Origin of the sequence: Paenibacillus sp. FSL H7-0943 (genome assembly GCF_037963265.1) — a bacterium.
GTDB classification, from domain to species: domain Bacteria; phylum Bacillota; class Bacilli; order Paenibacillales; family Paenibacillaceae; genus Paenibacillus_AQ; species Paenibacillus_AQ odorifer.
In genome coordinates this window covers 1441786-1499456 of the sequence record NZ_CP150148.1, presented here as the reverse complement: position 1 = coordinate 1499456, position 57671 = coordinate 1441786, and the positions used below count along the sequence as shown (strand labels likewise).

The following is a 57671-nucleotide window of genomic DNA, read 5'->3' as shown; positions in this document are numbered from 1 at the left end:
TAGAACGAACCATGACACCTGTTGCTCCCTTAGGATTAACTCCACGTTCTTTAGATACATATGCAGTGCCAGCAATGTCTAGATGAATCCATGGCAAGCCCTCAGCAAACTCACCTACAAATAATCCGCCTGTAGTAGCTCCACCATATCTTCCAGCAGTGTTACGGATATCGGCAACCTCGCTCTTTAGCATCTCACGAAATTCCGGGTATGCCGGAAGCGGCCAGACCTTTTCCCCTGAATAGCTTGAAGCGGCCAGAAATCGCTCCAGAAACGCTTCATCATTAGTCACAGCACCCGTTGCTATATCTCCCAAAGTGGACAACACAGCGCCTGTCAGCGTAGCTACATCGATAATACGTTTCGCTCCCCATTCCCTAGCATAAGTCAGAGCATCTCCCAGGACAATTCTGCCTTCAGCGTCGGTATTCAACACTTCTATCGTTCGTCCGCTCATGGAGGTAATAACATCTCCAGGCTTAAAAGCATTGGCCGATGGCATATTCTCCGCAGAAGGAATAACCATAACGACATTAATTCGTGGACGTAAGCGGCCAAGTGCCTCCATTACTCCGAGTACTGCCGCTGCCCCTCCCATATCACTAATCAGCTCTTCCATACCTGATGCTCTTTTTAAGGAGATCCCGCCGGTGTCAAAGGTAACTCCCTTCCCTACAAGCCCCACTACGTTATCCCAATTCCCTGTCCCCTGATAACGGATGACGATCATTCGTGGAGGGTTTACACTTCCTTTTCCGACGGCGAGCAATCCGCCCATTCCTTTTTGCTCAATTTCCCGTTCATCCAGCACCTCAGAAGGAAAGCCATATCGCTCAGCAACCTCTATAGCGGCCACAGCAAGGTCTGAGGGAGTCAATAGATTACCAGGCATGTTGGTCAAGCTCCGCGCCAAATTCGTGGCCTCACCGAAAGCTAGCCCCTTCTGAATGCCTTGAGTCCAATCCCGCCCGGCAGTACCCTCTAATTTCTCTTTTATAGTGAAAACAACTGCTGTTGGGCCTGTATAAAAAGACTGCACCTGCTTATAGGTAGCCCGACGATAGGAACCAAGCATTAGCCCCTCCGTCAGCGCATAAGCAATAGAAGTCACATCCTTCTCTACGGTAAGCTCCTGTAATTTTTCCGGCACTTCAAATACCAGCTTGAGCGCCTTCAAACGAAGTGCTGCACGGGCTGTCTGAGCCCCCATTTGCCTTAGATCCTCAGTCGTGAGAAGTTGGTCCCCCCTGCCAACCAAAATAACAACAGGACAACCAGATGAATTCTCAGCAGGTAGTACATAAGTCTGATTAAGCTTGCCTTTAAATAAACCTGCCTTTCCCAATAGGCGAATTCTGTCATCCCAGCCCTCGGAAAAGCCTCCATTTTCGACCTCAGACTCAGAAATAATAAGGATAAGGGCATCACCCTGCACATTGTTGGCAACACCACTGTTGTATTCTATATTCATTGTGATTCCCTCCATTTGTTTCCCCAAACCAACACCCATTGTAACATAAGCAAAGGCTGATCTCCGCATCTGTATTATCCGCAGGGATCAGCCTCTTATTACTTATTCTAATGGATTAATGGCAAAGAGATCACAAAATGAGTACCCTCGTTGACTCTGCTGCTAACAGAAATGCATCCGCCATGATTTTTGATGATGCGGTCACTTACGGAAAGACCCAATCCTGTACCATTCTCTTTGGTAGTAAAGAAAGGATTAAATAACCTGTCCAGTGTACGAATATCCATTCCTTTACCGTTGTCAGATATGAACATACGGACCTCAGAGCCTTCTCTGCGGGCACCAACCTCGATTTTCCCCATCGAATCATCTTCTCGATCCGCTACAGCCTCCATTGCATTTCTAATCATATTAAGCACAACTTGCTTCATCTGTTTGACATCGCCAGAAATCACCATGTCCTCTTGAAGAGGATGAAGATTGATCTGGCAGCCCTTCATTAAAGCTTCGCTCTCTGTAAGGAGAACAACCTCCTTGAGCAATGCGGACACGGGTATCATCCCCACCTGCGGAACTGACGGCTTAGAGGAGGACAGAAATTCATGGATAATATCGTTCGCACGATCGATCTCGGCCAATATAATCTTGGCATATTCCTCTTTCCCCAGTTGATGCAAGTATGGATGAAGCAGTTGAATAAATCCCCGGATCGCGGTCAACGGATTGCGGATTTCATGGGCAATAGATGCGGATAATTTGCCTAGCATAGCCAAGCTATCGTTCTGGTAAGCCGTTTGTTCGATTAACTTATAATCCGAGATTTCCTTGACAGTGAACAAATAACAGCCTTTCATTTGCTCTCCGCAGCATAAAGTAACCTTCCAGTAACGGCCATACTCGTCTAGAAACTCATAATTTGATTTTCCTTTGTATACCATCTCTCTGTAGCTCTGCAGTACTTGTTTTTTCTTGGAACGGCTCAGTCGAACATTAGACAGCAGATGGGAAAATGTGCAGCCCACAAGAGAGTGACGGGTAAGCTCAAGCATCCCGTACATTTGCTTATTTACAAAACTTATAACTCCCTCTTCATCAAAAAGCATGATTCCGCTGTCAATATTCTCTAGAACATCCTCGTATGTAGTATCCACAGGTCCAGTTTGATAGGTTCTTCCCGGTAATAGAAGACTTTCTTGATATTGGCTAATCACGATACGAAGTTCCCCCTTTTACTGCATTTGACGAAGACGCTTAAGCGACATCAAATTACTATGTATTTGAGTGTATGACGAAGCCGCCAGAACATTCGGTAATCGTTGCACTTTTTCCAACCGGTTCAATTATATTCCAATCATATCCAAGAGAACTAGACAACGCAATCGGAGAAACTGTCGAATGGTAAAAAAATTCATAAAATGATTCCAAAGACATATGAAACATCACATCAAATTATATTTATCGCTATTTATTCGCCTAAATGATTTAAAAAAATCTAAAAAGGATCACGAAAAACTAAAAAGGATTATAAAAAGCTAAAAAGCCCCCGCGATTGCGGAGGCTTACATGGAAAAATGGGGCATGCCCAAAAAATTAGTAATAAACTTATGCCTTTTGTTGCAGGCGTAGACGGCGCTGACTCATCACAGCTAACCTTTTTTTCAATTCCCGTTCCCACTTGGTATCCTCAATCTGTTTGGCTACAGCTAGCAGGTCAAGCGCCATATCGATTTGATTGCGTACAACGGCTAGAGGATCTTCACTCTCGACGTTAATGACGTTCTCGAATATTGCAGTTTCGTCTTCCATGACATAGTCCTGAAAGTCCACGTCGGTAACACCATCTCCATGTGCATATTCCGCTAAGATCTCATATTCATTCTCGACCTTGTAGTGAACCTCCACACGATGACATACCGGACAAAAAAGCAGGGGAACATTATGGACTTGCGTGCGATAATGTTTTAGGGTCCCCTTTGTTCCTACCATACTCGCTCCACAGCAAAAGCTCATATTTGTTCGCCCTCCTTAGAAATAACCCTTTGATTGTTTATTATTGTATTACATTACCCCAATGGAGATTCCTCCACTCGAGGACATAATATAACTTTTCGCGCCTATTTTCAAATCTATTTAGATATACAAGATCTTTTGGAGCAAAAAACCCCCTTACAGAAAATTTTCTGCAAGGAGGTAGAAATCAGAATATCAAGGATCACTATGATAACGGTCTAAAATTTACAGATTCTTATCTCCCGGCTTCCAGTTCATTGGGCATAAACCACCAGATTGCAAGGCTTGCAGAACACGAAGTGTTTCTTCCACGCTGCGGCCTACATCATTGTGGTTAACGACTTGATATTTCAATTCGCCTTCAGGATCGATTATGAACAAACCACGCAATGCGATACCTTCTTCTTCAATCAGAATGCCATAGTCTTTAGAGACTTGTTTCGTAATATCAGCTGCAAGCGGGAAATTCAAACGACCCAGGCCATTAGAATCCTTAGGGGTATTGATCCAAGCTTTGTGGCTGTGGATCGAATCGATGCTTGCGCCGAGAATCGCTGTATCAAGTGCTTCAAACTGTGCTGCTGCGTCACTCAGAGCTGTGATTTCAGTTGGACATACAAATGTGAAATCAAGCGGATAGAAGAAGAATACAAGCCATTTGCCACGATAATCAGACAAGCTTACTTTACCAAAATCCTTACCATCACCTGATACGGTTTCCATAGTAAAATCGGGAGCCGGTCTACCTACTAAACGTTCCGCCATTGCTAGAATCCTCCCTCTGATTATGTAAGAAAAAGTACCATTTGTATCTCTCAATATACTGAAATATATTGAAATTTGCAGAAATCGATAATATCTTGTCTACTAAACAAATGGTATCATCGCACAAAATCAAAGTCAAGATTAGATCAATTATTTATTTGTAATCATTATAAACTAATAATTAAGCTGTGCGGATTGCTGCAACAATCAGGTCGCCCATTTCAGTTGTACTGATCGCTTTGCTCTTATCCACGGCGATATCACTTGTACGGTGCCCTGCATCCAATACTGCAGCAACTGCAGCTTCGATTGCAGCAGCAGCATCCTCATAACCAAAGGTTAAGCGGAACATAAGGGCCAGCGACAAGATTGTTGCGATCGGGTTCGCAAGCCCTTGTCCGGCAATATCAGGAGCAGAGCCGTGAACGGGCTCGTAGAGACCATAGTTGCCGTCACCCATCGAAGCCGAAGCAAGCATACCGATAGAACCTGTCAGCATAGCAGCCTCGTCGCTCAGGATATCACCAAACATGTTCTCAGTAACGATAACGTCAAAGCTAGATGGACGGCGCAGCAGCTGCATTGCGCAGTTATCAACCAGTACATGCTCTACCTCTACCTCCGGATATTCTGGAGCGATCTTATTCACAACCTCACGCCACAAACGTGAAGTTTCAAGTACATTCGCTTTATCAACACTCGCCAGTTTATTGCGGCGCTTGCCGGCAATTTCAAAAGCTTGGCGGACAATTCGTTCTACTTCCATTACGTTATATACACAGGTGTCCACAGCTTCTTCACCATGTTCTCCTTGACGGCGCAATTTATCTCCGAAATAAATCCCGCCAGTCAGTTCGCGAACTACCATAAGATCTGTGCCTTCCAGGACTTCAGGCTTCAAAGTCGAAGCATCCTTAAGACAGTCAAATACGACAGCTGGACGCAGGTTGGAGAACAACCCCAGTGCTTTGCGAATTCCGAGCAGTCCGGTTTCAGGACGAAGTTCCTTTGGATTATTATCCCATTTCGGTCCACCAACAGCACCCAATAACACAGCATCTGCGCTACGACAGATTTCAAGTGTATCTTCCGGCAGCGGAGTGCCCTTCTCGTCTATAGCGATACCGCCAAATAATGCATGCTCTGTTTCAAAGGCATAACCGAATACTTCTTCTGTTACTTTCAATACTTTTTCCGCTTCTGCTACAACTTCTGGTCCAATACCGTCCCCTGCGATAACGGCGATTTTTTTAACTTCACTCATCTCAGTCACTCCTCAAGTTTTCTGCTCTAACAGACATAGTTCTTCTTTATATTGTTGTATCATACCCAGTCGTAAAGGACAAAGATATAGATTCTATTGAGCTGATAGGTATAGCCTATAAACAGTGAGAATCAGACTACTACCGTGAATGCTGAGCATATTTGCTCTTAGTTCTGAAGATGTTTACAATTACTATGAAGTCATCTATCAAAGGAGTGAATGCGAAGTGCATTATACAAAGCTTGGCAAATCCGGCATGAAGGTCAGTCGCCTATGTCTAGGAACGATGAATTTTGGCCCACAGACGGATGAAAAAGAAGCCTTCCGCATCATGGACGCTGCACTGGATGCAGGTGTTAATTTTTTTGATACCGCTAACATTTACGGCTGGGGCGAAAATTCTGGCCTGACTGAAACCATTATCGGACGCTGGTTTAAACAAGGCGGCGGGCGGCGGGAAAAGGTTGTACTAGCCACCAAAGTTTATGGAGCCATGAATGATAAGCTTGATGGTCCTAATGATGAAGAAGGATTATCCTCATATATCATTCGCCGCCATCTTGAAGGGTCCCTGCAGCGTCTTCAGACCGATCATATTGAATTGTACCAGATGCATCATATAGACCGCAGTACGTCCTGGGAAGAGCTCTGGGGGGCTTTCGAGCTGGCTGTGAATCAAGGCAAGATTGGTTATGTCGGTTCCAGTAACTTCGCAGGCTGGGATATCGCCGTAGCTCAACAAGAAGCTAAGGCTCGTGGTTTTCTTGGACTAGTCTCAGAGCAGCATAAATACAGTCTGACCTGTCGGCTTCCTGAACTTGAAGTTTTGCCAGCCGCTCGCCATCTGGGGCTAGGTATTATTCCTTGGAGTCCACTCGATGGAGGTCTTCTCGGAAGAAATGCACTCAAAAAAATAGAGGGCAGCCGAAGTGGCGGAAATGCAGATCGTGTAGAGCAGCACAAGTGCCAGCTTGAGGCTTTTGCCAGCTTATGTATGGAGCTAGGAGAACCACAGGATAATGTCGCTCTTGCTTGGCTACTGGCTAATCCTGCTGTAACAGCTCCTATTATCGGCCCCCGCACACTGGAGCAATTCGAGAGTGCGCTGCGCAGTCTTGAGATTGTACTAGATGAAGCTGTGCTTAAACGACTAGATGAAATATTCCCTGGACCCGGCGGTGAAGCCCCTAAAGCCTATGCTTGGTAGGTAAGTTCTATCATAAAAGGAGCTGAGGCCTCAGCAGAATCCATTCGCTGAAGCCTCAGCTCCCTTTTACTCATACTTATTCAGCTGTGTCCACGGTCACACTTCCATTACTCGTGCTTAAATCCACAGTATACGTGGCTTTACCAAGCACAGCGGTACCATAGCTATCGCCGTCCCGATCCCAGGGTACATTCCCCTTCAGCGAGCCATTACTTGTATCTGCAATAATCTTCGCATCCGACACGGCCGGTAAGCCCACTATAATCTTTCCGTTACTGGATGTACATTTCCAGTTTCCGGTCACTGCTGAGTTTATTGTAATTTTGCCATTGCTGCTCTTGGCTGACAACGCCCCATCAATGTTATCCAATACTATGGCTCCATTAGAGCTCACAAGTTCAACTTCACCTTGGATATTCTGTACGGATAGTGACCCATTGCTGGTATGTGCATCCACTTCGCCGACAATATCATGAATATTTAATGCACCATTACTTGTCTCAACCTCTATACCTGACTTAAGATTCCAGGCTTCTATAGAGCCATCACTTGTCTCAACCTCAACAGCAAGGTTATTGGGTGCACTTATATTTAAATAAGGACTTTTGGTATTGAATCCAAACTGAATGTTAGAGAACCAATTATGATCGGTATCAAGCTCCATAATCAGTGTATCTCCTTCAGTACTAACCTTCCATTTCTTTTCTAATGCACTTTCAGCATCACTTTGCGATTTTCCAGGCAGCAGTAAACTTCCCTCATAATCCAAAGAGCTTCCAGCTACACCCTCAACCTTTACTTTTCCACTTGGAAGTACGATTTTGAGCGTCGTAATATTCTCTTTCACTTCCACATTCCCACTAAGCGGAGTTAGATGTGTATTACCGATCAGATTGCTGAGTGAACCTCCGGCCATTACTGTCTGAGCACCACTTGCTCCGATCAGCACAATAATTAACAGGATGGCCCAGCCGCTTACACGGCTTTTGACATCGGATTTGATAAAAAGTCTAATCAACATCTCAAGTCCGAATAAGACCAACAACGCCGGCCATAAAAAACCAAGCACCTCATAGCTGATCATATCATACTGAGCCATCACGATAATGACACCAAGGGCAATGCAGCCCAAGGCTGCTGTGAAACTTCCTATTTTCCATCTCCCCATAGTTAAATCCCCGTTTCTTATGCTCTCGTATTGTTCCTTAACATCTTCAGTCCGTACGCAATCAGACCCACTGATAATAAGATCGTGCCGATGTTGATCTCAGTCAGCATATCCCAAAGGGTAGGGAAAGCTGTGATTACCAACATAAGGAACCCAGCAACAACACAGCCGATTCCCACCCAAGCTGGATTGATCTCTTCATGTGGATATCCAGGCATAGAGGACATACCCATGGTCCAAGGGGCTCCGAAGCTGTCTGGATGAAACATCATTCGTTCGTGTTCAGCAGCCGTTATTTTCATCCAAGCCGCCTTCTGCAGGGCATCAAACAACTGATAAAACCACAGCGCCGCCAGGGCAAACGGGAAGATCAAGGGCTCGGACGGAATAAACATTATACATAAGGAGGCCCCGATCATAAACTGTAAACCCTGCTTTTTAAAGCCTAAGTACAAATGACCTACTCCAGGTATCATAGCCAGCATAAAAGTGAGCCAACGTCTCTTCTTAATCATAATACATCCTCCTAAAATTTGGGTAGCAAAACTTTAGCCAATTTAAACATCTATTGATGATCAATTATTTTATTACTATCTCCCAAAGCCACCAAACCACTGGGTTACTGAATTCGACATATGGCCGTTTATTTCGGTAATGCCATAGGCTAAATTCTCAAATACCCCAAACTGCAACAATAACAAACTGAGGCAAGCAGCCACTCCATAATGAATCCATGAGGTTTTTGGGGCAGAACGACGTCTTACATTGGTTGCCTTAGTCGCTCGTGATCTGCGCCCTGTTTCGAGCTGCTCAATATGTGTCATAACATCTGCTGCGAGATCCGGGAAGTCCATCTGCGCCTGCAACTGTTCTCTGTCAGCATCCATTTCCGACCACAGCTCCGACATTGCTTTGGCTTCCTCCAGCCACTCTGCGCAATCAGGACATGACTCTATGTGCAATCGGATACTCAGCTCCATCTCTGGAGACAGTAGGCCGTCTATATAATGTGGCATCCATTCCTTCACTATTGCACAATTCATCGCCATTCCTCCCTTTGTTTACGCATCATCTGTCTGGCTCGATAAAGCTGCGATTCGATTGTTTTCACGGAAACTCCCTTTTGCTCTGCAATCTCTTGATAGGAATTGCGCTGAAAATAGTACAGCTGGACGACCGACCGGTACGGTTCCGCCAGACTGTTCACATTCTCTCCTAATTCAGCTGATGTTTCCTGCTCAAGTACCTCATGCTCCGGAGTTTGAGACGTTACCCAATCATTTTCTGTGTAATCAGCTGCACTTCGGTACTTCCACTCCCTATCGTTGGCCCGTTTCCAGTCCAGACAGGTTCGGTAGGCAATCCGATACAGCCATGTCGAGAAGGAGGATTGTCCTCTGAAAGAGGGGAGCGCTTTATATGCTTTTATAAAAACCTCCTGGGCCATATCTTTGGCCGATTCGGCTTCTCCTGTGATTTTGACACATACTCTGTATACCATGCCTTGGTAACGTGTCACCAAATGCCCAAAGGCTTGATGTTGACCGTTCAGCACAGCAGCAATCCATTCTGCCTCTTCCAGCTTTCTCCCCTCCTTCACCTTCATAACGTTAGACGCCAACCAATCGTTCTCCCCTGCAACCTATACATAAATTTTTTTGGTTTTTTTGAAATAGGCTGAAGAGAGGAATATATAGTTTGTTGTCGAATAATGTTTAACTACTATGACTAAAAGAAAACTCTTCTTAATTATCGCATTGTTTCTTATTATACTCACTGGATTCCGTATCCTATGGGTAAAGATTTCTCCGCACACCACACAACCACCACTGATCAATGGTGTGTTGGATTTACGGGATAAACAATGGAATCAGGACAAACTCCTTATTTTAAATGGGCAGTGGGAGTTCTATCCGGGTATGCTGCTTCCTTCATTCAACGAACAATCTGTAAATGCTGCTCCTGCAAAATATATACAAGTCCCGGGGAACTGGAAAGATGCCCTTAGCGATAGCGATAAATCTGCTTATGGCTACGGCTCCTATCGGCTACGTGTCCTAACAGATAATCATAAGAAGCAATCCTATAGTCTTCTAATTTCCGGAGCTCGGTCCTCTTCAGAAGTGTATATCAACGGTGAACGGCTGGACAGCTCTGGCACTCCTGCTGAGAGTAAAGAACACTATATTCCGTACATACTGCCTTATTCAGTATCCTTTACAACCGATAAAAGTGAACTTGAAATTGTGATCCATGTAGCCAACTATTCCTTTTCCCAAACGGGAGGAATTTCTAAAACGATTGTATTTGGCAGCGAAAAAGCTTTAACACAGGAAAGACTGCTCTCTATTAGCCTACAGTTGCTATTATGTGTTGTTCTAATACTGCACGCTGTATATGCTGTTATTTTATATATAATTGGGCTGCGGCAAAAGATGTTGATCTATTTTTTTCTACTGGTAATATCCGCTATAACTACCGTACTCATAGATGATGACAGGCTTCTATTGCACGTATTTCCCTTGAACTATCAATGGAATTTCAAACTATTTTACATCTCTTATATTGCTGTATTTATTTTTATCCTGCAGACAAGCAAACATCTTTTGTTCACGGATTTAAAAATAAAAAGTATTCGTATCCTAACCATCCTGTCCGTAGTAGACATCCTGTTCATATTATTTGGACCCGTTGTTCACTATTATGAATTTCACACACTGATTTTCGGCATAAATTTATTAGTTTTAGCATTAGGTGTCGTAATTCTTTTTCTGAGATCTATTGTTAAAAATTACGAAGGCTCTATTTTCCTGTTGTTATCTATGTTTGCCATCGTTAACAGCACACTTTGGGGAATGTTCAAGAATTATAACTGGGTTAACGTTACCTATTATCCTTTTGATCTAATTATCGCCTTTTTGTGCTTTGCGACTTTTGGATTTAAGCGATATCACTGGAATACTAAGGAGACAGAAAAACTGGCGCACAGCCTGCAGAGAAGTGTTACACAAAAGGATGCTTTTTTGGCTAACACCTCACATGAATTAAAAAATCCGCTGTACAGTATCATTAACATTGCCGAAACTGTCCTGGGCAGCGAGCGTGACACTGTAACGCATCAAAATGCTGAGAATTTAAAACTGCTCATTACCGTTGGAAGACGTATGTCTCTTCTGGTAGACGATCTGCTGGATCAATCCCAGCTCCGTGAAAGCAATATACAATTGCAGCTCAGAGAACTTAAGATCCAATCCTTCGCAGTGGGTGTGCTTGATATGCTCAAATTCTTAACGGAAGGGAAATCTTTATCCTTAGTCTCAGAAATACCAGATTCATTCCCTTCTATTGTGGCTGATGAAAAAAGACTCATTCAGATCTTGTTCAATCTGCTTCAAAATGCTGTTAAATATACGACTGTAGGCACGATAAGAATCCATGCAGATATTCATAAAAAATCGGCGCAGATTCATATTACGGATACGGGTCTTGGCATGAACGAGGAGACGTTGCTCAGAGCTTTCCAGCCCTATGAACAGGGCGATTCCAGCATGAACGAAGTTAGCGGTGGCATCGGGCTTGGATTAAGCACCAGCAAGCAGTTAGTTGAACTTCACGGCGGGAAAATAAGTGTAGTCTCCACACTTGGAGAAGGTACTACCTTTACATTCACAATGCCATTATACGATTCAACCAGCCGGGTATTGAGTTCAGAACTGCCCTCTATGACTGAATTCTCAGACACGCCATCTATGATCACTTTATCCAAATTAACCGCACCGGGTATCGTTTCATCAGCCCATGGAAGGAGACCAAAGCTTCTGGCTGTAGATGATGATCCGGTTAATCTAAAAATACTTACCAACGTACTTTCCATCAAGGACTATGAAATCGTTACGGTGACCAGCGGAAACGATGCTTTACTATTGCTGGATACCGTTCAGTGGGATTTAATTATTACAGATGTAATGATGCCACAAATGTCCGGGTATGAGCTGGCGCATAGAATTCGTGAACGTTACACCATTGCTGAGCTTCCCATTCTGCTTCTGACGGCACGAGGCCAAGCGGAAGATATTTATACCGGTTTTATTTCAGGTGCAAATGACTATGTAATGAAGCCTATGAATGCAATAGAGCTGAAGGCCCGTGTACGCTCCTTAACAGATCTAAAACAGTCCGTAAACGAACGGCTTCGTGTGGAAGCTGCCTATCTTCAAGCGCAAATACAACCACATTTCTTGTTCAACACATTAAATTCAATATCCGCGCTGGCTTCTTTTGATATTAATAGAATGAGTCACCTTGTGGATGCCTTCAGCTCTTATTTGCGTTTAAGCTTCAATTTCCTGAATGCTGAGCCTATGATACCGATTGAACGAGAGCTTGAGCTTGTTCATGCCTACCTCTACATAGAGAAGGAGCGCTTTGAAGATAGGATGACCATTCTTTGGGATTATGAGGAAAGCTTGCATTTTCAGCTGCCGCCTCTGACTATACAGCCACTGGTTGAAAATGCTGTCCGGCATGGTATTTTGAGTCGCTCCCAAGGAGGAACGGTGTCCATAACCATCAAGGAACAAGCTGGCGATATTGAAATCACGATATCAGACAATGGCCAAGGCATGAAAAACGAACAACTCCAGCAGTTGCTCAGCAATCCGTCTAATGATGCAAGAGGAATCGGATTTTTAAATACACATAAACGGCTGCTGCGGGTCTACGGAAAAGGGCTGCAGATTACAAGCTCCGAAGGGAAAGGAACTTCTGTGAGTTTTATTATTCCTTCTGACAAAAAAAATCCGCTTCGAAAACTTTCTGATTAACAGACAAACTATTGTGAACCGAAATATCAAGTAAGGATTCGACGTATTTTGGCTAAAATACTATATCTGAGTGGTGATTAATAATGATTCAGGCAATATTAGTTGACGATGAACGGCTTGCCCTTGTGAAATTAGAGTTTATGTTAAAAAAAATACCATCTTTACATATAGCCGCTTCCTATACGGACCCCTCACAGGCCATTCAAGAGGCTCCGTCTTATCATCCTGACGTTATTTTTATTGATATTGAAATGCCTGAAATTAATGGTCTTCAAGCTGCGGAGATGCTCCAAGAGGCCTGTCCAAATGCAAATATTATCTTCGTCACCGCGTATAACCATTATGCTGTGGAAGCTTTTGAGATTAATGCGCTCGATTATATTTTGAAGCCTGTGCGAAATGACCGACTATTGAAAGCTGTCCAGCGGTTAGAAGAAAGATTAGCACTTGCACCAAAACTCATAATTGCAAAAGAAGAGGTAACCATTCGTTGTCTTCAATCGCTTCGTTTTGAACGAGGCGGACAATCTCTGAATAATCTGCGTTGGAGAACCTCTAAGGCCCAAGAGTTATTTGCCTTTTTGCTCCATAATCGCAACCGCTTCGTAAGTAAAGACATGCTGATTGAACTGCTGTGGCCAGACTTCAATCTGAAAAAGGCCTCTACCCATCTCTATACAACAATTTATCAAGTCCGGCAATGCTTAAAGCAGAATGAAGTCGACCTGCATATCAGCAACCTTAGCGGGGGGGAAGGCTATACCCTTGAAACCGGATCAATGTTGATTGATGTAGATAAGTGGGAACAGGGTATCCTGGCTCTGGAAACCATCAGTGAAGTTAATTGTGCGGAGCATCAAGTTTTATTCGAGCTTTATTCTGGAGATTACTTTGACGATTATGATTATTTATGGGCTGAAAGTGAGCGGCAACGCCTTCGTACCATTTGGCTGCACCATGCAATGGGCATAGCCCAATTTTATATAGAAAGCAACAGAATTGCCGAGGCCGTTACTGTCTATCAACGAGTAGTGCAGCTACAGCCTTATTTTGAACAAGGGCATTTAGGATTAATGAAGGTCTACGACAGCATTGGAGAACGTTCCGCTGTGGAAGAGCAGTACAAGCTGCTCAAGGATTTGTTCCAGCAGGAGCTTAACATTAATCTTCCAGCCAGCGTTGAGCAATGGTACGAGCAATGGGAACAGCTTAACCATAGAGTGCGATGAGCTAAATAACCTATCAAGACATAATAAAGACACCCGGATAAAACCGGGTGTCTTTATTATTACCTTCCTAGTTATTACGTTTGAATCGTCTTGTTAATACAAACCCTAAAAGCACCAGACTTCCACCAGCCAAGTAGATCGGAAACGCGCTGTCTTCTCCTGTTTTCGGAAGCTGAGTCGGTTTATTGCTGTTATTTCCTGGCTCAGTAACTGTACCCTTTGGTACTTCCTCCACATCAATCTCTATGAGGATTTCTTCTTCATTTCCATTCTCATCTGTAACAATAATGGTGAACTTATCTTTACCAATATAGCCCGGATCAGGTGTGTAGACCCATTTGCCATCCTTAGTAATAGTCACTTTACCATGTCCCGGCTCATCTCCCAAGCTTGGCACTCCCCCAAGTGGAATTTCACCTTCAATAGGAACATCTTCATTGGTAATCTCTTTCTGCACAGGTGGAGTTACCTGCGGAACAACAGGCGTACTAGTTGCCACAGGCTGGCTTGGAGTAGCTGTTGGCGTAACCGTTGGTGTTGCCGTCGACACTGGCGTTACCATCGGTGTTGGCGATGGTGTTGCCACCACAACTGGTGTTGCTGTTGGTGTAGAAGTAACGACTACTTCCGGTGTCGGTGATGGTGTCCAGATAGGACCTGTCGGTTCCTCTGGCGTCGACGTTGGTGTTGCTGTTGGCGTCGACGTTGGTGTTGCTGTTGGTGTCGATGTTGGTGTTGGCGTCGACGTTGGTGTTGCTGTCGGCGTCGACGTTGGTGTTGCTGTCGGCGTCGACGTTGGTGTTGCTGTCGGCGTCGACGTTGGCGTTGCTGTCGGTGTCGACGTTGGCGTTGCTGTCGGCGTCGACGTTGGTGTTGCAGTTGGCGCTGGCGTTGCTGTTGGCGCTGGCGTTGGTGTTACCGTTGGTGCTGGCGTTGGTGTTACCGTTGGTGCTGGCGTTACGGTCGGTATAGGCGTTGCTGTTGGTGTCGGAACTTTGTTTTTTACCTCAAGGCTTATCCCTGTCGTCGAAGAAATAGTCACTTCATGTGGTGTTTGATCAAGAACATAACCAGCAGGCGCTGTTTTCTCAATTAATACATATTTCCCACCTGTCAGTTTGGTAAATTCAAGTATCCCGTTTGTATCCGTAGTGCCTTCCTTAATCCAGATCTTATCGGCATCAACTACCCGATACAGATCAAAAACGGCCCCACTTAACACCTTACTCGTATTCCCGTCTTCTACTTTGGTAATCGTCAACGGTCCTCTTACGCCGCTTCCTGTGCCGGAGCCGCTAGAGAGCTTAACGATAATTTCCTCGGTGCTTACACCTGGAACTACCTTGATGTTTTTACCATCGAAACTAACCTGATTGGTTACCTTATCATTGTTTTGTGCTGTGATCAGGGAGTCATATTTCAAAATATAAGCTTCGGAAATATCCTTCAGGAAACTAAGCTTAAAGCTTTCTTTTCCGTCATTATCCGTAGTGATTTCCAGCTTATAATCTGTACCACTCACCAATTCTTGGTTGGTCGATGTTACATCCCCATTGCTTGCAACTTTCGTTTTGTAGACATGGAATGTATTGGACAGCAGGATTTGATTATCGCTTGGAATATCCGTAATTACCGCTTCTTTTACAAAAGATTGGTTACGGTTGATGTAAACCGTCCAATGTATTTTATTGCCATCCTGCGCACCTTCTTTGTTAACGTATTCCCCGCCCTGAGGGATATTAACAGAAGCTTGCAGTTTAGCGGACTCTACTTTCGCACCGTCATATAACGTAGCTGTATTTTTAATTTCATTTGAATCAATCGCTTGATCCGCGAACGTTGTTTTGAAAGTGACGTAGAACGCATAATTAATCGTTTTATTAAATGTCACCTTCAGCTCACTGCCATCCAGCTCCACTTTATAGTCCGCGGAATTCACACTAGCTTGAGGAGAAGGATTTCCATCCTTTCCATACTCCCATTTATTCACTTTCACAGAATCCATATTTACAACTTGGCCAGCTGAAATGGTATCAACCAGTTGAGCTTGGTTTAACGTTTTCTGATTATAATTAGCCCCAATGTTCCAAGTGATTTCCTTAGTTACAGCATTGTAGGAACCACTCTTCTTCCCATTGTTTTTAACCTCATCTCTTGGATTAAAGGTTACGGTCGCTTCTTTATGCTTAGACTCCTGCACCCCATTAACCGTTTCTTTCCAATCGAGTGCACCTGTATTAGTGAATTGAGTTTTGCCCGGAGCCAGCCAATCATAGTTAAAGCTTGTTGTATAAGTAATTGTGTAAGGCTCATTTATCGGCGCATTAAAAGTAATCACAAATCCATCGTTTACTGCAACCGGATCATGCGCATTGTAAACAACACTATGGACGGTAGCAGTTCCACCTTTAGTTGGTTGAACCTTTAATGTACCCGGGACAAGCTTTAATCCAGCATTGCCAAAAGTATCTGTCACCACTAGATTTTCCATAGTCTTGCTGTCATCGTTAATTTGGATAGTCCAATCGAGGGTCTTAGTCGCATAATTAACGTTACTATAATTTTTATGGAGAATTTGCTGCTTGATATCACTGTAACCCGTTTCTGTTTTTCCATCATAAGTAATCTTGTTCGTAATCTGACCATCAACAAATACTCTGCCGTTTGCCTTTGTCTGATATTCAATACGGTAGGCAGAATTTATATCATTGTTAAATTTCAGATCAAAACCATTTAATCCCGTTGCAGTTGTTGGAGTTATTGTATATTCGCTTGAAGCGATTTCCGCGCCTTTAACCCCGTTGCCATTACTGTCGATCGTTACAGGATAAACTTTAACCGAGTTGAGAATTAGATCTTGAGTGTTATTGAATGTATCCTTCAAAATAGCATTTGCCGCTAAAATTGTTTTTTCATTGTAATTGAAATTAACAGCCCAGGAAATCACCTGATTCGCTGCATCGTAATTGGTGGACTCTTTCGATAGTGGTTTGCCACGTCCTACTGTAACTGTAGTGCTAGCCTTTTTAGAAAATCCGTTATCTCCTGTTAAGACTGCCTCATTCAAAAAGGTTTTCGCATCTACACCAGTACCAGTAATATCCGTAGAGAAGCCAATCCGGTAAGCTTTAGTAAGCGGGTTATCCGCAAATTTCAGCTTTAACTCTCCCAAAGTGGATCCTGTCACATCATACTTGCTGCTGTCCACTAGATTGCCAAGACTCACAGTCCCATCGACCTTCACATCAAGCTCATAAACAGCAATAGATACCGTATTCAGTGATAATCCCGCAGGGAGTGTGTCTGTGACCACTGCATTTTTTACGCTTTCCAGTGCCTTATTCACATCAACCGTCCAAGCGATGCTTGTTGGGTTATAATACTGCGGCTTAGGCGAACCGTCTTTTTCTATAGTAGAGCTAACCTTCGGCTTAAAATTAAGCTCAATGGTCTGAGTACCGCCTTGTATCGGGAAAATCAGGGTTTGCTTCGTGGAGCCTGTAATTTTCTTGGAGCTCAAAAGCGACCTAACGGAGAAAGTCCCTCCCACTTTATCGTGGGTTTCGATATAAGCATTAAATGTAAATATAACGCGGTTAGTATTTTTGTCGACTGTATAAGTCCCTACAGGCTCATCGTCAAAAATAAGATCACCATTCAGATCGTTATAAAGTTCAAACTGTGTTGGAAGATCAAAGGTATAGGTGGACCCATCCTTATATCCATGCCCATCTGGAAGTGACCATGTATAGTTCAATTCCGAATAGGAATCAAGTTCATATACACTTTCTGTAACCGTATTTGTGTATTTATCATCGGTGTATACAGCAAGCGTAACACTAGTAATGAGGTCATCTCCAATTACAGTACCGTTGCCACTCGCATATGCCTGCGAATTGACTCCAAAGCCAAAGCTGTAAGCCCATTGCGTCACAAGCAAGAATACTACGAGCAATGCGCTAATTTTCTTTTTTGATAACATTATTAAAAATGCCTCCTTTGTCACTCCGTTTATCGTGCTTTTCCTAAGCTTTATCCTTTGAATCCCGTACTCTACTCCCCCGCATTAACCTCCTTGACGCTTTCTCATGATATAAATTTGCAACCTAACAACTATTGTAAATAGTCCATCTATACATAATCTGAACAGCGTCCTATTACAGTCTTGGAGATCTTTTTATTGCAAAAAAAAACAGGGATATGCGCAATAACTCGCATATCCCTGTCGTATTTACTACTTAATGGAAAATAAAAATAACATTGTACATCTTATAGACTAGCGTGATCACGTTTGGTGTAAGTCTTACGCTTCTCCAGAAGCTTGTTCAGCGCATCAATATAAGCGCGGGCACTTGCTTCTAGAATATCGGTGCTAAGTCCACGGCCTTGTGCAGCTACTTCTCCCTGCGAAAGCACCACATGAACCTCACCCTGCGCATCTTTACCACGGGAGACCGATTTAATCGAATAATCTCCAAGGGTAACTTCCTCATTCGTGGCTTTATCAATAGCATTGTAGATGGCATCTACTGAACCATTACCTTCGGCCTCAGCTACAATCGGCTGGTCTTCCGGACCCGCAATAATAACCTTGGCGGTTGGAACAGCTTCATTACCATAAGTAACGAACATCGTTTGCAGCTTAAAGACTTCTGGCGTATCAATTAATTTCTCTTCAATCAAAGCCAAAATGTCTTCATCTGATACTTCTTTTTTCTTATCTGCCAAATCCTTAAATCTAGAAAAAGCGGTGTTCAGCTCTTCTTCGGACAAATCATACCCAAGATCACTCAACTTATCGCGGAAAGCGTGCCGTCCAGAGTGTTTGCCGAGTACCAGCTTGCTCTCTTTAAGTCCAATAGTCTCCGGTGTCATGATCTCGTAGGTAGTTTTCTCTTTTAGCATCCCGTCCTGGTGAATACCCGATTCATGAGCAAATGCGTTAGCTCCTACAATCGCTTTATTCCCTGGAACCACCATACCTGTAAGCTTGCTGACCAGACGGCTTGTGCGAGAGATCTCAGATAACGTAAGCGATGTTTTTGCACCAAAAAATTCAGCCCGTGTCTCAAGCGCTAGCGCAACTTCTTCAATCGCTGTGTTCCCGGCACGTTCACCGATACCGTTGATCGTTCCTTCGATCTGATCTGCACCATTCTGAATCGCAGCCAGCGTATTTGCTGTAGCCATACCAAGATCGTTATGACAATGGGCACTAAGCTGTACGCGTTCAATATCAGGCACATTCTCTTTTAGATATTTAAAGATAGCTCCGTACTCCGAAGGATTCAAATAACCTACAGTATCCGGGATATTAACAACATTAGCGCCTTCCCGGATAGCCATGCCGACCATTTCAGCCATGAAATCATACTCTGTACGTCCCGCGTCTTCTAATGAAAACTCGAGCTTAGGGAAATATTTTTTAGCGTATCGGATAGCAGACTGTGCAGTTTCCAGCACCTGAGCCTTATCCATCCGTAGCTTATGCTGGCGGTGAATAGGAGATGTAGCCAGAAAAATATGAATACAAGGGTCCTGCGCTCCCTGTAGTGCTTCTTTTACAGCATCAATATCTGTCTCTCTAGAACGAGAAAGGCCGATTACCGTGACGTTCTTCACAGCTCTTGCCACCGCATTAACAGAAGCTAGATCACCTGGAGAAGCTGCAGGAAAACCCGCTTCCATGCGATCAATTCCCAGCTTCTCTAACTGATAAGCGATCTCCACTTTCTCACGCGTGTTGAGGTTCACACCTGGTGACTGCTCTCCATCTCGTAGTGTCGTATCGAACACATAAATTTTCCGCATGCTAAGCACCTCCCAAAAATTGTGCTGAAACTCTCAAATGCGGCTCGCAAAGTCACGGCCGCATTTGAAGGTAATACTATTTAATCATAAGTATGATTATGATTATTTCTTAATCCAGTGCATCATTTCACGCAATTGGCTACCTACAACTTCTACTGGGTGAGCAGCTTCGTTGCGGCGAGTAGCGGTAAGGAAAGCACGTCCGGATTGGTTCTCAAGGATAAAGTCACGAGCGAATTTACCTTCTTGAATATCTGTCAGAACAGCTTTCATAGCTTTTTTAGTATCTTCAGTTACAATGCGCGGTCCAGTTACATAGTCACCGTACTCAGCAGTGTTACTGATGGAATCGCGCATGCTGGACAATCCGCCTTCGTATACCATGTCAACGATCAGCTTCAATTCGTGCAGACATTCGAAGTAAGCCATCTCAGGAGCATATCCTGCTTCTGTCAATGTTTCGAAGCCAGCTTTGATCAGTGCGGATACACCACCGCAAAGTACAGCTTGTTCACCGAACAAGTCAGTTTCGGTTTCTTCACGGAAGGAAGTTTCGATAACCCCTGCGCGTGTACAGCCGATACCTTTTGCATAAGCAAGACCGATTTCTTTAGCTTTTCCAGTTGCATCTTGTTCGATAGCAATCAAGCCAGGAACGCCAAAGCCTTCAACATAAGTACGACGAACCATGTGACCTGGAGATTTTGGTGCTACAAGCAGCACGTCTGCATCTTTAGGAGCAACGATTTGTCCAAAGTGTACGTTAAAGCCGTGGGAGAACATCAAAGCTGCGCCTTTTTTAAGGTTTGGTTCTACTTCATTTTTATATACCGAAGCCTGTGTTTCATCTGGCATTAGGATTTGCACAACATCTGCACGGGATACTGCTTCAGCTACTGGCAATACTTCAAAACCGTCATTTTTCGCAGTTTCAAAAGATTTACCTTCACGAAGACCGATGACAACTTGAAGACCACTGTCACGCAGGTTTTGTGCTTGGGCATGTCCTTGGCTACCGTACCCGATTACCGCAATTGTCTTTCCTTTTAATACACTAAGTTCTGCATCCTGTTCATAGTACGTTGTAACTGCCATTGTCAATATCCTCCTTTAATTTGAGACCCATCATAAAGAGCGGGTGCTTCAAGAGAACTGGAATCATAGAAGATCTAGCTGCTCCTCAAGCTCCCGCTCTTTAGCGGGAAGTTCATTCATATCATATCAGATTAATGCAATCAAGCAGTAATCCGTTAAAGTCGCAAAATAAAATATTTAAGAGTTACCGCGTACCATAGCCGTAATACCCGTGCGAGACAGTTCTCTGATTCCATAAGGTTTCAAAAGCTCGATCATCGCATCAATCTTCACTGTATCTCCAACTACCTGTACTAACAATGTAGTGCTACCAATATCAACAACTGAAGCCCGGAAGGTTTCTACAACGCCCATAATTTCCGGACGCTCACTTGGATCAGCATTCACTTTAATCAGAGCCAGCTCACGAGCAACCATGGGCTTAGATCCAAGATCAACGACTTTAATTACATCAATTAACTTGTAGAGCTGCTTCTCGATTTGTTCAAGCGTATGCTGGTCTCCAAGAGTAACGATAACCATCCGGGACAATCCAACCTCTTCAGACTGGCCAACCGTTATACTCTCAATATTAAATCCGCGGCGACCGAACAAACCCGACACCCGTTGAAGCACACCCGGCTGGTCATTTACGAGTACAGAAATCGTATGTCTTGTCACTGTTATTCATCCCCCATCAGCATATGATCGATGGTTGAACCTTGAGTTACCATCGGGTAGACATTCTCGTCTTTTGGAACAACGAATTCTACCAATACTGGACCCGGTGTTTCCAGTGCTTTCTGCCATGCATCACGTGCTTCTTCCTTATTCGTCGCCCGTAGACCTTTTACACCATAGGCCTCAGCCAGCTTAACGAAGTCCGGACTGCCTGCGAGGTCTGTAAAGCTGTAACGTTTATCATAGATAAGATTCTGCCATTGGCGAACCATGCCAAGCACCTGATTGTTAATTACTACAATTTTGACTGGTATATTGTTAATCGCACATATCGCTAGCTCTTGGGAACACATTTGCATGCCGCCATCACCATTAATCGATACTACCAACCGTTCAGGATGTGCCATCTGTGCACCGATAGCTGACGGGAATCCGAAGCCCATCGTTCCAAGACCGCCTGAAGTAATCCATGAACGCGGATGATTGAACTTATAGTATTGTGCAGCCCACATTTGATGCTGACCAACATCCGTTGTAACAATCGCTTCACCTTTAGTGGTGTCATTGATCATTTCAATCACCCATTGTGGTTTAAGCTCTGTTTCTGAATCCTTATACCGAAGCGGCTGATCTAGCTTCCACTGAGCAATCTGTGTTCTCCAAGCATCAGCATTAGATGCGCGGCCAACCTCAGGATTCAGCATTTCCAATACCGTTTTCACATCGCCTACAATCGGAATATCAGGCGATACATTTTTCCCGATTTCTGCAGGATCGATATCGATATGCACGATTTTGGCTTTTGGCGCGAAGCCGTCCAGTCTGCCAGTAACACGGTCATCAAAACGTGCACCGATATTAATGAGCAAATCGCACTGTTGGATCGCATTATTCGCGGTATACGTACCATGCATACCCGGCATTCCCATCCAAAGTTCTTCTGCACTAGGGAAAGCTCCGAGACCCAGCAAGGTTGTAGTAATTGGAATCTCTGTCCGTTTCACGAATTCGAACATAGCTTCATGTGCTCCGGAGTAAATAACTCCACCACCTGCAATGATGATCGGACGTTCAGCAACCGCAATCGCACGAACCAATTTATCAAGCTGCAGTTTGTTTGGAACTGTACAAGGATTGTAGCCCCGAAGATTCACTGTTTTCACTGGTGTGAACAACGTCTTCGCTGCTGACACGTCTTTCGGAATATCGATCAACACTGGACCTTTACGACCGGTATTCGCCACATGAAAAGCTTCATGTATAACACGGGGGAGATCCTCAACATCTCTTACAAAGTAGCTATGCTTAGTGATTGGCATCGTTATCCCGGTAATGTCTGCTTCCTGGAAAGCATCTGTACCGATCAGGCTGGAGAATACGTTACCTGTGATTACAACCAATGGAGTGGAGTCCATATATGCTGTAGCAATACCTGTTACAAGATTCGTTGCTCCGGGACCTGAGGTAGCTATACATACCCCTGGTTTGCCACTTGCTCTAGCGTAACCGTCAGCTGCATGAATAGCACCTTGCTCATGACGTGTTAACACGTGATTGAAATCCGTAAAACCGTACAATGCATCATAGATGTACAGTACAGCTCCACCCGGATATCCGAATACAGTGTCTACACCTTCTAATACAAGGCTGCGGAGTAATATCTCGGAACCGGAAATGACCTCCGGCTCCATCCATTTTTCTTTTAACTGCTCAGTAGACCGTAATTCCGGTATTTGCGCGCTCATCAGTATTCCTCCTCCGATATTTAACATTCATTATGCAAATGACGGACCGTCCTTTATACATCAGCAAATGGTTCCTTATAAAACAAAAAAACCTTTCGCCTCCCACGCACAGTATTAGCGCGTGAGGGACGAAAGGTTGATCTTCCGTGGTACCACCCATGTTTGCATTACATCTCGCGATGCAACGCCTTATCAGGTATACAAAAATCCATCGATGTAGGCAAGGGCCCTAATCTCTGTAACCTGAAGTCCCTAACGCGGACTAAACGATTCCCCCTAATAATTCCACCACTCTAGCCAGTGGACCTTTCAGGAAAACAGCTCCGAGGTGAGCTCGTATATAAGGGATTTCGGTGGAGGTTGCAGCAGATCCTCACACTCTCTGAGCAAAAGAGCCCTTAAAACTTCGTCCTCATCATTGCCGATACATGTATGTTCGATAAAATGTTTAGACACATTATATGATTCCTAACATGGATAAGTCAATACCCTTATTTTTAATATTGTCACAACTCCTACTTCTACGTGCTGGGAACCCCCACCACGCTCCCGACATATGATGTACGACAATGCGTAGAAAGGGGGCGCTCTATGATCCGTTATCGTCGACCCAAGCAGGATGACGTCATTATCCTTGATTTAATCGAGCGACAGCTTGTACCATTATCTCATTTACCAAAGACTGAAATTGCCAAAATCAAAAAAGATATCCCCCGTCGTCTGGGACACGGTATCACCTTAGTCGCCTGTCCCGACTATGAGAGTGATCCAATGGGGTTTGTCCATTTCCTGCTGCATGGTGATTTACTTTATATCGATATGTTAGCCATAGCACCCGCAGCACGGCGCAAACACTTGGGGAATATGCTCATGGATCGAGCAGAACGATTTGCACTATCACGCGGATGTCATCGGGCTAAGGTATCCGTCGATTTAGGAAACACAGCAGCTCTTGCCTTTTATCAAAAATTGGGCTACAGCGTAGCCCGTTATCAATCCCTAAGCTTCTGTTACGAATTGGAGAAAAGGTTCATCTAGTTAAATCAAATTTCAACTGAACTTAAAAGAATCCGAAAGGTGGATAGGGTGTGCCTCCGTACCCGTAACCTCCATAAGGATTGCCATAGCCAGGACCTCCGCCATAAGGCGCTCCACCGCCATAGCCACCACCAAAAGCATAAGGTGCTGTACCAATGGCTAGCAAATCAAACAACACTAAAGGAATGATTGCTTTGGTTTGTACTTTTTTACCACTTACGCGTTGTAATATCAGACGATTTCCGGATACACGAAGCAGTTTCCCTGTCACCTGAGTACCGTCCTTTTTTACTGCAATGATCTGCTTACCCACGAGTCTCATAACCTGCTTCTTCGTAACTGGCTTAGTCATATGATCCCCTCCTAAATGTTTTGTACGCCTCTCATTTGCATCATCTACAAAACAGTCTATTCGATGGAAAGGACCTTCGCCTGTACACTTGCCCTCCTGCCTCAATGTTTATCCTTGCTGATCCTAATAAAAAAGCCGTATTTCCGGGAAAAGACCGGAAATACGGCTTTGAATAGTTACATGTCTATCGCTTACCAGGATCGTATGGCTGTCCTAATGCCTTAGGAGCAGAGGAACGGCCTACAGCCCCTACCAGCACGATGATAGTCAGTACATAAGGGATCATAAAGATAAACTCTTGAGGAATATTTTGTGACCACTCATACAATTGAACATAGTTGCGAATCGCTTGGGAGAATCCGAAGAATACCGCTGCACCAAAGGCACCAAGTGGATTCCATTTCCCAAAGATCATCGCTGCAATGGCGATAAAACCTTGACCAGAGATTGTATTATGTCCAAAGGTTCCGGTTGTTGTTAAAGTGATTGTAGCTCCACCAATACCCGCCATCAATCCACTCAACATTACACCGATATATCTCATCCGATTAACTTTTACACCCAGTGTATCTGCAGCACTTGGATGCTCACCTACTGCACGCAAACGCAATCCAAATGGCGTCTTAAACAGAACCAAATAAATAACGATGACCAGTATTATGGCCAGATAAGTTGTAGGATAGGAATTAAAAATCCCTTCACCAATCACTGGGATTTTGGAGAGCCCAGGAATTGCAACCTTGCTAAACCCATCAATGATCGGAGTTTCAGCAGATCCATCAAACAGGAGCTTTACCATATAGAGCGTGCTTCCTGCAGCTAAAAAGTTAATAACCGTACCACTAATCGTCTGATCAGATTTAAAGGTTATAGATGCAACCGCATGAATTAGTGAGCCTAGCACACCAACAGCTATAGCACAGAGTACACCAACCCAAGGAGCCCATTCGCCCATTCCAGCGTCCTGAGCATAATAACCGCCTACTGCTGCCGCAAAGGCACCAAACATCATCAAACCTTCAAGTCCAATGTTTACGACACCGGAACGTTCAGAGAAGATGCCGCCAAGTGAGGCAAAAATGAGCGCTGTGGAAAAAACAAGCGTTGTATTAAGCAGTTGACCTAACGTCTGCAGATCCATCTATAACACCTTCTCTTTCTTGCGCTTGAAGTAAAAGGGCTTAAGCACCCAGCGCACAATCCCTTGTGCCGCAATAAAGAATATGATTGAACCAATAACGATACGAATAAGCTCTGGTGGAACATCTGCAGCAAAACTCATACCCGCAGAACCATAAGTCAGCGTACCGTAGAGAATCGCAGCCAGAATAACACCAAGTGGATGTGTTAAACCAAGAAGAGCAACAGCGATACCATCAAATCCATATCCTGGCGATGCCGCGAAAATAGCTTGATAATGGAATACACCAAGCACCTCTCCTGCTCCGGCCAGACCGGCGAATACACCACTTATGAACATTGCCTTCATAACGTTACGTCCAACATTCATCCCTGCATATTCGGCAGCATGTGGATTGTAACCAACTGCACGCATTTCGTAGCCCTGCTTGGTCTTCCATAAGTACACATAGAAGAATACCGCTGCAGCAAGAGCAATAGCTGTACCCCAGTGTAGACGTGCATTATCAAATATCGAATTCAAAAAGGTCATGGAAAGCGAGGCCGGAATATCCTCGGAACGATTTTGTCCTGGAAGCAACAAAAAGTTTCTAACGATATAATTCGACAGGTAAAGAGCAATCCAGTTTAACATGATTGTGGTAATAACTTCGTTAATCCCACGTTTTGCTTTCAAATAACCGGCAATCCCTGCCCATAAACCACCGCAGACACCCGCAATAATTACAGCAAGCGGGACAAGCAGGAAGGATGGCAGACCTGCCATCTTAATACCCACCACTGTTGCCGCTGTCATACCAATCATTACTTGGCCATCTGCCCCGATATTAAACATCCCTGAACGGAATGCGAAAGCTACGGCTAGCCCGGTGAGCATTAATGGTGTCATTTCGCGCACAGCTTCACCAAAGTTATACAAATTACCAAACACCCGTTTGAACAGTGCGGAGTAAGCAGTTATCGGATCATAACCGCCCAGAAGCATAACTATTGCTCCCACAAGAAAACCAAGCACGATGGCAACCAGAGGAACGATGTAGCTGTCAGTTGTGAAGATTTTTTTGAACTTATTCAACTGCCTTACCTCCCCGCTGCAAGCTGCCTGCCATCATAAGACCCAGTTCCTGATCATTCGTATCTTGCGGGAACACTTCACCGACAATTTTCCCTTCATAGATAACAGCGATTCTGTCAGAGACGTTCATAATCTCGTCCAATTCAAAGGAAATAAGTAGAACAGCCTTTCCTTGATCACGCTGAGCTATGAGTTGCTTCTGAACAAATTCGATAGCCCCAACATCTAAACCGCGCGTAGGTTGTGCGGCAATTAACAATGTCGGATTTTTATCTATTTCCCGCGCAATAATCGCTTTCTGTTGATTTCCGCCGGATAAAGAACGGGCTTTGGTCTCTATTGAAGGTGTACGTACATCAAATTGCTCTATAAGCTTCGCTGCGTACTTATCAATGACATCATTTTGCAAAAAGCCATTTTTGTTGTAAGGACTCTTATAATAGGTTTCCAAAACCATATTCTCACTCATGGTGAAATCAAGCACTAATCCATGCTTGTGGCGGTCCTCAGGAATATGAGAGACATTCATCTCTGAAACCTTCCGCGGTGATAAATTAGCAATTTCATTGCCAGAAACGGTTATCGAACCCGAATCAATTTTGCGCAGACCTGTAATGGCCTGGATCAACTCACTTTGTCCATTGCCATCTACGCCAGCAATCCCGAGAATTTCCCCTGCTTTAACTTCAAAGCTAAGACCATCCAGTACGGAGACCCCGTCTTTACTCTTACTGCTGACATCCTTCAGTTTGAGTACAGATTGGCCAACCTCAGGAGCTTTCTTGTCCACTTTAAAAGTTACGCCACGCCCAACCATTTTTTCAGCTAGCTCATTAGGATTGGTCTCTGCGGTATTCACAGTATCAATTACTTTCCCACGTCTAATAATGGTGACCCGATCAGATATTTGCATGATTTCTTTAAGCTTATGCGTGATCAAAATAATGGATTTTCCCTCTGCAACAAGCCGCTTCATAATCGCCATGAGTTCCGTAATTTCTTGAGGCGTAAGTACTGCGGTCGGCTCATCAAATATGAGAATATCCGCTCCACGGTACAGGGTCTTCATAATTTCTACCCTTTGCTGCATACCTACCGAAATGTCATGAATAACGGCATTTGGATTCACTTGCAGGCCATATTGCTCCGATAGCTTCCGAACCTGTTCCGCAGCGGATTTATAGTCAATTTTAAGACCTTTTTTCGGCTCCATCCCAAGAACAATATTCTCGGTCACCGTAAAAGGCTCCACAAGCTTGAAATGCTGATGAACCATACCAATACCAAGCTCAATAGCTTTATTGGGGTTATCAATAATAACCGGTTTCCCGTCGATTTCAATACTGCCTTCATCCGGTTGATACAATCCAAATACAATGTTCATTAAAGTGGACTTGCCTGCACCATTCTCACCAAGCAATGCAAGGATTTCACCCTTTTTAAGCGTCAAGCTAATGGAATCGTTAGCAACAATACCGGGAAAGCGTTTTGTGATTTGCTTCAACTCTACGACAGGAGCCGCAGCACTCATGGAATCACCCTCATCACAGAATATATAACTACCTTATAGACACGGATGTACCGCCCTTTGTAAGGCGGTATATCTATGTTCCTCTTATCATAACCAGTGCTTTAACAAGGAATAAGGCCAGCACAACACCGGCCTTATTCTTTGATCCTTATTGTAATGCAATAAATGGAGACTAACTATTACTCGGAAGGAACAGTGATTGTTCCATCAATGATTTGTTTTTTGTATTCTTCAACTTTAGCTAGGATCTCTTCAGAAACGTTGTCCTTAGTATCAGAAATACCTACACCATTATCTTTCAGACCAAGAACGGTTGTAGTACCGCCCTTGAACGTACCGTCAATTACTTCTTTAGAAACTTTAAGAACAGCTTCGTCTACACGTTTGATCATGGAAGTCAAAGTAACGTCAGTACCAAACTCGATGGATTGGTCTTTATCTACACCAATAACCCATACTTTAGTACCGCCTGCTTTGTTACGAGCTTTAGCTTCGTTGAATACGCCATTTCCTGTTTGTCCAGCAGCAGGGAAGATAATGTCGTTTCCGTCGTTATACAATGTAGCCGCAAGAGATTTACCAACGTCTGGTTTGTCATAACCACCAGCATAAGTAGGTGTTACTTTAGCTGAAGGGTTAACTGCTGCTACACCAGCTTTAAAGCCAGCTTCAAAACGTTTGATTACAGGGCTTTCCAGACCACCGATGAATGCAACTTTGTTAGTTTTTGTAGTCAGACCAGCAACCACACCAACCAAGAAGGAACCTTCATTTTCGGAGAAAGTAACGGAAGCTACGTTAGGAGCTTCAACTACGCTATCAATGATAGCCAAGTTAGCATTTGGGTTCTCAGTAGCTACTTTTTTAATTGCGTCGCCAAGATCAAAACCAATACCCCAAGTCAAGTTGTATCCATCTTTAACGAAGGAGTTAAGGTTTGGCTCATAGTCAGCATTTGATTTACTTTGCAAGTACTTAACGCCACTACCTGTTTCTTTTTCAAGAGCTTGCAATGCTTCCCATGCGGATTGGTTAAACGATTTATCGTTTACGCCACCAATGTCAGTAACCATACCAAATTTGAAATCGGATTTAGGTGCGTTTGTTCCTGCATTGGTTCCTGCATTAGTTTCACCTTTAGCGGCGTTGTTATTGTTGTTTCCACAGCCTGTCAAAACGACTGTAAGAGACAGCAACATTGCAAGAGATAGCTTTAAACCTTTTTTCATTGAATGTAATCCCCCTTAAAATATTGGATGTCTTCTGTGTTCTGCTTGGACATTCCATTAGTTCAAATTATAACTGCAATAAAATCTAAAATCCAGTGCATAAATGACCTCAGGTCAATAATAATTTGCACTTTTTAGCAAGTAACCGCTTTCCATGACATAGCATGTTACAGTTATGTCTGGTTAATGTCAGAAACCCTGATTTTACTCTGTATAGTATTCCAACACATTACAAATATTATTGCACACTTAAGTGATTTCTATTATTATGATTCCTTAGTAATTGCACTGAAAGGAAGTTATCAGATCATGACCGAAGAAATAAATCCACAAACAACACCGGCCTTCAAATATTGCCGTGAATCCCGTGTCTTCAAAACCGGACGCGTTTTCCCTAATGATGTCAATAATCACAAAACATTATTCGGTGGCAAGCTTATGAGCGGCATTGATGAAGTAGCCTCCATTTCAGCTATGCGCCATTGTCGAACTAACGTCGTCACAGCCTCTACAGACTCTGTAGACTTCTTGAGACCCATTCGCCCTACGGACTCCGTATGCTTTGAATCCTTCGTCTCCTGGACCGGACGGACAAGCATAGAGGTGTTTGTGAAGATCATTTCAGAAAATCTATATACTGGAGAGCGCGCTGTCGCTGCTACTTCATTTCTAACCTTTGTCGCAGTCGAAGAGGATGGCACACCTACTCCGGTTCCAGCTATCATCCCAGAGACAGACGAAGAGAAGCTGATCAACGAATCTGCTAATGAACGTTCCGAGCTACGAAAAGTTCGCCGCAATATCAGCAAAAAACTCGCCGCTCAATTAAACACCATAAAGTACTGGGAATAGCTCTGCAGATGCAGAGCTTTTTCTTTTATGTAGGGAATTCCAACGCTGCTTCATCCCTATCTTACCGCACAAAAAAGCACCGCTGCATGGGCAACCCGCAGGCGGTGCTTTTCGGTTATATTACAACACTTACGCGTTGATTTTCTCTTTAGCAATACCAGCCAAGGAGTTGAATGCGTTAAGATCATTCACAGCCAGATCAGCCAGCATTTTACGGTTAACTTCTACACCAGCCAATTTCAGGCCGTATACAAGCTTGCTGTAAGAAAGACCGTTCAAACGAGCTGCTGCATTAATACGAACGATCCACAGTCTGCGGAAGTTACGTTTAGTTTGACGACGGTCGCGGTAAGCGTAAACCATCGATTTCATTACTTGTTCTTTAGCTGTTTTAAAAATACGGTGTTTAGAACCGAAATAACCTTTTGCCAATTTCAACACTTTTTTATGTTTACGACGAACTACAAATCCGCCCTTAACTCTTGCCATATTAATAAACCTCCCAAAAATGTGTAATAAACTATTTCAAGTTAGCCAATCCTTGTTTCAAACGTCTTACATCCCCAGGGGCCATTACTGGATTTCCGTTCAGAACGCGCTTAGCGCGTTTAGATTTGTGGGACAGCAAGTGGTTTTTGTGAGCTTTGTAACGTGTTACTTTACCAGTTCCGGTAATTTTGAAGCGGCCTTTCAGGCTGCTGTGTGTTTTCATCTTAGGCATGGTGTTTCCTCCTTGAATATTATGCGGCGCCAAATTGCAGATAAGCAAGTGACTCCAGATTTATTGAGCTTTAGGAGCCAAAATCATAATCATGCTGCGGCCTTCCAGCTTTGGCTGGCGCTCAACAACAGATATATCAGCCACTTCGTTCTTCACTCGTTCGAGGATTTTTTGGCCGATATTCGCGTGTGTAATCTCACGTCCGCGGAAACGTACGGAGCACTTCACTTTATCGCCCTCACCCAAGAACTTGATCACATTGCGGAACTTAGTTTGATAATCATGTTCCTCAATGTTAGCACGGAACCAGACTTCCTTGATATCAACGACCTTCTGGTTTTTACGCGCTTCCTTCTCTTTCTTCTGCGTTTCATAACGGAACTTGCCGTAATCCATGATGCGGCATACCGGCGGCTTAGCCTGTGGTGCTACATTGACTAGATCCAGATTAAGATCGATCGCCATTTGCAGCGCTTCGCGGATCGGTTTAATTCCGATTTGCTCACCTTCCGCACCAACCAACCGTACCTCTTTGGCCCGAATTTCATCATTGATCATATGTTCCTTACTGATAACTCTCCACCTCCGGATCTTTTTAACAACTATTCTCACGTAACTCCATAAAAAAGGGGTGCCGGTAACACCCGACACCCCGTGTTTGATCAACGTTCATGAACATTAACATTCATAAAGCATTGAGATCAAAACCAGCCGGCGAATATGCCAGTCAGGTGAGAAGCAGGTGCTTCTTCTTGCAATCCCTATGATTTGCGTACTTGAATACTATACACCACACTATTCGGGGTGTCAATCCTTTTATGCAGAAATTTCGTGAATTTTATACCTGCTTACTTTGTACTTCTTCAAGTCGTACTACGCGAGTATGCTTGGTATGGCTCCATTGCTTATTGTTCTGCGTGAAGAACGCATAGAACGTAATCGGATACCACGAGATCAAGTAGATCGGGAAGAATACAAGATAAGCATATACTTTCTTGAACGTAACCTTCTCCAATGCCATCGCAATACCAAAAGTCACCAGATTGGCGCCAATAGCCAGGAAGCTGAGCCAGATCGGCAAGCTGCCGTAAATGTTAGCGATATTCGGTCCGTTAAAGAACGCCATATCCACCCACATTACCGCCGTCATTAAAAAAGTGAGCAATACAATATATACATTCGCTCCATAAAGCGCGAGGTCAAACTTCGTTAAGCTGCGTTCTTTAATACTTTGCCAAAGCAATGGAAAAAAATAACGGCGAGCAACAGTGAAGTGTCCCTGCATCCAACGCAGACGCTGTCTTGAGGAGGCCTTGAAGGTTAACGGCTTCTCATCAAATACCTTTGCATCATAATTGAACTTAGGATATACACCATGTGCTGCACTTCGCATCGTAAACTCCAAGTCCTCGACCAAACTTGTAGCTCCCCAGCCCATTTCTTTAAGAAGTGTGGTCTCAAAACACATTCCGGTTCCGCCAAGGAAGTTAGCCATATTTAAATTATGGCGTGAAAGTTGCCACAAACGGTTAATATACCAGTACGAAATACCATAAGCAGCTGTAATCCAGGAATCCTCTGGATTCTTGGTATCGATATAACCTTGGATTACCCGTGCACCTGAACAAAGATCATTATTCATCTCCATCAGGAACTCAGTATGCGCCAAGTTATCGGCATCGAACATGACAACAGCATCATATTGCCGGGGCATAGCCCACAGCTCTTTAAGCATCCATTCTATTGCATAGCCTTTACCTCTCAGATTTGCATTGGTGCGGACACAGGCGTTCATGCCGTGTTCTCTAACGATGCGAGCTGTACCGTCTGTACAATTGTCACAAATTACAAATACATCGTACAGTTCTGATGGATAATTAAGCTGCTTCAGATTCTCCATTAATGCGCCGACAACTTCTTCCTCGTTATGTGCGGCAACAAGTACGGCAAAAGATTTTTCCGGCTTATACTGCGTCTTTTTCTTTTTCCTGTGCAGCCCGAATAATGAAAACGTAAACTGATAGACTGCGATTGCTGCCAAGATCACTTGGAGCGTAACAAACAGTGCGTCTGTCATGACCTTTTGATGCCCCCTTTTTTCACTCTTGGTGTTCTTTTTTTCTCTCTAGCTTGCTTGACGTTCTTTCTGACCCTTTTGTTGCATCCCTTAACAATAGACCAAGAGTATTCTTATTCTCGGCAGACTTCACAATTTTTATATATGCTGTTTAAAAGAATTCTATGGATTCCTTTTTTTGAATCCTTATTTATCTCTTACCCTTTTAAACAGGTTTAGTCTGCTTGAATCATTGTAAAGCGTAATAGTGCTCTAAGTCAAAACTGGCAAATTTCGTGTAAACCTGAGCTTTTCCTTGAAATGAACTACCTTTAAAAAGTATGATTAAGACAGATCTAAGCTATAGAACGGATTACTGCATTAACATCTGTTAACGGTAGCCGGACTAGCGGAGGGAATTAGATATGAGACATTTATTCATGAAACTACATCTCTGGGAGCGGAATCTTTTTAAGTGGATCAACGGACGAATGCATAATCGTTTTTTGAACTTTTGGCTCTTTTACCTTACTCATTTGGGTGGAGCTACAAGCACGATTGTTATCAATATACTGGTATGGGTATTAGCTCCTGAGCCTTGGAGAACTACAGGTTTACAAGCCTTGACAGCACTAGCTGTCAGCCATATACCCGTAGCTATCGCCAAAAAACTGTACCCGCGTATGCGTCCTTATCTGGCGTTACCGGAAACCAATACTTTTCGTAATCCATTAAAGGATCATTCTTTTCCATCTGGTCATACTACAGCTATCTTTGCTTCTACGGTCCCTTATATGCTGGCGTTTCCTGCTTTGACCGTTATTCTGCTGCCGCTAGCTTGTATTGTCGGATTTTCTCGTATTTATCTTGGATTGCATTATCCATCAGATGTTATAGCTGGCGCAGTGATCGGTTCCTGCGTAGCAGCTGGTACTATAGCCTTATGGATGTAAAGCATTTATTGTTAATAACCGGGAAAACCCTTGAGAATAGGTGAATCAACATTGCGTAAAAAAAGAATCTTAATACTCTCGGAAGGTTTTGGCGCCGGACATACACAAGCAGCTTATGCGTTGTCGAGCAGTCTGCGCCAATTATCGCCTAATTTACAAACGAAGGTGCTAGAACTTGGAAATTTTTTAAACCCCAAGATGGCACCTATTATTCTGTCTGCTTACCGAAAGACGGTAACGACACAGCCAAAATTGATGGGTTATGTCTACCGTCACCAGAAATCATTCAATCGTCTTACCACGCTTGCCTTGCATCGTATATTTTATACGCATGCCAAAAATATTGTGAGGCAACTGAAACCCGACGTAATTGTCTGCACACATTTTATTCCAGGTGCTGTAGTGTCCCGCCTAAAGAGATTGGATCCTACCCTAAATGTGCCGCTCGTCACCGTCATAACGGATTATGATGCGCATGCAACCTGGATTAGCCCAGAGGTAGACCTTTACCTGGTTTCAACACCTGAGGTTAAATCCAAATTGCGCAGCCGAAATATTCCTGCCACGAAAATTCAGGTAACAGGTATACCGATACACCCTAATTTTTGGAAGCATCCCGGAAAGCAGGAGATTCGAGAGCAATTCAATCTGCGGGAGATGCCAACCGTTCTAGTCATGGGCGGCGGCTGGGGAATCATGAACGACCAAGTCGTAAATGCTTGTCTGGCGGAATGGCGTGACAAGATTCAGATTGTTTTCTGTCTCGGCAATAACGAACAGCTGCTAAAGGAAATGAAAGAAGACCCGCATTATAATCATCCTAATATCTCCTTACTCGGCTTTACGCGTGAAATCCACAAGCTGATGGAGGTGTCCGATCTGCTGGTTACAAAACCGGGAGGAATGACCTGCAGTGAAGGGCTTGCAAAAGGTATTCCGATGCTCTTCCATCACCCTCTTCCCGGGCAGGAGGAGGAGAATTGCCGCTACTTTACTGCAGCCGGCTTCGGAGAACCCATCGAATCTTTAGAGGTTGTCGAAATGTGGATGGAGCGCCTCTTAAACAACTATGAGGATGTGCAAAACAAGCGCAAACTTCATCTTGAAGAAATTGCGCGCTACCATCCTTTACAATGTGCTCAGAGTATCATCGAATTATTGGAATAGTTAATTAAAAAAGCGGCAGCCTCCAAACTACTTTACTTGGAGAGTTGCCGCTTTATTATTGAAGCATGCCATTTGAAGCAGTGCTTTGTAACTACAGCCGATATTTATCCAATCGGGTAGCCTGATACTGTTTGAGTGCTTCTGCACCTACAATTGCCTCGCAACGATGGATATTCACGCCACGTCCGACAAATTTCGTCTCATATTCTGTCATGATATGATCCTCGTTGATGATGCCATCTGCATGTAGGTCCAAAGAAATATTTTTCATCTGCAAGCCAAAGTCCGCAAAGGCATTTAATGAGAACTCAAAAAGACTGCGGGAATCTGTTTTTAGATGAATTTCACCTAGATCGCTAAGCAAACCGCGATATTTGTCAAGAAAACGTGGATGTGTCAAACGACGCCGGGCATGCTTGCTTTTAGGCCACGGATCGCTGAAATTAAGATAAATCCGTTCAAGCTCTCCCGGAGCAAATACTTCCTCAGCATAATCGATATTTGCAAGTGCCAATTTCAGGTTAGGCGGTGTTTCATGTCCTGCCGGCTCCCATACTGCTCTAGCCTTATCTCCAGCACGGCGGATCAGCTCATCATACATATCCACTCCGATAAAGTTAATATCAGGATATTTAAAGCTCATTTGGCTGATAAACTGTCCTTTGCCCATTCCGAACTCCACATGGATCGGATGATCGTTACCGAACAGCTTGGACCACTCACCTTTATAACTCCGAGGATCTAGAATGACTAAATCCGTCTGTTCTTCCAAACTTTCACGTATTCCTTTTCTTCCGCGTAAACGCATAGGTATTCCTCCGATTATCTCTTATACGATAACTGTCACTTGCAATATTGTGCCGAAATTGTCCCAAAAAGTAAAGGGATTGCGGTAAAAAAAGAAAAAGGAATTCTCTGGTTCAGCTCTTAAATGAGCTGTTCAGAGGAATTCCTTCGTTGTTGTATATTGGAATAGATTTCGTTCTTGTCTGGCAAATCAAGATTTACTTTGTGTTTGTGGCAAATGTCTTTTTTTCGAATGCGCTACGAATTTTGCGCTGCGCATCTGTCTTGATCTTAGGGTTGCCGTTAAATTCCACGCCCGTTAGTGCAAGGGCTTCATCTGGTGTTAAGTGGACTTCAATCGAATCTTTACCCTCAGCATATACCGTTTGAGAATTCATTGCTATCACCTCACGGTTATTATTATGGATCGGACGACACGAAATTATGAACTCTTGGATGAATTTCTTTATGCCACAGCAGCTTTTCACACTCTGAATATAACATACTATGTAAGCATTTTCAAGCTGAAAGCGCCTTATTTCCTGCCTATTTTTCATGCCGTTATGAGGAGTCAATGTTACGCCGAGCTCGGTTTTTTGATACAATGTATTGGATTATAAGAAACGGCTGTGCGTTCTCTGGGATAAGGACGCCATCTGTCTCAGAAAAATATAAGGATAAGGAATCTTATCCATAATTATATTTTCAGAAAGGGGCTTCTCGTGTCTAATCTTCAATACACTTCTCCTCCGCAACTTTGGGGAGATAAACGTTTTCATACTTGGAATTACGAAATGCGTGAACACATGAACACCAAGGTATTCAAAGTTATGCTTGATGCAGGCTTTACCTGTCCCAATCGTGACGGCTCCATTGCTAAGGGAGGCTGCACATTTTGCAGTGCCAGAGGTTCTGGTGATTTTGCCGGAAGCCGCCGAGATGACCTAGTCACACAATTCAATAACGTCCGTGACAGACAGCATCTGAAATGGCCAAATGCTAAATATATCGGTTACTTCCAAGCCTATACTAATACGTACGCTCCGGTCGAAGAGCTGAGAGAATATTTCGAAGTTATTTTGCAGCAGCCTGGTGTCGTTGGATTGTCTATTGCTACCCGCCCTGACTGTCTGCCGGATGATGTGGTCGAATATTTAGCAGAGCTGAACAAGCGTACGTATCTTTGGGTAGAGATGGGTCTTCAGACTATACATGACTCCACTTCTGAGCTTATTAACCGGGCGCATGATACGCAGTGTTATGTGGAGGCTGTGGAAAAGCTGCGCCGTCACAATATTCGAATCTGTACCCATATCATTCACGGTCTCCCACAGGAGACGCACGAAATGATGCTTGAAACGGTATCTGCTGTAGCTCGCATGGATGTGCAGGGAATTAAGATTCACCTTCTGCATCTCATGCGGAAAACACCAATGGTGAAGCAGTATGAAGCAGGATTGCTCCGATTCATGGAACAGGACGAGTATGTGAAGCTGATTGCTGATTCACTTGAAATTCTGCCCCCTGAGATGATTGTTCATCGCTTGACTGGAGATGCCCCACGGGATCTCTTAGTTGGACCGATGTGGAGTCTCAAGAAATGGGAAGTGCTAAATGCCATTGACGATGAGCTTGTTGCTCGTGATACTTGGCAGGGTAAGTATTGGAGGAAGGGCTAATGGGCTTTATGTCCGTTCTAAGCTTTGCTCATAAATTAATCTCTGAGCGGCTAACTTTAGGTGACCGTGCGATTGATGCAACTGTAGGTACTGGTGCTGACACGCTTTTTCTAGCCAAAACAACCGGAGCTCGTGGCGAAGTCTACGGCTTTGACATTCAAGCTGCGGCGCTGAAGCTGGCAGAAGAACGTCTCCGGCTTGCGCGGGAGGACACTTCCTCACTCTCTGCCGTTACCTTACTGGAACGCAGCCATGCCGAAATGGCAGAAGCCGTCCCGGCTAACTGGCCAGGCACCGTTGGTGCTGTAATGTTCAATCTTGGCTATCTGCCTTCAGGCGATGCCGACAAGAATATCATTACTGAGCCGGATAGCTCTATTGCAGCCCTGGAAGCTTCACTCCAGCTGCTGCGTCCGGGGGGAATTATTACGGCTGTACTGTATCCTGGCCATGCAGGCGGAGATCTCGAAGCCGCCGCTGTTGAAGCTTGGGCTGCGACTGTTTCCCCTAAGGTAGCGCAGAGCATTGTATACCGCCAGCTGCAGCGCACGGACGCACCTTATGTAATTGCCCTCGAGAAGAAAAAAGGTTCCCCATCTTAAGCTTTATAAACAATCAAACTATCTTGTAATTGGGAAGGAAGATTACGAATGACACAACCATATCCTTTAAAATTTCAACCGGAGTTTAAAGAACGTGTCTGGGGTGGCCGCGCGCTGGAGAAATTCGGCCTGAATCTACCAGAAGGCCATATTGGTGAAGGCTGGATGATTGCCGATCATGCGAATGGAACATCTTCGGTGGTTAATGGAGAATTAGCTGGACAAGGTCTGGATCAAATTCGTGAGCAATTTGGTCACGAGTGGTTCGGAAGCAAGGGAATATCAGAAGCTGGTGGAAGATTTCCACTCTTGATCAAATTGTTGGATTGCAACGACAACCTTTCCGTTCAAGTCCATCCTACGGATGATTATGTAGGATTGCCTAAAGGTGAACTGGGTAAAACAGAGATGTGGTACGTATTAGACGCTAAGCCAGATGCAAAAATCATCTACGGCCTTAAAGAAGGCGTAGACCGTGAAACATTACGCGAAGCACTGGAAAAAGGCACGGTTATGGATAGCCTTCAAGAGGTATCTGTCTCCGCTGGCGATTCCTTCTACATCCCTGCCGGAACGGTACATGCTCTATGCGCTGGTGTCGTTGTAGCGGAAATCCAACAGAATTCCGACACTACATACCGTATTTATGACTACGACCGTCCAGGTCTAGATGGAAAACCACGCGAGCTTCATATTGAGGATTCTCTAAATGTTACAGCTTATGAAGGCGCTGGCGCTACTTCGATGAAGACCGATCATGCAGTGCCTGGAGAGTGGCTGCAGCTTGCCGCTTCACCTTATTTTATTGTCGAAAAAGGGATCGTAAATGGTTCATGGGATCTCACCACTTCAGAAGACAGCTTCACTATTCTGGTTATCTGCGAAGGCAGCGGACATCTGACTTGGGAAGGCGGCTCCCAGCCTTATGCCGCAGGGGAATGTTATCTGATTCCTTCCAACCTAGGCCGTTATACTATCGAGGGTCATTCTACTGTGCTTCGCTCTTATTTACCATAAGTCGAGAACCTTTAGGAGGAATGGACCATGAAGGAAAACAGCTTTACTCTAACGGATCCCATAGGTGTAACCATCCATGTCTATGAATGGTTACCTGAGTCCGATGTGCCAGTTAGAGGAATCGTGCAAATTTCACACGGGATGTGTGAAACTGCTGCCCGCTACGCTCGTTTTGCGGAAGCTTTAACCGGGGTTGGTTATGCAGTATATGCCAATGATCACCGGGGACATGGTAGAACCGCTGGTCAAGTCAATCTGCTTGGTGATGTTGGGGAGGACGGATTTTATTGGATGCGGCGTAATCTTCTGCAGGTAGGTGCCGCAGCACTCTCCAAGCATGAAGGAAAGCCCATCATTTTATTCGCACACAGTATGGGTTCCTTTCTGGGTCAAAAACTCATGTGCGAAGAAGGCAACGAAATCTATTCAGGGTTTATCCTAAGCGGGACAAACGGTCCACGCAGTATGCTGCGTATTGGAGAATCTCTGGCTAGCGCGCAGCTTAAGCTAAAGGGTGAGCATCATCGCAGTGTACTGCTGAACAGTCTGGTATTCGGCAGCTATAACCGCGCCTTTTCCCCGGTCAGAACAACATTTGACTGGCTGAGCAGCGATACTGCGGAAGTAGATAAGTACATTTCCGATCCATTCTGCGGAGCTATTTGTACAACACGCTTTTTCCGTGGTTTCTTCCACCTCTTAAGAGAGATCCATACTGAGGAATCACTTAGCACATTGTGTACAGGTAAGCCCATTTATATATTTGGTGGGGATAAGGACCCTGTCGGTATGAACGGTCAAGGCATTCCCCGTCTTGCGGAGTTGTATAAGAAACGAGGAGTGTCAGACGTTGAGTTCCGACTCTATCCAGAAGGTAGACACGAAATGCTAAATGAAGTGAATCGAGATCAAGTCACAGCCGATGTGCTCAACTGGTTAGAGCGCCACCTTCCTTCAGAGGTTGCTAAGATAAGTTAAGAAAAAAGCGCAGTTGTTAGTGAATTTATGAGACGAGAAATGAGAGAACATAGAAGCGATGCTCCCGGTATTTGGGAGATCGCTTCTTTGCGGTTTGCGTAACTTATCTCAGCAGACTTCTCAATCTAACAATCTCCAGTTCCTCCGCGCATCTGAACTTTAGTAAATAAACTTCCGCCACCACTTTCGGACTCAGTTGACGCTGTCTTCAGCTCATCGCTCTCCCCCTCCACGTACAAACTCGGTTGTCGCTAGCTACACATCATCACCATTCCCCTCTACTTTCGGACTCAGTTGACACTATTTGCTAATTTATAGCCTTTCGAGCTAGGTTTCGGACTCCAGTGCAGCTATTCATGCGAAACAGGTTCATATTGGGTGTTTTTCGTGACAATAGCGACTATGCGGTCCGTTAGCATCAAAAAAACAAGATAATTCCACGTATAAGGTCCGCTGGGTCCGCCTGCGTCGGGTTACTCACCGCTTTCGGACCCAGTTGACACTAACTACACATCATTACTCTCCCCGCTACTTCCGGACTCAGATGACGCTATTTGCTAATTTATAGACTTTCGAGCTAGATATCGGACTCCAGTGCAGCTATTCATGTGAAACAGGTTCATATTGGGTGTGTTTCGTGTCAATAGCGACTATGCGGTCCGTTAGCACCTAAAAAACAGGATAATTCCACGTACTAGGTCCGCTGGGTCCGCCTGCGTCGGGTTACTCACCGCTTTCGGACTCAGTTGTCACTAGCTACACATCATCATCATCTTCCTCCTCCGCTTCGGACTCAATTGACACTAACCACACATCATTACTCTCCCCGCTACTTCCGGACTCAGTTGACGCTATTTGCTGATTTATAGCCTTTCGAGCTAGGTTTCGGACTCCAGAGAAGCTATTCATGCGAAACAGGTTCATATTGGGTGTTTTTCGTGCCAATAGCGACTATGCGGTCCGTTAGCATCAAAAAAACAAGATAATTCCACGTATAAGGTCCGCTGGGTCCGCCTGTGTCGGGTTACTCACCGCTTTCGGACCCAGTTGTCAATATCCCCACCATCTCTCTCCTCCACCACATGCGGACTCAATCGCCACTAGTTCCACCTCATCCCCTTCCCAGCCACTTGTGAATCCAGATGACGCTATCGCCCAAGACAAAAAAATAGACCGTCCCATAAAGGAACGGTCTATCCTTCCACCCGCCTATTACAAAGGCAGTGTGTAGTACTGAGCGCGTTGGCTCTCGTTCTGCTGATACATTACGATTAGTAGCGTGCGCCCTTCCCTAATGGAAGCGGGCTCCGCTACAGCTACAGCCGAGCTTGCTGCTTGCGCAGTCTCTTCTAAACTACTATTCGCTGCTCCCTGTAATGACGAGTCTGCCGAAGCCAAAGCCTCCGGATTAGCCATATCAGCTTCACCATCCTCAAGGCCCTCATCGGCACGCATGCCGCTGATGGAATCCAGCACCGCTTCCAGCGAGAATGGCAATACTTCCAGCACAGTATACTTTTGCAGTTCTCTTTCGTTAAGTCCTGCTTCTGCTAACTGGGCAGAAATTTGACCCGGATTAGCCGCGATATCTTTTAAATAGCTCGACCAATCCGACTTATCCAGCACGAAATCCCACCAGATTTTGCGCGGCTTGTACTTGTGTCCAAGAAAATAATCCAGCTTCATCAAGCCAGTTATAACATCCATAGACGGCGTCCCGCGATCTATCAGGAAGGACTGCAAGCGGGTAAAGAGATCTTCCAGCTGATGGCCAATCTTTTGCCAGCCTCTCTCCTCCCAATAGTCACCGAACTCCTGAAAGAAATCGAATGGCGAATCAAATACATGTCGGATCAAGTACTTGGCCGTATGGTCCATCCGGTGGCTGTTCCAGTATTTCTCCAGCACATCCTCAAGCCGCTTCAAACGGATAATGTCTGAGAAAGGCATCATATGACTGCTAAGGATTTCATAAGGTGCGTGTTCCATATACGTGTACTCATATTTAGACGCCTGCGCCCGCAGCCCCGTTCCCCGCAGCATTTTGAGGAATCCTAGCTGTAGCTCTTCCGGCTCCATAACGAATACATCATTAAACGTTTTACGGAAGGTGCTGTAATCCTCCATAGGTAATCCGGCAATCAAATCCAGATGCTGATCGATATTGCCGCTTGCCTTAATCTTCATTACGGTACGGGACAGCTTTTTGAAATTCTGGCGGCGTTTAACAAGCTCATTCGTCTCATCGTTGGTAGATTGCACCCCAATTTCAAATCTAAAAATACCCGGAGGCGCATTCTTAGATAGGAAATCCAGAACTTCCGGCCGCATGATATCTGCGGTAATTTCGAACTGAAACACGCAGCCTTGATGATTATCGATCAGGAATTGAAACATTTCCATCGCATAGTTGCGGTTGATATTAAAGGTACGATCCAGAAATTTAATGATTTTGGCGCCATTCTGTATTAAATAGAGCAGATCAGATTTCACTCGTTCAATATCATAATAACGTACGCCTACCTCAATACTAGATAAACAGAACTGGCAGTTAAATGGGCACCCGCGGCTTGTCTCAAAATAAACAATACGTTTACTCAAATCTGGAATATCCTCAGGAAAACGATGCGGCGTAGGCAGCGTATTCAGATCGCTTTTGGGACGTGGTGGATTGACAATGATCTCTTCTCCCTTGCGATAAGCGGCTCCATACACAAAGTGAAACTTACGATCATCCCTTAGCTCCTGCAGCAAATGGTGGAACGTCTCTTCCCCATCTCCATTAACTATAAAATCAATGCCAGCTTCTCTTTTCATCCAATGAAGCGGCTCATACGAAACTTCCGGTCCTCCGAGAACAATCGTAACTTCAGGCATCACTTGCTTAAGAATACCAATCAGCTTCAGCGTCTCTTCGATGTTCCAGATATAACAGGAGAAACCAATCACATCTGGCCGTTTCTGAAACAAGTCGGACACAATATTCATCACGGGATCTTTGATGGTGTACTCTGCCAAATGAATATCCTTAAATTCATGCTCACTGTACGCTTTTAGCAAGCGGATTGCGAGTGAGGTATGAATATATTTGGCGTTTAACGTGGTCAGGACGATTTTCATGCTACACGACCTTTTCTACATTTCATTTTGAAAAAACTCTAAGAATGCCTTACCGTACTTCCGGTATTTCACTTCCCCAACACCCTTTACCCTCAGCATTTCCGTTTCGGTCTGCGGGCAAACCACACTCATCTCACGCAGCGTAGCATCATTAAAAATAATGTACGACGGCACATGCTCGCGTCCTGCCAATTCACGCCGGATAAGACGCAGCTGCTCAAAGACAGTCTCATTGACGGCTGATGGCGACAGGTCATGCCCCCGACTACGAACTCTCGTACCAGATGTTGTACCTGTCCGCGAAGGCCGTGCCACACGCTGCATCACCTCACGCTGTCCGCGCAGGACCTCGGCAGCCAGAGGCTGAAGCCGTACTACAGGGTACTGGCCTTCCGACAAGGCAAGATACCCTTCTGAGATGAGCACATTGATACTCTCTGAGATTTCCTTCTCCGTCCGGCTCGACATCGCCCCATGTGTGGGCAGCTTATCGAAGCCGTACTGCATCACCTTTTGATTGCGCGAGCCTTTCAGCACAGATGCCACCAACGCTACACCATAACGCTCCCGCATGCGGTGGATGCAGGAGAAGATCTTTTGCGCATCGACGGTCATATCCACTAGCTCTCGTTCATCCGTACATGAGCTGCAGATACCACATGGCTTGTCCCCATGCTCTTCCCCGAAATAATCCAGCTGGGCACTGCGCAAGCAGCGAGTAGTATAGCAATAATCAATCATTTGCTGAAGCTTGCGATATTCGTTAGCTTTACGGTCAGTATCCTGTGGATTCTGCTCGATCAGGAACTTTTGCGTCATAATGTCCTGCGCACTAAACAGCAATATACATTCACTCGGCTCCCCGTCTCGTCCAGCACGACCTGCTTCCTGAACATAAGCTTCCATATTTTTGGGCATATTGTAGTGAATTACGTACCGGACATTGGATTTATCAATCCCCATCCCAAAGGCATTCGTAGCCACCATGACCCGGATATCGTCATAGAGGAACCCTTCCTGGCTATCTGCCCGCTCCTGGTCGTTCATACCCGCATGATAGCGACCTGCCGCTATGCCCGAAGCTTGCAGCCTCTGATACAGATCATCTACTTCTTTGCGGGTTGCCGCATATACAATCCCCGGCTGGTGAGAATGCGTAGCCGCATAATCCATAACGAACTCCCGCTTGTTCTCTCCCCGCAGCACGGACATTGCCAGATTATCTCTTCCTAGCCCCGTCATGAAAATACCCGGCTCGCGCAAGCGCAGCAGCCGGACCATATCCTCCATAACCTCCGGCGTCGCCGTGGCGGTAAATGCTGCCAGGATCGGACGTTTAGGCAGCTCATCTACAAATGGAGATACCGACAGATAACTTGTCCGAAAATCATGTCCCCACTGGGATACACAGTGCGCTTCATCAACAGCCACGCAGGAAATAGACAGCTCAGCCATTTCCAGACGGAACCAGTCCAGCTCAAGTCTTTCGGGCGCAACATAGAGCAGCTTCAAATCGCCCCGCCGGGCAGCCCGAATCCGCTCATTCACTTCTTTTCCGCTTAACGTGCTATTAATAAAGGCTGCCGGAATACCCGCAGTAGTTAACGCATCCACCTGGTCTTTCATCAGCGAGATCAGTGGTGATATCACCAGTGTCAGCCCTGGCAGGAGCAGTGCAGGAACCTGATAACAGATCGATTTCCCGCCACCCGTAGGGAGGATTCCCAGTGTGTCGCGTCCTTCCAGCAAGTTCTGAACAATCTTTTTCTGGCCATCCCGAAAGTCTGGATAACCGTAATATTTTTGCAGCTCAGCCTGCGCCTGTTCAATAGTAGGTGCTTGCATCTTCATATCTCTCATAACTCCTTAGGCGTTTCTATCTTTAGTTTAGCGGTCAATGGTGTAATGAGCAACACTTCTTAACTATCATCACCCTGTTCTTCTTTTGAAATATTTACATAAAAGGTCTTCTTTTAAGCCAAGCTTTAATAAGCGTGATTTCATAGAAAGGTGGAGCGACCGTGCAAAATTGGAAACAAAAATATACCTCCTTTAAACAAAAGCCTGCACGTAAAGAGTCCTCTGCCCAGGACAATCGTCCGGTAAAGCCATTGGATTCCAGCCTGAAGAGCAATATAAGCTTCATTCGACAAGTCTTTGGAGAAGACAGCGACCTTATTGTCCGTAACTTCAAGGTATACGGTAGATATGATGCGGCTATTATCTTTTTTTCTTCTGTGGTGGACCAGAATCAAATTCAGAACTATGTTTTAAAGCCATTAATGAATGTTTCCTCCGACCACTCAGAAATTCCAAAAGATCTAAAGGATTTACCTGATTACATCTGGAGTATGACGGTACAAGTCACACAAGGTAACCGCACTAAGGACCTAAATACTCTAGTCTCCGTCTTGTTGGATGGAAATGTAGTTCTAATCATAGATGGAATGGATCAGGCACTTTACTTCAATCTGCGTAAGATTGAGCATCGTAGCATTGAGCAACCTCAAACTGAACAAGTTATACGCGGTTCGCGTGATGGGTTTATAGAGAATTTAGAATCCAACATCTCTTTGCTTCGCTATCGACTACAAACGCCGGATTTTCGTGTAGTAACTGCCCCTCTTGGCGTACGGACGCGCTCAAAAGTAGCTGTTTGTTATATCGAAGGAATAGCCGATCCAGGGCTAGTTCAAAAGGTGATGAAGAGATTATCAGCAATAAATGTAGACGGCATCCTTGATGCGGGGTATATCGAGCAATTTATAGAGGATCATCCCCTTTCCCCGTTTCCACAGGTTCAGCCAACCGAACGTCCGGATAAATCTATAGCCTCTTTATTAGAAGGACGAGTCATCATCCTTGTAGATGGCTCACCTTTCTGCCTCATCGTCCCGGCACTTTTCAACCAATTCTTTCAGACGATGGATGACTATACGGAACGTTTTATCGTAGGAAGCCTCCTAAGAATGATCCGCCTGATCGCATTATTATTTTCCCTTTTCTTCCCTGCCTTATATGTATCCATTATCTCTTTCAATCCTGAGCTACTGCCGACAGAGTTCGCCGTAGCAATAACAGGTGCAAGAGCTGGCGTACCCTTTCCAGCCGTATTGGAAGTTCTGATTATGGAAGTCTTCATGGAGGTGCTGCGCGAAGCAACCATTCGCCTACCGCAAATGATTGGCGGGGCTCTTTCTATTGTAGGTGTGCTTGTCATTGGTCAGGCAGCCGTAGCAGCAGGTCTGGCGAGTCCAACTACCGTAGTTGTTGTCGCTATAACGACCATAGGGTCTTTTGCCACACCCGCTTACAATGCCGCAATCTCTTCAAGAATGCTTAGATTTCCATTGATCATATTGGCAGGCTGCTTTGGCCTGTACGGAGTAATGCTGGGCACTATTGTTATTATCAACCACTTATTATTCCTGGAATCTTTTGGCGTTCCCTACATGACCCCCTTTGTCCCTACGATATGGAAGGACCTTAAGGATAGTATCGTTCGGGTACCTTTATGGTGGATGCGAAGCCGCCCAAGCTTTCTTAATACACCTGATCCTGATCTTCTTGCGAAGGATATTCCGAAAATGCATACCGATCTGATTTTTAAGGAGAAAAGTGAAGCTGATGAATAGTAACCGCCCCATAACAACGATCCAAGTCATGGCTGTAATCGTTAGTACGATTATAGGAATAGGAATCTTAAGTATTCCTCGTTATATGGCTGAAGCCGGAGACAGTGGTGCACCGCTCGTGACTGCTTCTGGTGTACCTGTTGCTTTTTTGGGTTGCTGGTTTACAGCAGCTGTCTGCCGAAAATTCCCGAACGAAACGTTGTTCGTATTCAGCCGCCGCCTTCTCGGAACTGGGCTCGCGGATATTTTCTCCATTTTTATTTCTTTGTTTTTTGCTTTCTCTGCCGGGATCACCATGCGCCAATTCGGAGAAGTATGTGTTGCAGTTGTCTTTAAAAAGACACCCATCGAAGCAGTAATTCTCTTAATGCTCCTACTGGTTGCCTTATCAATCCGAAGAAATATTGTGAAATTCACTTATGTTCATGTTTTCTATTTACCTTTTATTCTATTATCTGTTATAGCAATTGCCTTGGTAGCTATGAAAAATGTTGACGTTCTAAACTTGCTACCCCTCACCGGAAATCACACCACCTTTTCAAGCTTTTCCAAAGGAACGATTACGTCTGCTGGCCTTTATCAGGGCACCTTTGTCATCATCCTGCTGGTTCCTTTAATGAAAAAACCTCAACAGATCCTTAAAGCAGGCACTGTTGCGCTTTGTATCATTGGATTCATTTATGTAATGATCGTTTGGGTCACTTTAGGCATGTTTGGAGCTCAAGAAACCAAATTACTTTCCTATCCAACCTTAGAAGCAGCTCGCTCCATATCCATCGGCGCAGGACTTTTAGAACGGTTTGATGCTCTTTTTATAATAATTTGGGTGGTTTCTATATTCACTTCCATCTTTACGAACTACTACTTAGCTGCATACTCTCTGCAACAAGTGCTGCGGCACAAGGATCACCGCCTAATATCCAGCTTCTTACTTCCACTTATCATCACTTTTTCACTTTTGCCGAGAAATATATTTCAGGTCTATTCATTTGCTAGCATTACAGCGATAATCGGTTTGATTTTTTTGACCTTCTATCCTCTTTTATTATGGTTAGTCTCTCTAATCCGAAATAAAGGAGCCATTTCTCATGAATAAAAAAATTTACAAGCGTGTAGTTCTTATATTTATTCTCTCACTCATGTCTGGCTTACTCTCAGGGTGCTGGGACCAGCTTGAAATAGAAGACCGTGCATTGGTACTAGGGTTATCCATTGATTCCGTCCCTCCAGACAGCAAAATAAATGATGATCAAACCACTCATCTTAAAAGCGCAAATATTAACCTTCCCAAAATCCGTGTGACCGCCCAAATTGCGGTTCCGGGAAGAGTTCCACTCGGACCAGGCAGCGGGGGTGAAGGCGGAGGCGTGAATCAAAATCCAGTATGGGTCGTAGAAGTGTACGGGTACACCTTAGATGACGCCATGAACAATTTACAGCAGCAAATTTCTGATCCACGTTATCTAATTCATTTACGAGTGATTATTATTAGTGAGGACATCGCAAAAAAAAGCATGAATGACTTAAATGATTATTTGCGGCGAAATCCAGAAGTTCGTCGCCGGACCTGGCTGCTAGTATCCGAAGGGGAGGCTGCTAAATTTATGAATATTAATCCTCCGCTCCAGCGAGTGCCGACCCTTTACATCCTCTCCACCATGGAAAAAGCAGTAACATCAGGAAAATTCCCCGCTGATTATATAGGTGTATTCTGGTCAGCAGAATCCAAATGGGGCGAAAGTGGTTATCTGCCTTACGTCTCATTACATCAGGAAGACAATATCATGATTAAAGGCCTAGCTTACTTTAGTGGTGGAGTGATGGTCGGATCGACGATTCCGATTGAGATTGGCGCATATATGTCCATGAAGGGCATTAATCCCGGGGGATACTCCGATCTTTTTTATGCTGATGAATTCGGTCCGGTGATGCTCAAGGTCAACGACCGGTTCACGAGGGTGAAGGTTCATTTCAAAGAGGGCAAACCTCACATCACTTATAACCTCACTTTAGAGGCGGCTCTAGATGAGCATTTACGTAGTGATATCCCTATCGATTCCAGCCGTTCTTTAGAAAAGATTGAAGATATTTTTCAAAAGAGAGTGATCGGTATTTTCAACCACCTTATCGAAGAAACTCAACAAGCGCATTCCGATGTCTTTGGCATGGGTGAATATATTCGTGCATATGCTCCCTCCTACTGGAAAGCCAATATTCGTGACAAACATGACTGGGAGCAGCAGTATTCCAATCTCAGTGTTGAAGTTAAGTTGAAAACTCACATCGACAGAGTAGGTCTTAAACAAAATTAAATGACGTTTATGGGAGGCTCTACTATGCTCTATTACCAGCTAACCTACGTAATTGTTGCGCTGCTGATCTCCAGTGTTCTGTTGCTTACTGTGGATACTAAAATATATGCAGTCAATGCCATGCACCGGGAAAAGAAATATGCCCGCATATTAGGCTGGGTATATCTCGGTTTATTCCTGCTTCTTGGATTAGCCCAGCTGTTCTATCTATGAGCATTTACAAACCAAACCAGCAAGCCTGCCCTCTCCATAGTATTTCTTCACAGCCCATGGTATATTGAGGAGTACAATATTAAAGGACGGAGAATGCACCCATGAACTCAAGAAGAAATCCTAAAGAAACAGCCAAAAGAGGTACTCGTTCTCACAGCAAGCCTACTGGCAAGCTTAACCATAAAACTAAAACAACCGCAGCACCCAAGTCTTTTACTGTAAACGAACCTTCTGAACTGTTGCCCTTCTTACTCACCCACGTCACGGGTCGAGGACGAAATGCGATTAAATCCATCCTATCGCGTGGACAAGTGTCGGTGAATGATAAGGTAGTTACACAGCATAATTTCCAACTGCATCCGGGTCAAAACGTTACTATTGATCAAGAGAAGCCTGTACAAACAGCAGAGATGATCGGACTTAAAATCGTTCATGAGGATGATGACCTGATTATTGTTCAAAAGGATGCTGGACTGCTATCTATCGCCACTGCGGAAGAAAATGAATTGACGGCTTACCGCCAGCTTATGGAGCATGTCCGTGTTAGCAATCCAAAAAATCGGATTTTTGTCGTACACCGTTTGGACAGAGATACTTCAGGCGTAATGATGTTTGCCAAAAGCGAACGGATTCAGCAGGCATTACAAACTACGTGGAAAGATACTGTGAAGGAACGTTCTTACGTAGCGCTCGTCGAAGGCGCGGTTAAAAGACCTGAAGGCAAGATAAGCTCTTGGCTCAAAGAAACCTCAACCCTTAAAATGTATTCCAGTCCTCATGAAGGCGATGGACTACATGCAATTACACATTATAAACTTATTCAGGCTAACCGCCATTTTTCCTTGCTAGAGGTTAAGCTCGAAACCGGACGAAAAAATCAGATTCGGGTGCATATGGCAGATATCGGCCACCCTATCGCAGGTGACAAGAAATATGGGGCAGAGACCAAAACGGTAGGAAGACTTGGCCTACATGCTCGAGTGCTCTCTTTTATTCATCCAACCACTGGAGAACTAATGACCTTTGAGAGCCCGATTCCGAAGACGTTCCTGAAATATACTGCGCCTGCGCCTACAAACTAAGAATTGAACGTATACCCACGACTGACGAGCCTTCCCGCTTATAGGAAGCCGTAACTTCTACACAAGATGCCCGGTCCATTTGGTCCTGGGCGTCTTTTTTTAACTTCCTATCACATCATGTTACAATATAAATAAACAAAGAAGGTGCCCTTATTGTTCCATCCTACTGTTTTCGATAATATTAAGATCGCCTTTGAGAACCAGGTTTATGACTACGATAATTTAGACGGAATACTGGTGGTTACGGATCGCTCCGACCTTCTGAATATGGCGCTGATGTCCAGAGAGTTCAGTCTCTCCTTCCAATTAACTGCAGGCAGGAAAGTAACCGCCGAAATCCTGCTCACTTCGACCACGAAAGATCTCAGCGATGAAATCATGGAGGTTCCTAATACGGATCCCGGCTGTAATCTTTCACTTCGTTTTTATATGGAAGTCGAAGATATTCCTAGCGAATGTCAGGCGATAGACAGTATTCTAAAAGCGATCTGGGGACCTGATTTCCAGCCTGTGCAATCTTTAAGCTTCATATATGGCCAGGAAAGTGAAACTTACAATAACTGCATCGAGCTGCAATTCAAAAGACAACTTACAGAAGAACAAATGGAGGACATTCCAAACCTGCTAAGCCACCTGCTGCAAAGTGCAGAAGAACTGGAATCCTTCACGGTATAATTCCTACTTTTTAACGTTCGAACTATGGGAAAAGAGGTGTGCATGAAATGAAATTCCTGCCTGCTGCCAAAAGTAAACGTTGGTTTCTCTGGATGACCGTTTATGCCATTCTGCTATGGCTTCTTTTCCCTCTGCACCGATTTGTGATGCTGGCCCAAGAAATGGATACTACACTCTTACTGCGCTTTGCTCTTTTTTCCGTAGTAGTGGCAGGCATCGTCAACACTTTAGGCTGGCTCGGAGCACGTCTGCTCTGGGTATTTAGTACGGCGGGAATAATCATAGGCGCGGCATTTATGCTGGGCTACACCTACAAAGAGATGTCCGGTTGGGAGGATCTCGCAGGCTTCCTCGCATTTTCCTTATTTTCATGTGCCGGATTTGCACTGGGTTTATTAGCGGAAGGTATTCGTCTGCTGTATACGCGAGCATCGAAGTCTTGAATGGAAGAGGTGAAACGCTGTTGTCCAATTCTTTTCTAACCAAAAATGCATTGTCCCAATCTTTAAAAGAACTAATGGAGCATACACCGCTCAATAAAATTACTGTTAAACAACTAGTGGACCATTGCGGACTAAACAGACAAACCTTCTATTATCATTTTCAGGATATATTTGATTTGCTAGGTTGGATCTATAAGACTGAGGCTGTCGAAAGCCTCGCCCAGTATCGCAGCTACAGCACTTGGACGGACGGTTTTTATAGAATCTTCTGCTATATTGAGCGGAATAAATCCTTTTGCTGTAACACGCTAAATTCACTAGGCAGAAATCACCTGGATGCATATCTGTACGAGGTGACAAACGATCTCATCATGGGGGTTATAAACGAGCTGTCCTCCGGGATGGAGGTTTGCGAAGAAGACAAGCATTTTATAGCCAATTTCTATACGCTAGCCTTCACAGGCCTAATCATTCAGTGGATGAGAGAAGGCATGAAGGAACAACCGCACCATATGATTGAGAAGCTAAGTGATCTAATTGAAGGAAATTTTCTGAAAGCTTTACACAAATATGAGAACCATCCGTTGTAACCTTTGGTTGCAGCGGTTTTTTTTGTCTAAAAACTAGACAGATCACCCATAATGACAAAAATCCAGACACTCTAAAGAGTTTGATTATACCTTCAAAATAGGAGTTGGTTTACATTAAGAGTGTGATTATTTAAACAACTACTTGGAGGCGACCATTGTGAAAAAAGAGTACGGTAATAGACAGGTTTATTTTGTCGGTGGCGGAATTGCATCCCTAGCGGGCGCTGCTTACCTGGTCAGAGACTGTGATTTTCCGGGACAAAACATTCACATTATTGAAGAGATGAAGATTCTTGGTGGTAGCAATGACGGCGCAGGTGACGCTGAACATGGTTACGTTGTCCGCGGCGGCCGTATGCTCAACGATGAAGCTTATGAAAATCTCTGGGAACTATTAACAACGATTCCTTCTGTCGACCGTCCGGGGTTGTCTGTGCGGGATGAAATTATTGCTTTTGATACCGCTAATCCAACACACTCAAACGCCAGACTAGTAAATAAAGACGGCAAAGTAGAAGATGTATTGTCCATGGGTTTTGATATGGCTGATCGTCTCGCTATGGGCAAGCTGATTATTACACCAGAAGATAAAATGGGGAAAGCGCGTATCAACGACTGGTTCGCCCCTCACTTTTTCACAACTAACTTCTGGTATATGTGGGCTACTACTTTTGCATTTCAACCTTGGCACAGCGCTGTAGAGTTTAAAAGATATATGCTCCGTTTCTTCCATGAATTCCCAAGAATTCAAACACTGGAAGGTGTAACCCGCACTCCATATAACCAATATGATTCCATCATTCTGCCTTTGCACAAATATCTTGAACCATTTGGTGTCGATTTCACACTGAAATGTACAGTGACTGATCTGCAGTTCAAAAAAGGTGACGGAATTACCGTAACCCAAATGAATGTAGTGCGCGAAGGTGTCAAAGATGTGATTGATGTAAAAGAAGATGATCTTGTGATTATCACAAACGGTTCTATGACCGAAGGCTCCAGCCTTGGTTCTATGACTTCTGCTCCACTCCTTAACGGCAAGGGAAGCTCGTGGAAATTATGGGAAAACATCGCTTCCAAGAAACCAAGTCTTGGCAATCCTTCTTCGTTCGATGATCATGTAGACGGTTCGAAATGGGAGTCCTTTACTGTAACTTTCCATGACTCCAAATTCTTCGATCTGATGGAAAATTTCACACGTAACCGTGCCGGCACAGGCGCTTTGGTCACATTCAAGGATTCGAGCTGGTTTATGTCCGTTGTACTGGCCTACCAACCGCATTTCCGCAATCAACCTGAGCATGTTAAAGTGTTCTGGGGTTACGGACTGTATCCAGACAAAGTTGGGGATTTCGTGAAAAAGAGAATGTGTGATTGTACCGGCGAAGAAATCATGCAAGAATTGATCGGTCATCTTCACTTTGAAGAACATAAGGACGAGATCATGGCTACCGCCAACTGTATTCCTTGCATGATGCCTTATATCACTTCACAGTTCATGCCTAGACTCAATAGTGACAGACCAAAAGTTGTCCCTGAGGGTTCCACGAACCTGGCCTTTATTGGACAATTCTGTGAAATTCCAGATGACGTTGTATTCACTGAAGAATACTCCGTGAGAGCAGCGAGAATTGCGGTATATACTCTACTTGGTATCGAACGGCCTATCGAGCCAATCAACCAATATCAATACGATGTACGTACACTATTCTCAAGCTTTGTTACATCTTTCAGATAAAACAACAATCAGCGGCGAGCGCTTCCGGATATCGGGAGCGCTTGTTTTTGAGTGTGGGAAGCAAAAAAAGAACAGTTTTATCGAAACAAAAAAGAGCTGAGGGCTCCCTCAGCTCTTTTGTTTTACTCGAATCTAAACTTTAAATATTGCAAGATCCATCTGCGCAGCCATCATCGGTGGATACTTCAGAATTCCCCTTACCAACCACTTGTAATGTTGGCCCTGCTTGTTCCTCCGCCCACACAGTATCCAGTACCTCTGTAAATACAGGACCTGGTTGTGCACCAGATAAAGCATATTTATTGTTGAATACAAAGAAAGGTACACCGGTAATATTAAGACGGCTTCCTTCTTCAATATCGCCATTAACCTCATTCGCAAAAGCATCCGTTTCCAGCATTGCCGCAGCTTCCGCTTGATCCAGACCTACTTCAGCAGCGAGTGAAGCCAGTACACTGCGATCTCCAAGATTTAATGAATCCGTAAAGTAGGCGCGCAGCAGACGTTCGGACATTTCTGCGCCTTTTCCCTTTGTGCTTGCAAAATGACTCAGTCGGTGACTGTCAAAAGTGTTGGTATGCTTCACTGTATCAAAATTAAATTCCAAACCCACATCTTTAGCTTGCTCCGCTAGTTGTGCGTTCATTGCTTTTGCTTTTTCAACGGTCATCCCGTATTTGGTAGCCAACAGCTCATGAATACTCTTGTCTGTACTTACCTCTGCATGTGGATCCAATTGAAAGCTACGGAATACTACCTCCACTTGATCACGGTTCGGGAATTGGCTTAGCGCATTCTCCAAACGTCTTTTGCCAATATAACAAAAAGGACATGCATAATCGGACCAGATATCTATTCTCACGAAAAAACCTCCTAATATTATTGATAATTTGTAGCTGCTATATAAGAGTAATAACTAAATACACGTCACTTACTATTATATAGTTAAAAACTCAAAATTACAAACTTAACTTTTATTAAAATAACATTTATAGACGTGAATGTTAAAGCAAAAAGTAAACGAAAGTGGTATATACGCTCCCCTTCAGGGCAGATAGAATAAAGTTAACACCAGAAATTCCGAAGGGAGATCCCCATATGCATGATGTATCTATAGTGATACCTACCCGTAACCGTATAAACGACCTTACAGTGTGCATAGAGTCTATTAGCAAGCAGACACAGCTAGAGAATGTCTCCATCGAGCTCTGGATTGTGGATGACGGTGAGATTCCTGAAGAAAGATTAACCTATTATCGTAACATACTGAACAAATTGCCACAGGCTGAGTTTCGATATCATCGTAAGACTAATCCGGGACTCTGGCTTTCCCGTTATGAGTCACTTGGACTAGTAAATGCTGAAATTGTGCTTCATTTAGACGATGATGCAGAATTAGATGATTCCTTATATATTCGACGATTACTTGATACTTATGCAGCGGACGATTCAATTGTCGGTGTAGGCGGTGTGGCAAAAGGCATGCGCAGCAGCAAACCGGGCCGGCTGTTTGGCATGCTGACCGGACAAATGTCCGGATCCCCGGGCAGATTATCCCCAAGCATGTTTGCAGGCTCCCTATTCCTGTGGGGAGAGAAGGAGCAGGTTTTTGAGACAGATTTTTTTCACGGCTGTAATATGTCATTCCGGCGCTCAGCATTACAAGATATGAAACCCTATCCCTGGATGACAAGTTACTCCATTGCCGAAGATATTTACTTGTCCCATTTGGCTAGCCGTTATGGCAAGCTTGTCATTAACCCGGCTATGAAAATCATTCATCATGAGTCGCCGGGTTCTCGGGATAAGGCGGGCGTTGTTGCAAGAGCTACTGCCATCAATCATTATTATCTGCTCAACTTACGTAAAGCACCCCCTATGAATTATGCCGCATTGATCTGGACGTTAACCTGTCTGACAGGCAAAGAAACTCTCAAACGAAATTTCAAAGCCGTTAGCGGTTATGCCAAGGGAATCCTTTTCGTAATGAATCCTCGTAAAAACAAATACCGTGAATACATGCTAGATTAGCTTAATAGTTACCTCTATATCCACAGCGTTGCTCCGAATAAGATTGCGGGGCTTTTTTTTCGTGCAGACGGAGTTGTACCTAAATATGCCATGAAATTAATTTCCATCAACTTCTGATCTAGGGTATGATAGTAATAATGTGTTTTAGAAACTAACTTTATGGATGGTGGAATATGTTCAAGAACAAAAAAACGACGTTGATCCTCGTTGTTATCCTCATCGTCGTCATAGCTGTCGGCGCTTGGCTAATTACTAAAAATAAGGATGACAAAGCGACGGAAACACCGGGTGGCGCAACAGCTTCAGGAAAAGGCGAAGCCAAGTCACTCTCACAGACCTTTTATATCTATGACACGGTCGTGAATATCAAAGTGTTCGGAGAAAATGTAGCCCAAAAAAATATGGATGATATCCAGCAAATGCTGGAGCGAATGGATATGGAGCTTAGCCGTACAAAAGAAGGCGGCGAGGTTTACGCAGTCAATCAAGCAGCAGGAAAAGAAGCGGTTGTCGTTTCGGACGAGACCTTAGATGTTGTAAAACAATCGGTGCAATATGCAAAAGAAATGGACGGGCTATTCGATCCCACGATTGGTCCGCTGATCGACCTCTGGAACATCGGTAGTGGCGGGGATAAAGTCCCTGATCCAGTAGCTATCGATGCAGCCAAGAGCCTAACCAATTACAGGGACGTTGAAATTGACGAAGCTGCTAAGACCGTGAAGCTATTGAAGGAAAATATGGTACTGGATCTTGGAGGTATCGGCAAAGGGTATGCTGCTGACCGTATCGCTGATTATTTAAAAGAGCAAGGCCTTAACAGTGCAATGATCAACCTCGGTGGCAGCAGTATTATTGCGTTAGGTACGAAACCAAACGGAACGGATTGGAATATTGGTCTGCAAGACCCTGACCAAAGCCGCGGCACACAGCTAGGAACGATTAAAATCGCGGATGAGGTCATCGATGCTTCTGGTGTTTATGAACGTTATTTTATGCAAGACAATGTTCGTTACCACCATATTCTTGATCCACGCACAGGTTATCCTTCTCAGAACGGTCTCAAAAGCTTGACCATTATGAGCCCTAATGCAACAGATGCGGACGCTTTGTCCACTGGGGTGTTCTTGATGGGGATCGAAGAAGGTATGAAATATCTGGAGTCGTTACCTGAAGATGTAGAAGCTTTCTTTATTACCGATGACAACAAAATCTACGCCACACCAGGCATTAAAGAAAGAATGAATCTGACTGACCCTACGTACAGCTTCGCTGATTAAATGAAATAGAGCTTGCCCCCATAAAGCCATTATTGGCTTTGGGAGGCAAGCTCTTTTGTTGTGGATAAAGGTTCTTTGGCGTGGCTGAGGGAATACTATCGCCCAGCAGCCTGATAATTAGGGAATTC

At 44.4% G+C, this 57671-nt stretch carries 50 protein-coding genes and 1 other annotated feature (1 of these 51 running past the window's edge); of the genes, 22 read left to right on the top strand and 28 right to left on the bottom strand.

Going from position 1 to position 57671, the window contains the following annotated elements:
- The 5 genes from NSQ55_RS06600 to leuB form a co-directional block, all read right to left on the bottom strand.
- Positions 1–1471 carry the 5' portion of a leucyl aminopeptidase gene (locus NSQ55_RS06600; protein ID WP_179086310.1) on the bottom strand. The gene continues 35 nt to the left of window position 1, outside the view, so only the first 1471 of its 1506 coding nucleotides appear in the window; it begins with the start codon at positions 1469–1471; its stop codon lies off the left edge, out of view.
- A gap of 107 nt (positions 1472–1578) precedes the next feature.
- Positions 1579–2682 carry an ATP-binding protein gene (locus NSQ55_RS06595; protein WP_036680098.1) on the bottom strand — a complete coding sequence of 368 codons (1104 nt, stop codon included), beginning with the start codon at positions 2680–2682 and terminating at the stop codon, positions 1579–1581.
- Positions 2683–3073: 391 nt separating this feature from the next.
- Positions 3074–3481, bottom strand: coding sequence for a hypothetical protein (locus NSQ55_RS06590; RefSeq protein ID WP_036680100.1), 408 nt, complete (start codon positions 3479–3481; stop codon positions 3074–3076).
- Between the two features lie 225 nt (positions 3482–3706).
- Positions 3707–4246: a peroxiredoxin gene (locus NSQ55_RS06585; RefSeq protein WP_036680102.1), complete on the bottom strand. Its 540-nt coding sequence runs from the start codon at positions 4244–4246 to the stop codon at positions 3707–3709.
- A gap of 181 nt (positions 4247–4427) precedes the next feature.
- Positions 4428–5510, bottom strand: coding sequence for a 3-isopropylmalate dehydrogenase (leuB, locus tag NSQ55_RS06580; protein WP_076185413.1), 1083 nt, complete (start codon positions 5508–5510; stop codon positions 4428–4430).
- Positions 5511–5736: 226 nt separating this feature from the next.
- Between leuB and NSQ55_RS06575 the strand changes: the two genes are divergently transcribed.
- Positions 5737–6717 (top strand): aldo/keto reductase, encoded by a 981-nt coding sequence (locus NSQ55_RS06575; RefSeq protein WP_339172116.1) that lies wholly within the window; start codon positions 5737–5739, stop codon positions 6715–6717.
- A 76-nt stretch (positions 6718–6793) separates the two neighbouring features.
- On the opposite strand, the gene NSQ55_RS06570 is transcribed toward NSQ55_RS06575, so the two are convergent.
- The 4 genes from NSQ55_RS06570 to NSQ55_RS06555 all read right to left on the bottom strand — a co-directional run bounded on the left by NSQ55_RS06570 (position 6794) and on the right by NSQ55_RS06555 (position 9506).
- Positions 6794–7885 (bottom strand): DUF5668 domain-containing protein, encoded by a 1092-nt coding sequence (locus NSQ55_RS06570; RefSeq protein ID WP_076125478.1) that lies wholly within the window; start codon positions 7883–7885, stop codon positions 6794–6796.
- A gap of 17 nt (positions 7886–7902) precedes the next feature.
- On the bottom strand, positions 7903–8400 hold the full coding sequence (locus tag NSQ55_RS06565) for a hypothetical protein (protein ID WP_076125480.1): 498 nt from the start codon (positions 8398–8400) through the stop codon (positions 7903–7905).
- 75 nt (positions 8401–8475) lie between these two features.
- A complete protein-coding gene (locus NSQ55_RS06560; protein WP_038569222.1) occupies positions 8476–8928 on the bottom strand; it encodes a zf-HC2 domain-containing protein in 453 nt (150 codons plus the stop codon).
- Entirely contained in the window at positions 8925–9506 is a 582-nt protein-coding gene (locus NSQ55_RS06555) for an RNA polymerase sigma factor (protein WP_076125482.1), read from the bottom strand. The genes NSQ55_RS06560 and NSQ55_RS06555 overlap by 4 nt, the downstream gene beginning before the upstream one ends.
- A gap of 103 nt (positions 9507–9609) precedes the next feature.
- Here NSQ55_RS06555 and NSQ55_RS06550 point away from each other — a divergent pair, with 103 nt between their 5' ends.
- Both NSQ55_RS06550 and NSQ55_RS06545 read left to right on the top strand, forming a co-directional pair.
- Entirely contained in the window at positions 9610–12708 is a 3099-nt protein-coding gene (locus NSQ55_RS06550; RefSeq protein ID WP_339172108.1) for an ATP-binding protein, read from the top strand.
- Positions 12709–12791: 83 nt separating this feature from the next.
- Complete coding sequence (locus tag NSQ55_RS06545) at positions 12792–13937, top strand: response regulator (RefSeq protein WP_339172105.1); 1146 nt, start codon at positions 12792–12794, stop codon at positions 13935–13937.
- A 67-nt stretch (positions 13938–14004) separates the two neighbouring features.
- Here NSQ55_RS06545 and NSQ55_RS06540 read toward each other — a convergent pair whose 3' ends face one another.
- The 5 genes from NSQ55_RS06540 to ilvB form a co-directional block, all read right to left on the bottom strand.
- A complete protein-coding gene (locus tag NSQ55_RS06540; RefSeq protein WP_339172102.1) occupies positions 14005–17919 on the bottom strand; it encodes a collagen binding domain-containing protein in 3915 nt (1304 codons plus the stop codon).
- A 287-nt stretch (positions 17920–18206) separates the two neighbouring features.
- On the bottom strand, positions 18207–19748 hold the full coding sequence (locus NSQ55_RS06535; protein WP_038569217.1) for a 2-isopropylmalate synthase: 1542 nt from the start codon (positions 19746–19748) through the stop codon (positions 18207–18209).
- A gap of 102 nt (positions 19749–19850) precedes the next feature.
- Positions 19851–20843 carry a ketol-acid reductoisomerase gene (gene ilvC / locus NSQ55_RS06530; protein ID WP_036679485.1) on the bottom strand — a complete coding sequence of 331 codons (993 nt, stop codon included), beginning with the start codon at positions 20841–20843 and terminating at the stop codon, positions 19851–19853.
- Between the two features lie 177 nt (positions 20844–21020).
- Positions 21021–21509 (bottom strand): acetolactate synthase small subunit, encoded by a 489-nt coding sequence (ilvN, locus tag NSQ55_RS06525; protein ID WP_170914191.1) that lies wholly within the window; start codon positions 21507–21509, stop codon positions 21021–21023.
- Complete coding sequence (gene ilvB / locus NSQ55_RS06520; RefSeq protein ID WP_036679490.1) at positions 21506–23248, bottom strand: biosynthetic-type acetolactate synthase large subunit; 1743 nt, start codon at positions 23246–23248, stop codon at positions 21506–21508. The genes ilvN and ilvB overlap by 4 nt, the downstream gene beginning before the upstream one ends.
- A gap of 591 nt (positions 23249–23839) precedes the next feature.
- Between ilvB and NSQ55_RS06515 the strand changes: the two genes are divergently transcribed.
- The gene (locus NSQ55_RS06515) at positions 23840–24286 is read left to right on the top strand and encodes a GNAT family N-acetyltransferase (protein ID WP_036679492.1); all 447 of its coding nucleotides are present in this window, start codon (positions 23840–23842) and stop codon (positions 24284–24286) included.
- Positions 24287–24308: 22 nt separating this feature from the next.
- Here the strand turns inward: NSQ55_RS06515 and NSQ55_RS06510 are convergent, their stop codons facing one another.
- The 5 genes from NSQ55_RS06510 to NSQ55_RS06490 all read right to left on the bottom strand — a co-directional run bounded on the left by NSQ55_RS06510 (position 24309) and on the right by NSQ55_RS06490 (position 29613).
- A complete protein-coding gene (locus tag NSQ55_RS06510; protein WP_076128060.1) occupies positions 24309–24638 on the bottom strand; it encodes a hypothetical protein in 330 nt (109 codons plus the stop codon).
- Between the two features lie 184 nt (positions 24639–24822).
- A complete protein-coding gene (locus NSQ55_RS06505) occupies positions 24823–25779 on the bottom strand; it encodes an ABC transporter permease (protein ID WP_036679496.1) in 957 nt (318 codons plus the stop codon).
- Complete coding sequence (locus tag NSQ55_RS06500) at positions 25780–26853, bottom strand: ABC transporter permease (protein ID WP_076107269.1); 1074 nt, start codon at positions 26851–26853, stop codon at positions 25780–25782. It lies immediately after the preceding gene.
- Positions 26846–28384, bottom strand: coding sequence for an ABC transporter ATP-binding protein (locus NSQ55_RS06495; protein WP_036679500.1), 1539 nt, complete (start codon positions 28382–28384; stop codon positions 26846–26848). Before NSQ55_RS06495 ends, NSQ55_RS06500 begins: the two co-directional genes overlap by 8 nt.
- Positions 28385–28563: 179 nt before the next feature.
- Positions 28564–29613, bottom strand: a complete 1050-nt coding sequence (locus NSQ55_RS06490; protein ID WP_076107271.1) for a BMP family ABC transporter substrate-binding protein — start codon at positions 29611–29613, stop codon at positions 28564–28566.
- Positions 29614–29922: 309 nt separating this feature from the next.
- Here NSQ55_RS06490 and NSQ55_RS06485 point away from each other — a divergent pair, with 309 nt between their 5' ends.
- Positions 29923–30465, top strand: a complete 543-nt coding sequence (locus NSQ55_RS06485) for an acyl-CoA thioesterase (protein WP_051491073.1) — start codon at positions 29923–29925, stop codon at positions 30463–30465.
- Positions 30466–30594: 129 nt separating this feature from the next.
- Here NSQ55_RS06485 and rplT read toward each other — a convergent pair whose 3' ends face one another.
- From rplT to NSQ55_RS06465, 4 genes are all read right to left on the bottom strand, one after another.
- Entirely contained in the window at positions 30595–30954 is a 360-nt protein-coding gene (gene rplT, locus NSQ55_RS06480) for a 50S ribosomal protein L20 (RefSeq protein WP_036679505.1), read from the bottom strand.
- Positions 30955–30985: 31 nt separating this feature from the next.
- On the bottom strand, positions 30986–31186 hold the full coding sequence (gene rpmI / locus NSQ55_RS06475) for a 50S ribosomal protein L35 (protein WP_036679507.1): 201 nt from the start codon (positions 31184–31186) through the stop codon (positions 30986–30988).
- Between the two features lie 60 nt (positions 31187–31246).
- On the bottom strand, positions 31247–31744 hold the full coding sequence (infC, locus tag NSQ55_RS06470; RefSeq protein WP_036679510.1) for a translation initiation factor IF-3: 498 nt from the start codon (positions 31742–31744) through the stop codon (positions 31247–31249).
- A 57-nt stretch (positions 31745–31801) separates the two neighbouring features.
- Positions 31802–31946 (bottom strand) — a sequence feature (ribosomal protein L20 leader region).
- A gap of 78 nt (positions 31947–32024) precedes the next feature.
- Positions 32025–33263 carry a glycosyltransferase family 2 protein gene (locus NSQ55_RS06465; protein WP_036679513.1) on the bottom strand — a complete coding sequence of 413 codons (1239 nt, stop codon included), beginning with the start codon at positions 33261–33263 and terminating at the stop codon, positions 32025–32027.
- Between the two features lie 404 nt (positions 33264–33667).
- Here NSQ55_RS06465 and NSQ55_RS06460 point away from each other — a divergent pair, with 404 nt between their 5' ends.
- Together NSQ55_RS06460 and NSQ55_RS06455 are read left to right on the top strand one after the other, a co-directional pair.
- Entirely contained in the window at positions 33668–34195 is a 528-nt protein-coding gene (locus NSQ55_RS06460) for a phosphatase PAP2 family protein (RefSeq protein WP_339172086.1), read from the top strand.
- 51 nt (positions 34196–34246) lie between these two features.
- Positions 34247–35362 carry a glycosyltransferase gene (locus tag NSQ55_RS06455; protein ID WP_076128064.1) on the top strand — a complete coding sequence of 372 codons (1116 nt, stop codon included), beginning with the start codon at positions 34247–34249 and terminating at the stop codon, positions 35360–35362.
- Between the two features lie 91 nt (positions 35363–35453).
- Here the strand turns inward: NSQ55_RS06455 and trmB are convergent, their stop codons facing one another.
- Positions 35454–36170, bottom strand: a complete 717-nt coding sequence (trmB, locus tag NSQ55_RS06450; protein ID WP_036679523.1) for a tRNA (guanosine(46)-N7)-methyltransferase TrmB — start codon at positions 36168–36170, stop codon at positions 35454–35456.
- 196 nt (positions 36171–36366) lie between these two features.
- Positions 36367–36546, bottom strand: a complete 180-nt coding sequence (locus NSQ55_RS06445; protein ID WP_036679526.1) for a hypothetical protein — start codon at positions 36544–36546, stop codon at positions 36367–36369.
- A gap of 324 nt (positions 36547–36870) precedes the next feature.
- Here NSQ55_RS06445 and NSQ55_RS06440 point away from each other — a divergent pair, with 324 nt between their 5' ends.
- From NSQ55_RS06440 to NSQ55_RS06425, 4 genes are read left to right on the top strand one after another with little or no spacing between them, the layout of a single operon-like run.
- Entirely contained in the window at positions 36871–37827 is a 957-nt protein-coding gene (locus tag NSQ55_RS06440; protein ID WP_076107276.1) for a TIGR01212 family radical SAM protein, read from the top strand.
- Positions 37827–38429 (top strand): class I SAM-dependent methyltransferase, encoded by a 603-nt coding sequence (locus NSQ55_RS06435; RefSeq protein ID WP_076219068.1) that lies wholly within the window; start codon positions 37827–37829, stop codon positions 38427–38429. The genes NSQ55_RS06440 and NSQ55_RS06435 overlap by 1 nt, the downstream gene beginning before the upstream one ends.
- Before the next feature lie 48 nt (positions 38430–38477).
- Entirely contained in the window at positions 38478–39446 is a 969-nt protein-coding gene (locus NSQ55_RS06430; RefSeq protein ID WP_076128070.1) for a type I phosphomannose isomerase catalytic subunit, read from the top strand.
- A gap of 27 nt (positions 39447–39473) precedes the next feature.
- Positions 39474–40424, top strand: coding sequence for an alpha/beta hydrolase (locus NSQ55_RS06425; protein ID WP_076128072.1), 951 nt, complete (start codon positions 39474–39476; stop codon positions 40422–40424).
- Between the two features lie 1212 nt (positions 40425–41636).
- Here the strand turns inward: NSQ55_RS06425 and NSQ55_RS06420 are convergent.
- Both NSQ55_RS06420 and recQ read right to left on the bottom strand, forming a co-directional pair.
- Complete coding sequence (locus NSQ55_RS06420; protein ID WP_076308057.1) at positions 41637–43544, bottom strand: B12-binding domain-containing radical SAM protein; 1908 nt, start codon at positions 43542–43544, stop codon at positions 41637–41639.
- Between the two features lie 15 nt (positions 43545–43559).
- Positions 43560–45395 carry a DNA helicase RecQ gene (gene recQ / locus NSQ55_RS06415; protein ID WP_339172072.1) on the bottom strand — a complete coding sequence of 612 codons (1836 nt, stop codon included), beginning with the start codon at positions 45393–45395 and terminating at the stop codon, positions 43560–43562.
- A gap of 170 nt (positions 45396–45565) precedes the next feature.
- Between recQ and NSQ55_RS06410 the strand changes: the two genes are divergently transcribed.
- The 9 genes from NSQ55_RS06410 to NSQ55_RS06370 all read left to right on the top strand — a co-directional run bounded on the left by NSQ55_RS06410 (position 45566) and on the right by NSQ55_RS06370 (position 54232).
- On the top strand, positions 45566–47179 hold the full coding sequence (locus tag NSQ55_RS06410; RefSeq protein WP_139329939.1) for a spore germination protein: 1614 nt from the start codon (positions 45566–45568) through the stop codon (positions 47177–47179).
- Positions 47172–48275: an endospore germination permease gene (locus tag NSQ55_RS06405; protein WP_076185704.1), complete on the top strand. Its 1104-nt coding sequence runs from the start codon at positions 47172–47174 to the stop codon at positions 48273–48275. Before NSQ55_RS06410 ends, NSQ55_RS06405 begins: the two co-directional genes overlap by 8 nt.
- Positions 48268–49491, top strand: coding sequence for a Ger(x)C family spore germination protein (locus tag NSQ55_RS06400; protein WP_076193012.1), 1224 nt, complete (start codon positions 48268–48270; stop codon positions 49489–49491). The genes NSQ55_RS06405 and NSQ55_RS06400 overlap by 8 nt, the downstream gene beginning before the upstream one ends.
- A 24-nt stretch (positions 49492–49515) precedes the next feature.
- Positions 49516–49704, top strand: a complete 189-nt coding sequence (locus NSQ55_RS06395) for a CLC_0170 family protein (protein WP_248547827.1) — start codon at positions 49516–49518, stop codon at positions 49702–49704.
- A gap of 101 nt (positions 49705–49805) precedes the next feature.
- Positions 49806–50786 (top strand): RluA family pseudouridine synthase, encoded by a 981-nt coding sequence (locus NSQ55_RS06390; RefSeq protein WP_076219378.1) that lies wholly within the window; start codon positions 49806–49808, stop codon positions 50784–50786.
- 153 nt (positions 50787–50939) lie between these two features.
- A complete protein-coding gene (locus NSQ55_RS06385) occupies positions 50940–51461 on the top strand; it encodes a hypothetical protein (RefSeq protein WP_076185708.1) in 522 nt (173 codons plus the stop codon).
- 47 nt (positions 51462–51508) lie between these two features.
- On the top strand, positions 51509–51904 hold the full coding sequence (locus tag NSQ55_RS06380) for a hypothetical protein (RefSeq protein WP_076185711.1): 396 nt from the start codon (positions 51509–51511) through the stop codon (positions 51902–51904).
- Positions 51905–51924: 20 nt separating this feature from the next.
- A complete protein-coding gene (locus tag NSQ55_RS06375; protein WP_339172062.1) occupies positions 51925–52494 on the top strand; it encodes a TetR/AcrR family transcriptional regulator C-terminal domain-containing protein in 570 nt (189 codons plus the stop codon).
- 157 nt (positions 52495–52651) lie between these two features.
- Positions 52652–54232 carry an oleate hydratase gene (locus NSQ55_RS06370; protein ID WP_339172059.1) on the top strand — a complete coding sequence of 527 codons (1581 nt, stop codon included), beginning with the start codon at positions 52652–52654 and terminating at the stop codon, positions 54230–54232.
- Between the two features lie 139 nt (positions 54233–54371).
- On the opposite strand, the gene NSQ55_RS06365 is transcribed toward NSQ55_RS06370, so the two are convergent.
- Positions 54372–55094 (bottom strand): DsbA family oxidoreductase, encoded by a 723-nt coding sequence (locus tag NSQ55_RS06365; protein ID WP_076142179.1) that lies wholly within the window; start codon positions 55092–55094, stop codon positions 54372–54374.
- 236 nt (positions 55095–55330) lie between these two features.
- Between NSQ55_RS06365 and NSQ55_RS06360 the strand changes: the two genes are divergently transcribed.
- Complete coding sequence (locus NSQ55_RS06360; protein ID WP_036681860.1) at positions 55331–56263, top strand: glycosyltransferase family 2 protein; 933 nt, start codon at positions 55331–55333, stop codon at positions 56261–56263.
- Positions 56264–56436: 173 nt separating this feature from the next.
- Positions 56437–57543 (top strand): FAD:protein FMN transferase, encoded by a 1107-nt coding sequence (locus NSQ55_RS06355; RefSeq protein WP_339172054.1) that lies wholly within the window; start codon positions 56437–56439, stop codon positions 57541–57543.
- Positions 57544–57671 lie beyond the last annotated feature (128 nt).

Excerpts from the sequence above, each read along its gene's own strand:
- NSQ55_RS06495 (WP_036679500.1), bottom strand. The coding sequence starts at position 28,384 with ATGAGTGCTGCGGCTCCTGTCGTAGAGTTGAAGCAAATCACAAAACGC.
- NSQ55_RS06420 (WP_076308057.1), bottom strand. The coding sequence starts at position 43,544 with ATGAAAATCGTCCTGACCACGTTAAACGCCAAATATATTCATACCTCA.
- leuB (WP_076185413.1), bottom strand. The coding sequence starts at position 5,510 with ATGAGTGAAGTTAAAAAAATCGCCGTTATCGCAGGGGACGGTATTGGA.
- NSQ55_RS06445 (WP_036679526.1), bottom strand. The coding sequence starts at position 36,546 with ATGAATTCTCAAACGGTATATGCTGAGGGTAAAGATTCGATTGAAGTC.
- NSQ55_RS06355 (WP_339172054.1), top strand. The coding sequence starts at position 56,437 with ATGTTCAAGAACAAAAAAACGACGTTGATCCTCGTTGTTATCCTCATC.
- NSQ55_RS06460 (WP_339172086.1), top strand. The coding sequence starts at position 33,668 with ATGAGACATTTATTCATGAAACTACATCTCTGGGAGCGGAATCTTTTT.
- NSQ55_RS06380 (WP_076185711.1), top strand. The coding sequence starts at position 51,509 with ATGAAATTCCTGCCTGCTGCCAAAAGTAAACGTTGGTTTCTCTGGATG.
- NSQ55_RS06590 (WP_036680100.1), bottom strand. The coding sequence starts at position 3,481 with ATGAGCTTTTGCTGTGGAGCGAGTATGGTAGGAACAAAGGGGACCCTA.
- NSQ55_RS06425 (WP_076128072.1), top strand. The coding sequence starts at position 39,474 with ATGAAGGAAAACAGCTTTACTCTAACGGATCCCATAGGTGTAACCATC.
- NSQ55_RS06400 (WP_076193012.1), top strand. The coding sequence starts at position 48,268 with ATGAATAAAAAAATTTACAAGCGTGTAGTTCTTATATTTATTCTCTCA.
- NSQ55_RS06435 (WP_076219068.1), top strand. The coding sequence starts at position 37,827 with ATGGGCTTTATGTCCGTTCTAAGCTTTGCTCATAAATTAATCTCTGAG.
- trmB (WP_036679523.1), bottom strand. The coding sequence starts at position 36,170 with ATGCGTTTACGCGGAAGAAAAGGAATACGTGAAAGTTTGGAAGAACAG.
- NSQ55_RS06490 (WP_076107271.1), bottom strand. The coding sequence starts at position 29,613 with ATGAAAAAAGGTTTAAAGCTATCTCTTGCAATGTTGCTGTCTCTTACA.
- NSQ55_RS06430 (WP_076128070.1), top strand. The coding sequence starts at position 38,478 with ATGACACAACCATATCCTTTAAAATTTCAACCGGAGTTTAAAGAACGT.
- ilvB (WP_036679490.1), bottom strand. The coding sequence starts at position 23,248 with ATGAGCGCGCAAATACCGGAATTACGGTCTACTGAGCAGTTAAAAGAA.
- NSQ55_RS06465 (WP_036679513.1), bottom strand. The coding sequence starts at position 33,263 with ATGACAGACGCACTGTTTGTTACGCTCCAAGTGATCTTGGCAGCAATC.
- NSQ55_RS06390 (WP_076219378.1), top strand. The coding sequence starts at position 49,806 with ATGAACTCAAGAAGAAATCCTAAAGAAACAGCCAAAAGAGGTACTCGT.
- NSQ55_RS06565 (WP_076125480.1), bottom strand. The coding sequence starts at position 8,400 with ATGATTAAGAAGAGACGTTGGCTCACTTTTATGCTGGCTATGATACCT.
- infC (WP_036679510.1), bottom strand. The coding sequence starts at position 31,744 with ATGATCAATGATGAAATTCGGGCCAAAGAGGTACGGTTGGTTGGTGCG.
- rpmI (WP_036679507.1), bottom strand. The coding sequence starts at position 31,186 with ATGCCTAAGATGAAAACACACAGCAGCCTGAAAGGCCGCTTCAAAATT.
- NSQ55_RS06405 (WP_076185704.1), top strand. The coding sequence starts at position 47,172 with ATGAATAGTAACCGCCCCATAACAACGATCCAAGTCATGGCTGTAATC.
- NSQ55_RS06570 (WP_076125478.1), bottom strand. The coding sequence starts at position 7,885 with ATGGGGAGATGGAAAATAGGAAGTTTCACAGCAGCCTTGGGCTGCATT.
- NSQ55_RS06515 (WP_036679492.1), top strand. The coding sequence starts at position 23,840 with ATGATCCGTTATCGTCGACCCAAGCAGGATGACGTCATTATCCTTGAT.
- NSQ55_RS06545 (WP_339172105.1), top strand. The coding sequence starts at position 12,792 with ATGATTCAGGCAATATTAGTTGACGATGAACGGCTTGCCCTTGTGAAA.
- NSQ55_RS06505 (WP_036679496.1), bottom strand. The coding sequence starts at position 25,779 with ATGGATCTGCAGACGTTAGGTCAACTGCTTAATACAACGCTTGTTTTT.
- ilvC (WP_036679485.1), bottom strand. The coding sequence starts at position 20,843 with ATGGCAGTTACAACGTACTATGAACAGGATGCAGAACTTAGTGTATTA.
- NSQ55_RS06510 (WP_076128060.1), bottom strand. The coding sequence starts at position 24,638 with ATGACTAAGCCAGTTACGAAGAAGCAGGTTATGAGACTCGTGGGTAAG.
- NSQ55_RS06395 (WP_248547827.1), top strand. The coding sequence starts at position 49,516 with ATGCTCTATTACCAGCTAACCTACGTAATTGTTGCGCTGCTGATCTCC.
- NSQ55_RS06540 (WP_339172102.1), bottom strand. The coding sequence starts at position 17,919 with ATGTTATCAAAAAAGAAAATTAGCGCATTGCTCGTAGTATTCTTGCTT.
- NSQ55_RS06550 (WP_339172108.1), top strand. The coding sequence starts at position 9,610 with ATGACTAAAAGAAAACTCTTCTTAATTATCGCATTGTTTCTTATTATA.
- recQ (WP_339172072.1), bottom strand. The coding sequence starts at position 45,395 with ATGAAGATGCAAGCACCTACTATTGAACAGGCGCAGGCTGAGCTGCAA.
- NSQ55_RS06560 (WP_038569222.1), bottom strand. The coding sequence starts at position 8,928 with ATGAATTGTGCAATAGTGAAGGAATGGATGCCACATTATATAGACGGC.
- NSQ55_RS06485 (WP_051491073.1), top strand. The coding sequence starts at position 29,923 with ATGACCGAAGAAATAAATCCACAAACAACACCGGCCTTCAAATATTGC.
- NSQ55_RS06585 (WP_036680102.1), bottom strand. The coding sequence starts at position 4,246 with ATGGCGGAACGTTTAGTAGGTAGACCGGCTCCCGATTTTACTATGGAA.
- NSQ55_RS06535 (WP_038569217.1), bottom strand. The coding sequence starts at position 19,748 with ATGCGGAAAATTTATGTGTTCGATACGACACTACGAGATGGAGAGCAG.
- NSQ55_RS06360 (WP_036681860.1), top strand. The coding sequence starts at position 55,331 with ATGCATGATGTATCTATAGTGATACCTACCCGTAACCGTATAAACGAC.
- rplT (WP_036679505.1), bottom strand. The coding sequence starts at position 30,954 with ATGGCAAGAGTTAAGGGCGGATTTGTAGTTCGTCGTAAACATAAAAAA.